The sequence below is a fragment of the Peptoniphilus mikwangii genome (assembly GCF_000468535.1).
GTDB lineage: Bacteria > Bacillota > Clostridia > Tissierellales > Peptoniphilaceae > Anaerosphaera > Anaerosphaera mikwangii.
Genome location: NZ_AUQY01000003.1, coordinates 1 through 54,985, shown reverse-complemented (window position 1 = coordinate 54,985; position 54,985 = coordinate 1). Strand labels below are relative to the sequence as shown.

The window sequence follows — 54,985 nt, the reverse complement described above, 5'->3', positions numbered from 1 at the left end:
CTCAGTTGGATAGAGCAACGGACTTCTAATCCGTGTGCCGGGGGTTCGAATCCTCCTAGGTGCACCATTAGAATTTAATATAAATATTTTTCATGCACCTATAGCTCAGTTGGATAGAGCAACGGACTTCTAATCCGTGTGCCGGGGGTTCGAATCCTCCTAGGTGCACCAAATTTTGGGGTGTAGCCAAGTCGGTAAGGCACCAGACTTTGACTCTGGCATTTCGTAGGTTCGAGTCCTGCCACCCCAGCCATCAAAAATATGACCCATTAGCTCAGTCGGCAGAGCACTTGACTTTTAATCAAGGTGTCGCGCGTTCGAATCGCGCATGGGTCACCATTTGTTGGAGAGGTATCGAAGTGGTCATAACGAGGCGGTCTTGAAAACCGTTTGGGTTCACGCCCACGTGGGTTCGAATCCCACCCTCTCCGCCAATTTAATTAAACCTATATACGAAAGTTTATAGGTTTTTTTTGTTTGTTTTTTTATTGATATTTAAAGAGGTTTTAAAATTTGTATATTAGTTATATAATAAATAATGGGTAATAATTATAAATATAGTAATTGATTGAAATATATGGAGGAAATATGACTATTCAAAAATATAACGTAAATAATAATTCTAAAGTGTCTAAAATTATAGGTGTTGTTAGCGGTAAAGGAGGAGTAGGTAAAAGTTTTGTATGTGCAAATTTGGCTACTGAATTAAGTCGTAGAGGATATAAAGTTGGAATTCTTGATGCAGATATAACTGGTCCTTCAGTTCCCAAAGCTTTTGGAATTAGTGAGAAAGTCACATCTGACGGAGAAAATATAAATCCTGCTATAACTGATGGAAATATTAAAATCATGAGTGTTAATTTAATATTAAATAATCCAGGACAACCTGTACTTTGGAGAGCGCCTATAGTTGGAAGTGCTATTGCTCAATTTTTTGAAAATGTGAATTGGGGAGAATTGGACTATTTATTTGTAGATATGCCTCCGGGAACAGGAGATGTCGCTCTTACTGTTTTTCAATCTCTTCCGTTGGATGGAGTTGTTATTGTAACTTCTCCTCAAGATTTAGTTACTATGATTGTTGAAAAAGCTGTAAATATGGCGAGGATGATGAATATAAGAATATTAGGACTTGTAGAGAATATGAGTTATTTTAAATGTCCGCATTGTGATGAAGTAACCTACATTTATGGGGAAAGTAAAGTTAAGCAGGAAGCTCAAAAGTTTGGTATAGAAGCTATAGCGACACTTCCAATTAATAAAGATTTTGCTTCATTGGTAGATGAAGGAAAGGCGGAGTTAATTAATGTCGATGAGTTAAAAAGTTTTGTAGATACACTTGAGGAGAAATAGTTATGGTGTATGATTTAATAATTGTAGGTGGAGGACCGGCAGGTCTTTCGGCTGCGGTTTATGCAGGAAGATCTATTTTAAATACTCTTATTATTGAAAAAAAATTTTTTGGTGGAAGACTTAAGGATACTGCGGAAATAGTAAATTATCCTTCTGTTATAAGTAGTTCCGGAATTGCTCTCGTAGAGGATTTTAGAAAACATGCATCAAGTTATACTACTAATAATTTTATCTATGGAACAGTTGTAGAGATATGTAAAGATGAGCATGAAGATGTCTTTGAGGTTAAAACTCTCAGAAAGGGAACATTCAAGGCAAAGTCTGTAATATTGGCACTTGGGACTGAGTCGCGCGTTCTTGGAATAGAAGGAGAAGAAAGATTTCAAGGTCAGGGAGTAAGTTATTGTGCTACTTGTGATGCGAATTTTTTTTCAGGAAAAGATGTTCATATTTTAGGCTCAGGTGATGTTGCACTTGAAGAGGCTGATTATATATCCAAGTTTGCAAATCATGTGACTGTCATTGTATTACATGATGATGGAATAGTTGACGGTAATGAAACTCAAAAGAGAATTGTATTTGATAATCCTAAAATTAGTTTTATGTGGAATAGTTCTTTAGACAAAATAATTGGAGAAGATTGTGTAAATCAAATTGTTGTAAAAAATTTAAAAACCGGAGAGAAAAAAACAGTTTTAAGTGATGGAGTTTTTCTATTTGTGGGATTGAAGCCACAAACAGATATTGTGAATGGATTATGTAAAATGAATTCAGACGGGTTTATTATAGTAGATGAAAAGAAAGAAACTTCAGTTTCAGGACTTTTTGCTGCCGGAGATTGCACACATACGTATTTAAGACAAGTTGTCTCTGCTGTTTCTGATGGAGCTGTTGCAGCGGTAGCTGCGGAGAGATATATCAGAAGAAAGGAGAAAATATGAGTTATCCTACAGGTACAGTAATATATTTAAAAGATAAATGTTATAGTGGATATAATATAGTTTCTACGATAAAAAGTGGAGTTCTCATATTTGACATGAATGGTAATGAAATTCGTAGATATAAGATGAATGCAATGCCGGCTAAATTATTTAAGGGCGGTAACGTGATGGGAACTTCAAAATTCAGAAGTAGTGACTATTCGTTGCAAGATGGAGTTTCATTAATTGAAATAGATTATGATGGAAATAAAAAGTGGAGTTATGAAAATTTCAGATTTATAGAAGATGGAAATCCTATGTGGGCAGCAAGAGCCCATGGAGATTATCAAAGAGAGGGAAATCCTGTTGGATATTTTGTTCCTAATATGGAAGCAAAATCTAATGGAGGAAATACTATTATTCTTGGTCATGATACTATAGTAAGTCCTGCAATATCTGATAAAAAAATACTTGATGAAGTAATCTATGAAGTTGATTATGAGGGAAATGTAATTTGGAAATTTTCTTTTTCGGAGAATTTTGAGAGTTTTGGATTTTCGGAACAAGAAAAAAATGTGATTTATAGAAATCCGAATATGAAAAATATTTCGGATGGTATAGGTGATTATCTTCATATATCTTCAATATCTGTTTTAGGGCCAAACAAATGGTATGATCAAGGAGATATAAGGTTTTGTCCTGAAAATATAATTTTTTGTTCGAGGCAAGGTAATTTTATAGGCATAATTGATAAAAAAACTAAAAAGGTATATTGGAAGATAGGACCCAATGTAAATGATGAAATATTTAGAGGGCTTGGGGGAATAATAGCACCGACGCATATACAATTAATTCCAAAAGGATTGCCCGGAGAGGGTAATATTTTGCTTTTTGAAAGTGGAGGAACATCAGGATATGGATATCCGAATTTAATAAGTTCTACGGGTCTTAAAAACGCTATAAGAGATTATTCCAGGGTGATAGAGTTTAATCCTATAACGTGGAATATTGAATGGGAATTAAACCCTGCAAAACTCGGTTTTTCTAATGCAATAAATGGATATAAATTTTATTCACCATATGGTTCGTCAGTTCAAAGACTTCCAAACGGGAATACACTTGTAACCTTGGGAACAAGCGGTACGATGCTTGAGATAACTGAAGAAGGAGAAATAGTTTGGAAATGGATATGTCCATATGCATCAAATATAAATGCTTATGCATTTACCAATTTTATATACCATGGATATAGATATCCCTATGACTATCTTCCGGAAGAAAATCCTGTTGAAATTGAGATGAAACCTGTAAATAAATCAACATTCAGGCTTGAAGGAGCAGGAGAATTTAACAAAGCAAAGGTAATAGAAGTTGAAGGAGCGGAAATTTCAAATGATATAGATCTAATTACTATGGCAATGGAAAATGATGAAGAAATTGCATATCAGAAGAAAATAATATCTATGGAAAATTCTAACATAAAGAGTATAAACTCCAAGAATTTTGATCGCAGACTTGAAGAAAAAGAAAATGCAATAGTAATTTTTGGGGCAGTCAGATGTATTCATTGTAAAGCTCTTAGAGAAATAATTTCAGAACTTATAGAATCGGAATTTAAAAACATTAATTGCTATTACTTAGATATTGATGAAAATAAATCTATGATAAGAAAACATGACATAAAAAGTGTACCGATAACTATGTTCTTTAAAAACTCGCAAGAGGTATATAGATTTATTGGCGAGAGCAGTTATGATGAAATAGCTCAGGCAATAGAAAAGTATTTTAAAATAAAATCAAAAATATAAAAATCTTCTTATTTTAAAGAAGATTTTTTTATTTCCATGTCAAATTATTATATCCATTAAATTTTTTATTGGAATTTATTAAATATCTGTTTTTTACCATTTCAAGCATGGGTCTATCTGAACTATATGAATCTGAAAAAGCACAAGAATTATCGTAATCTATTTCGTAACCAAGATTTGTAAGATGATTATTTATACGTTTAACTTTTTCGGTAAATCTGTTATTTTCACCCTTTAGTAAAAAGTTTTCATCCAATTCAGTTCCGATGATAATATCAAAATTTAGATATTTTTTAAAATATTTAAGATATGTTATCGGCGATGCCGATACCAGCATTGCATAATCTCTATCCAAACTATTAAAATATTTAATACCATCTGTTAGCATATAGTTTGTATATACATATTCAGCGAATTTTTCAAGTTCGGATTCACTAAAGTAATTTAAAACCGAACAAATTTTATTTTTAAAAGTTATTCTGTCTTTAATTATAAGATAACTATTCATAGAACTTATTATATTTTTGTAAAAATATAATTTTGATATTTTGTCTATTTTTACAGCATATTCCCAAAGGATTAATATTGAGTCTTTTCGTGTTAATGTCTTGTCAAAATCAAATAGTAAGATTTGTTTTTTCATATAAGCACCTCAACTTAATTATAACTAAAAAGAATACAAATATAAAGCAAAAGTTGACAAACATATGTTTGTAGTATATTATTTAAGGGGTGATAGTATGAAAAATAGTATTTTACATATTGATATAGATGCATTTTATGCATCTGTTGAAGAACTTGATAATCCTTCATTAGTTGGGAAACCGGTAGTTGTAAGCGGACTTAATGATAAATCGATAGTTACAACTGCAAATTATGAGGCGAGAAAATATAAAATACATTCTGCTATGCCGCTGTTTATGGCAAAAAAATTATGCCCACATTTGATAGTAGCTCCGATGAGAAGGAATAGATATATAGAAAAATCTGATGAAGTATTTAAAATATTTTCAAAATATTCTGATATTATAGAAAAGGTTTCTATAGATGAATGTTATATGGATATTTCAGAAAACAAAAATCAACCTGTCGACATAGTATTTTCAATTAAAAAGAAAGTAAAAAATGAAACAGGACTCACGGTAAGTGTTGGATTATCATATAATAAATTTTTGGCAAAAATGGCATCAGATTGGAATAAACCGGACGGAATGATGATAATTTCAAAAAGTGAAATACCTCAACTGTTGAGCAAAATTGATATAGGAAAAATTCACGGACTTGGAAATAAGTCACAAGAAAAATTGAGAAATTTAGGAATCAACAAAATAGAAGAACTGCTTGAATTAGATAGAGAATTTTTATTTGAGCTATTTGGGAAAATGGGTTATGAGGTATATGATAGAATCAGGGGAATAGATAATAGAGCAGTTACTCCGAATAGAGAGAGGAAAAGTTTAGGGATAGAAAGAACATTTTCAGATACGAATAATGTAAAAGAATTAATTTCTTATTTAGATAGGTATTCATTTGAACTTGCGGAAGATTTAAAAAATAGAAATTTGGGTTTTAAAACGATAACCTTAAAAATAAAGACAGATAACTTTAAAGTTTCGACATATTCAAAGACATACTCAAGAGCAATAAGCGAATATGAGGATATATTTAAAAATGTAAAAGACATTTTTGAGTATAATTATAAAAACCAAAAGCTTAGACTAATAGGTATAAGTGCTTCAAACTTAATAGGACTGGATAAAATACAGCTTAGTTTTATAAAATAAGACCACTTTTAGTGGTCTTGTTTTAATATATTTTATTTTTCTTCAAATTGTAATATTGAATTTACGTTGTAAGGTTTTAATTTTTCGCGACCTTTTAAATCGACAAGTTCAATTAAAAAATCAAGAGCAACAACTTCTCCTCCAAGTTTTTCTATTAAATCAATAACCGCTTTTGAAGTTCCTCCGGTTGCAAGAAGATCATCAACAATAAGAACTCTTTGTCCCTTTTTAATAGCATCTACATGCATTTCAACCTTATTTTCTCCATATTCAAGAGAATATTCCGCAGAGACTTTCTCTGAAGGAAGTTTTCCGGGTTTTCTGACAGGAACAAAACCACAACCGAGAGCATAAGCTACAGGAGAACCTACGATAAAACCTCTTGCTTCAACTCCGACAATAATATCAATATTTTCATTATTATGTAGACTGATTAAATTATCAATAGCTGCTTTAAAAGCATCTCCATCTTGAAGTAAAGTAGTAATATCTCTAAAGATTATTCCGTCAATGGGATAATCATAAATTGCTCTGACCTTATCTGCTAAATACATAAAAAATCCCCCTTTTTTCTATACTATAAGTATATCATAGAAAAAAGGAGGATAAAAGTATAAATTAAGTTCTTATAATAAATTCATTGCCACATTTTTTGCATTTGACTTTAATCTTTCCTTTTTTTCTTGGTACCCTAAGTTCTTGTTTACAAATTGAGCATTTAATATATTTGTGTTTTCTGTCCTTTATAATAAGTGATATTTTTGAAAAAGATTTTCGTATCGGACTTATCAGTTTTAGAAATTTTTGATTTTCTTCATAGCGTGCACTGATATTTTTAGAAAAAGCTCTAAAATACAAAATTGCAATCAGAACAAAGTTAAAGTAATAGATAAAATCTTTAAATCGTGAATTTGTCAATATAGGAGATATTATTATAAATAATAACAGAAATTTTGATAGAGCATCTACACCGTAATATGCTATATATCTTCCTTGTATAAAGTTTTTAAATTTTTCTTTCAAGATAATCACACTCCTCAAAGCATTATAACATTTTTTAATGAAAAATCAAAAAAACTATTGCAAAGATGACAAAAAGTATATATAATAAATTTTGTTGTTAGATGAAAGTTATTAAAAAAGTTCTTGACAAAGTAAAAGGAAACATTTATAATAGTTTTTGTTAATCACTCATGCGGGAATGGCGGAATTGGCAGACGCGCTAGACTTAGGATCTAGTTCCAACGGAGTGGGGGTTCAAGTCCTCTTTCCCGCACCAGTTATCCATGACTTAGAAATAGGTCATGGATTTTTTAATATAACTATATAGGTAAAAAAAGCTAATAATTTTATTATTAGCTTTTTTTGTCGTTAAATCATGATATTTTTATATAGAAAAATTAGAAATAGATGTATTTTTAAAAGTAAAAACTATGTTATAATTTAAAAGATTAACGATATGTTAACGATTGAGATATATAATTAACGTAGTATGATATTAAGGAGTGATTAGTTTGAAAAATTTACAAATTTACAAAAAAAATAATAAAATTGTTTTACTTGACGGAACTGAGGCTGAAATTCTTTTTGATTTAAATAAATATAATGATGTATTAGAAAATGTTTCTAACGATAAATACAAGTTTTTTAGAATTATTCACGAAGAATATAAAATTTCAGATAAAAAAGAAATAGAAAGTAAATTTTTATATCTATTTAATTTTATTTTAGTTAATAATATTTCAAACTATATAATTGATAAATACAATGAAGGAGAAAATTCTGAAATTATATTTGAGGATTCTATAAAGGAAAGTGGAAAGCAAATTATTAAATTGACAGGTAAACTTGATACTGAAGATGTATTGGGTGATATTATAACTTGTCTAATAAATTCAGATGCGTACTTAGATGGTAATTTAAAAATGAATTACGGAAAAATCAATGTTGATACTGATGTTAATACAATTAACAGAGATATAGAATTCTTCTTTTATTATATTGCCAAGGAAAGTTTAGATTTGAGAAATAAATTACTTGAAGATTTAATAGCCTTTAAGTATGTAAAATCAAGCAAAAAAAATGATAAAGATAGATTTATACTTCCTATTTATGTTGATGAAGAAGTGCTAAAGAAAAAGGGTGTCATAAATTATGAAGATTATCTTGTAAATTGGATTTCCCTTGCATACTTACAAATGTTATACAAGATACATGATTATTTTGTAGATTATTACGGATTAAAATTTAATAAAGGTCTTGAAAATGATAGTTTAATGCTTGCTCTTATTGATTTATTGGATGTTGAAATTGAAGATTATCCTAAAGGATTGAATAAGTCAATAGAGGTTGGACGATCTACAAGTGGAAAATGCTACTTTATAGATTCCATAGTTACACCTATGGCACTTTCTCAAGACTTGGCACTTATACTTCAATCAAAAGATGCATTTTCGATAGTTCCAAAAATTTTTAAGAGTAATAGATAGTAGCTAATTAGGAGTGAGGCTATGACTAAGATAAGTTGTAGAATGTTTGGAGTTCCATCTATTCTGGAAGATGGCAAGGATATTTTTATACCTATTGGGAAACTAAGTGGCTTAGTATATTATATTTTGATAAAAAAGATAGTTAGTAGAGATGAAGTTGCTGGATTATTTTGGTCATCATCAAATGATGAAAGATCAAAAGTAAGTCTTAGAAATGCTCTCCATAAGATTAGGAAGTTATTTAAAGAAGAGATAATTTTGTCACCTAACAAGTCAACTCTTATGCTAAACGAAAATATAGAATTTGAGATAGATGTTGAAAAATTCTCCAATAATCCAATTGAAAATTTGGATTTGTATACAGGGGAATTTATGAAGGGTTTTTATATAAAAGATTCTGCAGACTTCGAATATTGGATAATAGAACAGCGAAATTATTATAAAGAACAATTTATATCAAACATCAAGAAAAAAATCAAAGATGATTTTGACACAAAAAATTTTAAAAATTTTGAAAATGAAATTAACAGTCTTTTAGCGGTAGATAATTTTAATGAAACGGCGTATATGTATTTGATGAAATATTATAAACTGAGCGGAAGATATGACAAGATAATTAATGAATATTATAATTTTCAGAAATTAATGGAAGAAGAACTTGGAATTTATCCATCGGATGAAATAGAGACCCTGTATAATGATGCAATAGAAAATGTAAATAAATCAAAAGGTTCTAACTTTAGGGATAAAATTTTAGAATTTTATGACAGAGATTATGAACTCAAAATTATGCAGGAAAATCTTGATAATTTTTATAATGGCAGGGAATATAAGTCAATTTTGATAACCGGAGAATCAGGAATCGGAAAGACGGTCTTGAAGAAAAAACTGCTCAGTAAAAATAAGGGGAGATTTAAGATATTTGAATCTCAATGTCATGTTGTTGAAAAAGATTTTTTATATTCTCCGTGGATGAAAATTATAAGTGCAATAGAAAATGAACTTTCAAAAAATCATTTAAAGAGACCATATATTTGGGATGATGTTTTGAAAAATTTATTTTTTGACGGTAAGAGTGAATATCAACCATTATCCAAGATATTAGAAAATAAGGAAAATTTTAATATAGATTTAATATATAGTTCCATATATAGCGTGCTTGAAATTTTAAATACTGATAAGAAAATATTAATAATTATAGAAGATATTCAATGGGCAGATAATTTGAGTATAAAATTGTTAATTAATTTTATACTTCGCATGAATAAAAATGTTTTGTTCATATTGACAAAATCTGACGAAAGTGACGAAAAAGTAGATAGACTTTTAGCAACGCTTAAAGATATAAATAAGCTATTACTTATAGAATTAAAGAGATTTAACAGAAGAGATGTATCTATAATTGTAAGAAAATCTTTTGAAAATAAAGAAATAAGCGAAGAAGATATTGATGATATTTATGAAAAATCAAAGGGCAATTCCTTTTTTTTAAGGGAATATATAGAACTGTATAAGAAAAATGAAAAAGAAAATTTAATAATCCCAAAAATGCAGAATATTTTACAGGAAAAATTTTCCGGTTTAAATGAAAAGGAAATTAATATATTAGAAATATTGTCTGTATTTTATGGAGATGCAACTATAGATAATTTAATGAAGCTTTTAGATTTAAAGGCATTCGATGTTGTAAAAAGTTTAAATTTTCTTGTAAAAATGAATGTAATAGAAGAGAAAAGGAAAAATAATGAGATAGTGATAGGCTTTGTATATTCGGCATACAAAGAATTTATATATAATGGACTGTCGGATGTGTCGAAGAAGATAATTCACGGGGAGATAGCAAAAATTCTTGAAGAAGAATTATTAAATAACATCGACATAACATTATATATTAAACTTAAACATCACTATTCCAAGGCAAATGAAGACGTAAGGGCATTAAAATATGAAGTGTATATTTTAAATTATTATTTGAATTTCAGCCATGAATTATTTCCGGACTTAGATGATTATGATTTAAGCAAACAAGTAAAACTTTTTGTAAAAAATGATAAGGCGTTAAAGTGGATACATGATGTTGAAAAAGAAATTTTAAGAGTTAAAAATTTAAGAAAAAATAATTTTAATTATGAAGAAATAAGAAAAATAGAACTTTTATTTTTATATTGCAAGGGAAGATATCTAATAAGAGGAGGAAATTACTTTAACGGAATTAAGGTGATGGACAGGGTAATAAAACTTGCAATAGATTTAAAAGATGAAAAAGCGGAGTTGCTCGGATATAAACAAATGGCTATATATGGAATACAGATAAATGATCCGAATGTTATGCTTAAACATATTATTTCAGGCATAAAAGTAGCAAGAAAATTGAAAAATAATTCTGATATGGGAGTTTTATATAGGCTTTATGGAGTTTATTATCTAATGCAGGGCAATTTTAAAAGTGCTGAAAATCTGTTTAATAAATCAATAGAATTATTTTCAAATTCAGGTGGAATTGAAAATAGTAATTCAATAAGTATTGCAGCAGATTATAATTACATAGGAGAAATAAGAAATTCCGAGTGTAATTATGATGAGGCTATGCAATATTTTAAGAAGTCGATTGATTTATGTGAAGATACAGACGCATCTTGCCTTTCAATATTTTATATAAATGCAGGAAAAACTTGTTTTTTAATGAATAACATAGAAGATATGAAAAAATATTTTATGCTGTCTAAACAGATAGTAGATCGATTTGACTCATATTGGAAAAACTCTGTACTGGATGCTTTTTTGGCATTGGTTTTATTTTTAGAATGCGATTATATTTCTTCGATTCAGTATTTAAAAAATGCAGTTGCAGAGGTTAAAACAATAAACAATCCAAGGGATATAGGTATAGTTTATTTTGTTGAGGCTATTATGGCTTTTATAATAAAGAAACAAAATATTTTAGAGCTCAGAGAGATAAAAGAATTTTTATCTGAGACGGCTGATGTTTATTATTACAACGCTATTAAATATTTAGATGCAAACAGAGATAGAGCTGAGATAGAGTATCTTAAGCAAAATATTATATGTTAGAGGGGACGTTTATGAATTGCTATATGCTTGTTGATTTTGGAAGTACCTATACAAAACTAAGTTTAGTAGATATAGATAATGAAAAGTTGATAGCTAAGTCAAGTGCACATACAACTGTAAATACAAATATAAAATTCGGATATGAAAAAGCACTTGAAAAGCTCAAAGAAGAAATTTCGTTTGAAAATATAAAAATTGTAGATATACTTGGATGTTCATCTGCGGCAGGTGGACTTAAAATGATAGCAATAGGTATAACACCTGAGTTTACAGTTGAAGCTGCAAAAAGAGCTGCTACCGGAGCGGGAGCGAGACTGTTAAAAAGTTACAGCTATTTTCTGAAAGAAAAAGATATATTAGAAATAGACAGCTTAAATCCTGATATCATATTGTTGACAGGAGGAGCGGAAGGCGGAAACACAAAGTATATATTATATAATGCAAAGCTTTTAAATAATTTAAAGAGAGAAATACCTATAGTAGTAGCAGGCAACAGTTATGCAAATGAAAATATAAGAGAAATATTTAATGGCGGAAACATTAAATATGAAATAACTGAAAATGTAATGCCGGATGTTAATAGAATTAATGCAGATCCTGTTAGAGAAGTAATAAGAAAAATATTTATGAAACAGATAGTAACTGCAAAGGGAATGGAGGATGTTGAAAAAATTACAAGTGAAATACTAATGCCCACGCCTACAGCAGTTTTAAAAGCAGCAAAATTGTTATCATATGGTACGGAGAAATATGAGGGGATAGGTGATGTAATGGTAGTGGACATTGGAGGAGCTACTACAGATGTTCACACCATATCCGAACCGATAAAAGATAAAAACTTTTTTATAGACGGATTGGAAGAAACGTGTGAAAAGAGAACGGTTGAGGGAGACCTCGGAATGAGGTATTCGGCACTGAGTCTCTATGAAAGTGTAGGAGAAGAAAATTTCTTAAAATATAACTCCAATATAGAAAATATAAGAGAAAAATGTGAATTCAGACACAATAATCCGTCGGTATTATCGGATAAAGAAAGTGAAATAGAATTTGATGAAATAATGGCAAAAAATTGTGTTGAAATTTCAGTAAAAAGACATTCGGGCAAAATCAGAAACTCATATATCGGGGGTAAAAATGTAATAGTCCAGAAGGGAAAAGACTTAAGAGAAATAAAACTTGTAATAGGAACCGGAGGCATATTAATAAACAGTAAAAAATCTGCAGAAATACTAAAACAATGTAAGAATAAGGAAAAAAATTATCTTCTTCCAATTGACCCTAAATTTGCAATAGATAAAAAATATATAATGTCTGCTATGGGAATTTTGAGTATGAGAGATGAAAATCTGGCATATAAAATATTAACGGAAAATATTATAGATATAAACGATTAAAAATACAGGCAATAAGCCTGTATTTTTAAAATATAATAATTATAATAAATAGAAAAAAATATATAAAATATATAAAAAAATGACAAATATAAACGATAAATTAACGCCGAGAAATTATACTTTAATTAGATAATGAAAAATCAAGACAAATTATGACAAATTGATAAGAATTAATTTTTCATTTAAGTAAGTAAAATTAAATTTATATTTTAAGGAGGAGTTAGTAAAATGAATGGTGAATACGGACTATATTATAGGGAAAATCCTGAAATTCTTTATGAAGTAAAGGCACAAGGCGGCGGATTAAAGGATACTGAAACATTGAGATGTAAAGGATGGCGTCAAGAAACAATCCTTAGAATGCTTGAGTTCAATATGGAAAATGCTGAAATTCCTGAACTGCTTGTAATTTATGGTGGAAACGGAAAGTGTGCAAGAAACTGGGAATCATATTGGGCAATAGTTGACTCTTTAAAAAATCTTGAAGATGATGAAACATTAGTAGTTCAATCAGGAATGCCTGTAGCAATCTTTAAGACACATAAAGAAGCACCTGTAGTAGTAATGGCGACAACAAATATAATGAAGGCAACTTGGGAAAGATTCTATGATTTACAAGATAAGAACCTTACAATATTTGCGCAATACACAGCAGCTCCATGGGAATATATAGGAACTCAAGGAGTTATCGAAGGAACATTTGAAACATTATCAGCAATTGCAATGAAAAAATACAATGATGATTTGACAGGAAAGATCTATTTAACTGCAGGAGCAGGCGGAATGGGTGCAAATCAAACATGGGCAATGAAGATGCACGGCGGAGTTTGTATCGTAGTAGATGCAAATGAAAAGATACTTCAAAAGAGAATTGAAAAAGACTATCTTGATATGATAGCAGATTCACTTGAAGAGGCTGTTGAAATAGCAAAAGAACACGCTAAAAACAATGATCCTATATCAGTAGGTATAGTAGGAAATGCAGCAGACGTTTATGAAAAAGTATTGGCAAGTGATTTCAGACCTGACATCTGTTCAGAAATGTGTCCATGCCACGATCCTATTTCTTACATTCCATCAGGATATACACCTGAAGAAGCAGATCAATTGAGAATTGAAAACAGAGAAAAATACTTGGAATTAGCAAGAACAACAATGAAAAGACAATTAGCAGCAATGATTGCTCTAAAGGAAGACGGAGTAGAAGTATTTGAATACGGAACATCCATCAGAAAGGAATGTATGGATGCAGGTTTCCCAAGAGAAGAAGCACTAAAAATCGGCGGATTTGTATATGAATATATCAGACCGCTATTCTGCGAAGGTCGTGGACCGTTCAGATGGACATGTCTATCAAGAGATCCTGAAGACCTTAAAGTATCAGATGATATAGCATTAGAAATTTGCAAGGGTGACAACTTAGTAGAAAGATGGATTAAGCTTGCAAGAAAGAATCTTCCAATTGAAGGTATGCCGGCAAGAGTATGTTATATGGGATTTGGAGAAAGAAAGAGATTCGGATTAGCAATAAATCAAGCAATCAAAGAAGGAAGAATTAAAGGAACAGTAGCATTCTCAAGAGATAATCTTGACTCAGGTTCAATTGTAAATCCTACATTTGAATCAGAAAAAATGCCGGATGGCGGAGATTATATCTCAGACTGGCCATATCTAAATGCACTATTAGATTGTGCAGGAGGATGCGACTTAATAGCTATACAACAAAACTACTCAATGGGTGAAGCAGTACACACAGGAGTAACAATGATAGCCGACGGAACAGAAGAGGCAGACAGAAGATTAGCAGTAACATTGACAACAGACTCAGGAATCGGTGTAGTACGTCACGCACAAGCGGGATATCCGGCAGCTAAAGACGTAGCAAACGGAAAAGGAAAATACACAACAGATTCTATAAAGATTCCTCTATGGTGGCAACCGGCAGACAAAGTTACATTTGGTCCTGAAGGAATGTATAGATAAAATTAAAAAATAAATTTTAATAGGCAGTTAAGTGGTGCAGAATAGTTGCTATTTTGCACCACGTTTAAAATAAGGTTAAATAAATATAATCAAGGAGGGAATTTTATGATACTTTTGAACCCTATAGTAATATCTGTAATAGTACTATCTGCACTATGTTTGTTAAAACTTCCGGTACTTGCAGCGCTTTTAATAGCGGCGATAACAGCAGGTTTGGCTGCCGGCAGCACAATTTCAGAAACTATGACTACATTTGTAGGCGGTATGGGCGGAAATGCAAATACAGCACTTAGTTATGTATTGCTTGGTGCGCTTGCATATACAATAAATAAGACCGGTGCGGCTAATATTTTGGCTAAGAAAATTTCAAGACTGGTAAATGGCAATAAATTTACATTATCTATAATAATAGTTTTAGTTGCAATGGCATCAGGTACAATAGTCCCTGTTCACATAGCATTTATTCCGATTCTTATTCCACCGCTACTAATTTTAATGAACAAAATGAAAATGGACAGAAGAATGTTGGCAATATGTTTTGGATTTGGACTTAAAGCACCTTACATAACTATTCCTATTGCATATGGAGCAATATTCCATGGAATAATTAAGGATTCTGTAAATGCTGCCGGATTGGATGTAAGCTTGGATTTAATTTGGAAGACAAATTGGATGGCGGGCGTTGCAATGCTTGTCGGTTTGATATTAGGATTAATATTTTATTCAAGAAACAGAGAGTATAAGGAATTATCAGTTGTTGTTGAAAATGATGATGAAGAAATAATTATAGAAACTAAACACTGGCTTACACTTGTTGCGGGAATTATTGCACTTGTAATTCAGTTAAAGACAGGTTCTCTTCCTCTTGGAGCTTTGGCAGCGTTAATATTTATGGTTGTTACAAGAGTAGTTAAGTGGCATGAGATTCAGGAAATACTTGACGGCGGTGTTTCACTTATGGGATTTATAGCATTTGTAATGCTTATTGCATCAGGATATGCAACAGTAATAAATTCATCAGGAGCAGTTGAGCAATTGGTTGATGCGGCGTTTAAGTTCTTGGGCGGTTCAAAGATTGCAGGTTCATTTACAATGATTTTACTTGGACTGTTAATAACAATGGGAATAGGGACATCTTTCGGTACAGTTCCTGTTATTGCAGCTATTTATGTACCTCTTGCACAAAAACTCGGTTTTTCACCGGCAGCAACAGTATTTATGATTGCAGTTGCAGCAGCACTTGGAGATGCCGGTTCACCTGCATCTGATACAACACTTGGACCTACAGCAGGACTTAATGCGGACGGACAACATGATCACGTTTGGGATACATGTGTGCCACAATTTTTATGCTATGATATACCGTTAATGATAGTCGGAACAATTTGGCCACTATTCTTATAGTACAGCAAGGAGGAAAATATGAGCTATATTCTGTTAAAAAATTGTAGAGAACTTTTGACCGTAAAGGAAGATGCTAATGATTTAATAGGCTTATTAAATGGAAAGTCATTGCTTATTAAGGATGAAAAAATAGAAAAAATAGGCGATTATGATAAGTTGATATCTTTAGTAAATGGAGCTGAATGTAAAGAGATAGATTGCAGTAATAAGGTTGTTTTACCGGGTTATGTAGATTGTCATACACATCTTATTTTTGGAGAAAGCAGAGTTGATGAGTATGTAGCATCTCTTACAATGGGTCCTGAGGATATAAAAAAGGTAGTACCGCGAACAGGACTTGAGGCATCTATTTATTCTACAAAAAATGCAACGGATGAAGAGCTTGTTAATACTTCTTTGACAAAACTTAACAGAATGCTTAGGCTTGGAACAACTACTGTAGAGATAAAGTCGGGTTATGGTATTGATAAAAAAACTGAGCTTAGGTTATTAAGATTATTAAATAAAGTAAGACAAAATACATCTCAAACAATTTTATCTACCTATCTCGGGGCTCATTATTTTGACCTCGAGATGGGAAAAGATAAGTATATTGATTTTATGATAAAAGAGGTTATGCCTATAATAAAAGAAGAGAATTTGGCAAGTTTTTCTGATGTTTGGTGTGATGACGGATATTACACAGCAGAGGACTCTTATAAAATTTTAAAGGCAGGTCTTGATTTCGGAATGATTCCTACAATGCATACCGAGTGCTATTCTGCAATAGGAGGGGCAAGAGTTGCGGCGCAGCTTAAAGCTGCAAATGTAGGACATTTAAATTATCTTACAAGAGAAGATACTGAATTGCTTAGAGATGCGGGAGTAGTTGGAGTTCTAATTCCGGGAACCGATTTTTCTGTAAAACATAAAAGACCTTTTGATCCAAGACCCATGATAGAAGAAGGGCTTACTATTGCAATAGCAACCAATTTGAATCCGGGCAACTGGATTGAGTCGATGCAACTTTCTATGGCACTTGCTTGCAGAGACCACTGTATGACTGAAAGAGAGGCGATTAGAGCGGCAACTCTCGGAGGAGCAAAGGCTCTTAGAATTGATAATGAAGTAGGTTCACTTGAAGAGGGCAAGTTTGCTGATATTCAAATACTAAATTCAGACAGTTATAAAAATTGTATATATAAATTAGCAGTAAATGAAGTTGAAAGTGTAATAAAGAAAGGCAAGATTGTAATTTAGTTTGACATAATTGAAGTTAGTATGTCTATATTAAATATTTAACATAAGGAGATTTTAATGGATTATAAAGAGATATTTGATTTAATTTTAGACGAAAATGATTTTACAGTTGGAGGAGGTTCATCTTCAGCTATTGCAGGAGCAATGGCGTGTGGACTTATGGGTATGGTTGCAAATTTGTCTAAAGGTAAAGCTTACGGTTATACTGATGAAGAGTATGATGCTATAATAGCCGAGCTTAATGATATGAAGGCAAATTTTTTGCAAAGTGCGGTTGATGATAATAAGGCATATATGTTGATAGTAAATGCTTATAAATTACCTAAGGAAACTGATGAACAAAAAGCTGAAAGAAAAAAAGCAATTCAAAATGCGGGTATCGAGGCTGCAAAGGTTCCTTTACTTAATGCACTTTTGAATAAAAGAGTTAACGAAATAGGAAAAGATTTACTTGAAAAGTCAAATCCTGCTTGCAAGACTGATTTAAAAGCCGGAGTAGATTTATCAAAAGTCGGTCTTGATTCCGGTAAAGCAAATGTTGAAGTAAATCTACCTCTTATAAAGAATGAAGATATAGTTAATGAATTTAAAGAAAAGATGGCACAATTATAGGTGTTAATTATGAAACAAAAAAATCAATTATTAATTTCAGAAGATGAGAAGTATATAGCTAGATGTTCAAGAGCTCCTTATCTTCCGATAGTGGCAAATAGAGCTAAGGGAGTAATAGTTGAAGATTTAGATGGAAATGAATATATTGATATGATTAGCTCGGCCTGTGTTTTAAATACAGGCTACAATCATGAAAATGTATTAGATAAAGTAAGTAAACAGTTAGATAAATTTATTCATTTTTCAAATGATTATTTTTATACGGAGCCTCAAGTTGAATTGGCAAAGAAACTTGTAAAAATAACTCCGGGAAATTTTGAAAAGAAGGTAATTTTTGGTTTTTCGGGTTCTGATTCTATAGATTCCGCTATAAAAGCGACAAGATCTTATACCGGAAGGAGTAAAATAATTTCATTTGTAGGAGCTTATCATGGTTCTACATATGGGGCTATTTCAATAAGTGCAATCGATTTGAATATGAAAAAAAGAATAGGACCGTTATTGCCGGATGTATTCCATTTTTCATATCCTCTGATAACAGAAAAGAAAAATGATGAAACAGAAGACGAGTATTCAGATAGAAAATTTGAAGAATTTAAAAAACCGTTTGACTATTATCTTCCGGTGGAAGAAGTAGCTGCAATATTTATTGAGCCGATAGCGGGAGATTTGGGGTTAATACCTCCTCCAAAGAAGTTTATGAAACTTTTTAGAAAATTTTGTAGTGAAAATGGAATTTTATTGGTAGCAGATGAAATTCAGCAAGGTTTCGGAAGAACCGGAAAGTGGTTCAGCATTGAGCATTTTGATATTGAGGCGGATTTAATTGTAATGGGCAAAGCTATGGCATCGGGTTTTCCGATGAGTGCTGTTGTCGGCAGAAGAGAAATTATAGATTCGATAGCAATGCCGGGTCAGTTATTTACATTACAGGGAAATGCGGTGTGTTCCGGTGCGGCTATTGCAACTATTGAAATAATAGAAAATGAAAAACTTTTAGATAGAGCTGTTAAGCTGGGAGATTATATAAAGGAAAGATTTAAACTGATTTCTAAAAATTCTTCAGTGATAAAAGATGTGAGAGGATTAGGATTAACAATAGGCGTTGAATTGGAAGACAGAAATAAAATAATAAGTTCTTCCGATATAGCAAAAAAAATTTGTTACAGATGCTTTGAAAAAGGTGTTATACTGATTTATATAGGCGGAAATACGTTAAGAGTTCAGCCGCCTCTTGTAATGACGAATGATGAAGCTCTAAGGGCTATGAATATAATTGAGGAAGTTTTTTGTGAATATGAGAATGGAAAGATTTCAGATTCTATTTTAGATAAAATTCAAGGTTGGTAAAGGAGAATAGCAATGGAGAGAGTAATAAAAATTAACGGAAACGATTTAACAATTGAAGATGTAGTTGCAGTTGCAAGATTTGGGGCTAAAGTTGAAATTGATGAGAATCAAAAAGCAGCTATTTTAACATCAAGACAATACGTTGAAGATGCACTTGCAAACGGACAGGCCATTTATGGAATTAATACGGGATTCGGAAAATTTTCTACAGTATCAATTTCAGAAGAACAACTTGATTTACTACAAAAAAATTTAATATATTCTGATGCTTGCGGAGTAGGAGAACCTTTTGATACAGAGGTTGTAAGAGCTATGATGATTCTTAGAGCAAATGCTGTATGTAAAGGATTTTCAGGAGTTCTGATGACAACAATAGAATGTTTGGTAAATATGCTTAATGCAGGAGTTCATCCTATTGTAAGATCTAAAGGTTCAGTAGGTTCATCAGGAGATTTGTGTCCTCTTGCACATATGGTTCTTCCTATGATGGGAGAGGGAGAGGCGGAATATAAGGGAGAGGTTCTTTCAGGTAAAGAAGCTATGCAAAGAGCCGGAGTTGAGACAATAGTTTTAAAAGCAAAAGAGGGACTTGCTCTTATAAATGGTACACAAGCCATGATGGGTAATGCGGTATTGGCTGTTTATGATGCTGAAAAGTTATTAAAACAGGCAGATATTGTAAGCTCTCTTACAGTAGATTCCCTTGAAGGTATTATAGATGCATACGATGAGAGAATTCAAATTATAAGACCTCATCAAGGTCAAATAGATGTTGCGGAAAATATGAGAAGGTTGCTTGAAGACTCAAAGAGAGTTACAAGACAGGGAGAAAAAAGAATGCAGGATGCTTATTCTTTAAGATGTATTCCGCAAGTTCACGGAGCATCAAGACTTGCATTTGAATATGTAAAGAAAACAGTGGAAACAGAAATAAATTCAGTTACAGATAATCCGTTAATTTTCCCGGGAGAAAACGGGGCTTGTATATCAGGAGGAAATTTCCATGGACAACCTATTGCAATTGCAATGGATACACTTGGAATTTTAGCATCTGAAATTGCGAATATTTCAGAAAGAAGAATTGAAAAATTAGTAAACCCTGCACTTTCTCACGGACTACCGGCATTTCTTGTAAAGCATGGCGGAATTAATGACGGATTTATGATTCCTCAATATGTTGCGGCAGCATTAGTATCTGAAAATAAAGTTCTTGCTCATCCTGCATGTGTAGATTCAATTCCTACATCTGCAAATCAAGAGGACCATGTAAGTATGGGTACAATCGGAGCAAGAAAGGCAAGAACAATAATAAATCATGCACAACACGTTATAAGCATTGAACTTTTATGTGGAGCTCAAGCAGCTGATTTTGGTGAAACAAACAGTTTAGGAAAAGGTTCAATTGAGGCATATAAATTATTAAGAGAAAAAGTAGACTTCATGGAAAATGATGTTATTTTCTATCCGGATATGGATAAGGCATTTGAATTGGTAGAGTCAGGAAAATTATTAGATAGAGTGGAACAGGCAGTAGGAAAGCTTAAATAATAAGGGAGATAATAATGAGTAAAGTATTAATGGCTGAAGTAAATATTAGTGAAGGCACAAATTTAGATTTAGTAAATGAGGTTAAAGATGCTTTTTTGTCTGTTGACGGAATAACTGTTGTAGATATAGATTCAAATGAAGATCATAACAGAACTGTATTTACTTATAAGGGAGAACCTGAAGATGTTTTAGAAGCAACAAAAAGACTTGCAGCAAAAGCGGTAGAGCTCATAGATATGACGAAGCACAAAGGGTCACATCCCAGAATGGGTGCGGTAGATGTTGTACCGTTTATTCCTGTTAGAGAAGTTACAACTGATGAGGCTGTTGAAATTTCTAAGAGATTCGGTAAATACTTGGGAGAACTTGGAGTTCCTGTTTATTTCTATGAAGATACTCAAGAACGTGAATATAGAAAAGCTCTTCCTAAAATCAGAAAAGGTCAATATGAAGCTCTTGAAGAAAAAATGAAAGATCCTGAGTGGGAACCTGATGAAGGACCTAAGGAATTTAATCCTAAGTCTGGAGCAACTGTTACAGGAGCAAGATTTCCTCTTGTAGCATTTAACATTAATCTTGATACACATGATATTGAAATAGGTAAAAAAATAGTTAAATCGGTAAGAGCTGCTGCAGGCGGATATACTTTTATAAGAGCAATAGCATTAGAGCTTGAAGAAAGAAAACAAATTCAAGTTTCTATGAATATGATAAATTATGAAAAAACTCCTATACACAGAGTTTTTGAAACTATAAAATCAGAAGCACAACGCTACAATGTAAATGTTGTTGATACTGAACTTGTAGGTCCGGTACCTATATATGCACTAAGAGATGTATTAGATTTCTATTTGAGAATTGCTGACAGCTTCTCTGTAGATCAAATATATTTTTAGTAATATAACTTACCTGTAAAAATATGGAAGGAGAAATTCCTTCCATATTTTTAAAATATAATTAAATTTAGTATTGACAATATTGTTTTGATACCCTATAATGAATAAAGTAATTTAACAAAAAATAACCGACTAATTGGAGAAATACTCAAGAGGCTGAAGAGGCTCCCCTGCTAAGGGAGTAGGGCTCGATAGGGTCGCGAGGGTTCAAATCCCTCTTTCTCCGCCAATGGTGAGGGCCTTTAGCTCAGTCGGTTAGAGCGCCCGGCTCATAACCGGTAGGTCCGGGGTTCGAGTCCCTGAAGGCCCACCATATTTTGCCTGATACTTAGCCTTTGGGCTAAGTATTGATGGCAATATTTTTAAGTTAAGACGAAATAAATTTGTTTAAGAAGAAAACAGTAAAATTAAATATGCCCAGATAGCTCAGTCGGTAGAGCAGAGGACTGAAAATCCTCGTGTCGCTGGTTCGATTCCGGCTCTGGGCACCACAAGGCTACAGATGTCGGTTTGATGTCTGTAGTTTTTTTATGAAACAATACATTTTAAATTATTTTTATAATTTAAAATGTAGGTTGAAAAAGAAGAGTAACTTAGGTACAATGAAAGTGTATGAAGATGTAGTGGATACATAATAATAAGTTAAAGGAGAGATTTTAATGAAAGCATTGATTATTGACTACATGTCGGATATTATTGATGAAGAGTTAGTGAAACTTGGTTTTGAGGTTGATAAGGTTATGCTACCTACTGCTGAAAAGTTAGCAGAGATAATAGCACCCTATGATCTACTTTGTATGAGAGTTGACCCACATATTAGAAAAGAAGTTATAGATGCAGCTACAAATCTAAAAGCTATAATGGTAGGTTCAACAGGAATGAACCATGTTGATGTTGAGTATGCAAAGTCAAAGGGAATAGAAGTTTGCAATTCACCGGGACTAAATGCAAACGCAGTAGCAGAACTTGTAATCGGAAAGATGCTTGAAACTTATAGAAACTCATTCCAAGCAATTGATGAAGTTAAAAATAAGCATATTTGGAATAAATATAGATGGATTGGTAGAGAAGTTAGAAATAAGACTTTAGGTATAATCGGATTTGGAGCAATTGGAAGAAGAGTTGCTGAAATAGCACATGTACTTCATATGGATGTTATTGCATATGATCCTTTTGTTAAACCGGAAAATAATCCGATTGAATATGTAAAAATTATTTCTCTTGATGAAGTAATTGAAAATTCAGACATTATAACATTGCACGTTCCTCTAACTCCTGATACAAAGGATATGTTAAATGCTGCTGCAATGGAAAGAATGAAGGATGGAGCAGTTATTATTAACTGTGCAAGAGGTGGAATTGTAAACGAAGCTGACCTTTACAAATATATTAAGAATGGTAAACTTGGCGGAGCAAACTTAGATACTCTTGCAGATGAACTTGGAACAGGCGGACTTGATTCACAAGATGCTCACATCGAGTCTCCATTATTTGAATTAGATAGAGTTTTTGTAACTCCTCATGTTGGCGGTTCAACAATAGATGCACAAGATGACATCGGAAGAGTTGTAGTTCAAAACGTTAAAAAAGTTTTTAATTTATAATTAAAATTGAAATTAAAATGCACTTATACTTTGATTGTAAGTGCATTTTTTATTTATAAATTTGAAAAATTTTTAAACAAATAGTATAATTTTCACATAAACTATAGTTTAGGGAGATAATAAAATGAAAAAATACATGGTATCGTTAATGTGGTTTTTTGTAGGTATTGTTTTTATTATTGTCGGATATATTCAAAAACAGAGTATTTATTATATATTGGGCATTGTATATATATTTTTCGGAATTAGAACTCTTCGCAGTGTTTTGTAAAGTATTAATTATGAACTTGGAGTTGTTTTTCAACATAAAACTATGACTATAATTATTTTTATATTTTTTGTAAAATCAACTATTATATTTTTTAGTAAAAACATAACAGGCAGTATTTTACTGTAATAAATGAAATGATTTTTTTAGCGGACTAATAATATTTATATAAAATCGATAGATGTAAAAGAATAGATAACATACTATATTTTGGAGGATAATATAGGGATGGATAATTTAAAAATGTATGACGGATTGCAATATTTTTTATTTATAATAATTTTTATTATCGGATTTCTATTTATTGCTGAATTTTTAAGAAAGGCTAAGTATCTAAGATTGTTAAGAGAAAAAGTCTATTATGACTTTGGCAGAAGTCCATCTGATGACAATAGAAATTTAAAAGTTATTTCAAAGCTGTACGAACTTGGCGAAAAGTCTGATTACACTATTGACGATATAACTTTTAATGATTTGAATATGGATAGTGTGTTTAGAAAATTTGATCATACGAAATCTACAATCGGTTCACAATATTTATTTAAGTTTTTGCGAAGTCCGGTGTTCAATAAAGCTCATCACGATAAATTAAAAAGTATTAGAGAGTATTTTATTGAAAATGAAGAACAGGCAAAGGAAATTCAACTTGAATTTGCAAAGGTCGGCAATTTTAAGAGGGATATAATTCAAATTTTTTATGAAGGTATAGATTATGAAAGATTTGCGGCATACAAGTTGCCAACATATGTACTTTCGTTTTCAGTTCCTTTAATTTTAATCGCAGGATATATAAATAAAGGTTTTGGAATTATAGCAGGAACTTGTCTGATACTTCTTAATATATATTTTTCAAATAAGATGAAAAAGGCAACTTTAGGTAGGGTTTTAGATTTTATAAATATTTATGATGTTTTATTACTTGCAAAGGATATTGAAAATATAAATTGCGATGTTATTTCCGAAGAATTGGATAGAATTAGAGAAATAAATGTCACTCTTAAAAGTATAAGAAAAAAAGTCGGCAGTGCAAGAATTGCTTCAAATTCACAGGATACAGATTTGTTAAAGAATCTAATAGATGTTTTAATAATGTATAATGCGAGAAATTTCTTTAAAACAGCAGATGCAATAAATTTAAACAGAGATATTCTAATTGAATTGTATGAGCTGCTTGGGAAAATTGAGGTATATATTGCAATGACATCTCTATATTTGGCGATAGATGCAAAAGATGTGGAATATGTAGATGAAGATTTTTGTCTTAGTGCTAAAAATTTAAGACATCCTCTTTTAAATCGAGAAACTCAGGTTCCATCAAATTTTAATTTTGATTATGAGAATGTTTTAATTACAGGTTCAAATGCATCGGGCAAGTCAACTTTTTTAAGAAGTATTTCAATTTCAAATATAATGGCTATGACTTTAGGGTTTGTAATGGCTGATGAGTATAGAACATCTATGTTTTATTTGCAAAGTGCGATAGATATAAGAGATTCTATTGAAGAGTCGATGAGTTATTTTCTTGCAGAAACTCTTGCAATAAAGAGAATGATAGATGAAAGTAAAGTTAAAAAATTAGTTGTACTTGATGAAATATTTAAGGGGACTAATACGGTAGACAGAATATCTGCGGCATATAATACATTAAAATATCTTGCGAACGACAGAAAGATTATAGCGGCTACTCATGATATTGAACTTACAAACTTATTAAAAGATACATTTAAAAATTATCATTTTGAGGAAGAAATTAAAGATGATGATATATTATTTGATTACATTATAAGAAAGGGGCCTGCAATAAGCAGAAATGCTATTGAGATTTTAAGGGTTAAGGGCTATCCTGATGAGATTGTAAATAATGCAAGAAAAATGGCAGAGGAGCTTTTTGAAGAAAAATTATGAAGATTTATTTTACAAGACATGGACAAACTTATTGGAATAGAGAAAATAGAATACAGGGACATTTAGATTCACCCTTAACCGAGGATGGAATAAAAATGGCATATTCATTAAAAGAACAATCAAAAGATGTGAAATTTGATCATATATATTCTTCGGATTTAGGGAGAGCATATGAAACTGCAAAAATAATTGCGGGAGAAAGAGATATAATTCAAACAAAGCTGCTTAGAGAAATAAATGTGGGAAGTTGGAGCGGTGAACTCTTTGAAGATATAAAATTTAAGGATAAGGAATTATATGAAAAATATTTTAATGAACCGCAGAATTATTATAGAGCTGACGGAGAAAGTATACATGACTTGAATGACAGAATTCAAAAATTTTTTAAGAGTTATGTTTATGAAAGTAATGATGAAAATATACTTATAGTAAGTCATGGAATAACTATAATTTCAATTTTAAATTTAATAGAAGGGGTTGGAGTAGATAAATTTTGGACTAACAGAGTAAGGAGAAATGCAAAATTTAATATTGCCAGCTATGAAAACGGAGAATTCAAAATGTTAGTTAAAGCACCTAAAAATGAAATTATGACCATTTAATTAAGAATTACTATTATTTAATTAGACATTTCTTTGATATTTTTAATAAAAAATACACATTTCTTTAATTAAATTTGCACAAAACTTGTTTAATATAGACAATGTAATTTATTGATGTTCTCTTCTTCAATAAATTAATTCCTCTTGTTAATTATATTTATATGAAAAGTCCTCTTACATAAGAGGGCTTTTTGTGTTGTAATTTTATTTGAAATAATTTTAAAAATAGTATCATAAATATTATTATAAGAAATAGTTTATAGTAGTGAGATTATAATCTTACTATTTTTATAAAAAATTCACTATATTGGTTTAAATGGGTTTACAATTGTTCTAATTTGTGTTAAACTTTAAAAAATTATTAAAAATAATATTAGAATTGAGGGGATTGCATTATGAAAGATAAGAAAAACTTCTCTTCCCAATGGGGTTTTATACTTGCATGTGTGGGAAGTGCCGTAGGTATGGCAAATGTTTGGGGATTTCCATTTAGAATAGGTTCTCTTGGAGGAAGTGCATTTCTAATAGCATATTTAATTTTTGTTGCGATATTCAGTTATGTTGGTCTTAGTGCGGAATATGCAATAGGCAGACATACCGGAACTGGAACTTTAGGTTCTTATGAATATGTATTTAAAAGCAGGGGACACAAAAAACTCGGTAAAATTGTAGGATGGATACCTCTTATAGGTTCTTTTTGTATAGCGGTAGGATATTCTGTAATAGTTGCATATGTTTTAAAAGCTTTATTTCAATCTGTTACCGGAAGTATTATGTTGGTAGATACAAAGGCATGGTTTGAGTCATTTGCACTGACCAAGTATTCAGTAATCCCGTATCATTTAGTTATTGTATTTGGAGTTATAATAACACTTGTAGTAGGTACAAAGGGAATTGAAAAGACAAATAAAATAATGATGCCGTTATTTTTTATATTGTTCTGTATCTTAGCAGTCAGAGTTTTATTTTTAAAAGATTCTTTTGAAGGGTATAGCTTTATGTTCAGACCGGAGTGGAAAGATTTGACAAATCCAAAGGTTTGGATATTTGCAATGGGGCAAGCTTTCTTTTCACTATCAGTTACAGGAAGCGGAATGATTGTATACGGAGCATATTTGCCAAAAGAAAGTGATATAGTAAAAAGTTCGGTAAATACTGCATTTTTTGATACAATAGCAGCTATTGTTGCATCTCTTGTAATAATTCCGGCATGTTTCTCTTACGGAGTAGATGTTTCATCAGGACCGGGACTGCTTTTTGTAACACTTCCTGCAATACTTCAAGACATTCCGTTTGGAAGAGTATTTGCAATAGTTTTGTTTTTAGCGGTTGTATTTGGAGGAATTACTTCATTACAAAATATGTTTGAAGTTGTAATTGAGTCAATTATGTATAAATTCCCAAATTTTAAAAGAAGAAATATCTTGGCGGTACTTGCAATATCATTATTTGCTATAAGTGTAAATATGGAAGCAATATTTATTTGGGGACCGTGGATGGATTTCGTATCTATTTATATAATACCGATTGGAGCATTACTTGGAGCACTAACTTGGTTCTGGATACTTGATCCGAAAGAATTATTATCTGAAATTAATGTCGGAAGTAGTAAAAAATATTCTTCTTCATGGCATTTTATCGGAAAATATATTTATGTACCGCTTGCGGCAATATTGTGTTTTATTGCAGTTGTAAAAGGCATTTCATTTTAATATGGAAACAATTTAAATTTTGAACTTAAAAATTAAAAGAAATATTATATTGTGATTTAAGAAACAGTAAGTCAAATTGATATGATACTCCATAAGTAGACAAGATAAATAACCAAAACTACTTATGGAGTTTTTTATTGTTCAAAATGAAAATATAGGGAAAAGATTTCAAACAAAGATTAATTTATTAAGTATTTAATATATTATCAATAATTGTAATAAATAAGTAAGGACGCTTCTATAGCGTCCTTGTTAATTTCTTATTTTATGTCTTGACATTTAGGGCATATACCTTTTAATTCTATGCTATGACCTGTAACCTTATAACCTGTAGTACTTGATACTTCTTTTTCAAACGGTTCCATTGGACATTCTGAAATAGGTTCTATTTCACCGCATTTTGTACAAACTATGTAATGTTTATGAGAATGAGTGTGCATTTCATAATAGCATATACCGTTTTGTTGTAAAGTTTTTCTTAAGATACCCAAATCTGCAAGCTGATTAAGTATTCTATATACTGTTGCAATACTTCTACAACTTGAATGTGGTATTTTTGAGTAGACTTCATCAGCAGAAATTGCATTATTACATTTACTTAATAACTTTAGGATTTCAACTCTACCCTTAGTAATCTTTAAGTTATGTTTCTTCAACAATTTTTCCATAAAAACACCTCTTTTGACTATTATACGATAGAAATATGAAAATATAAATAATAATTAACTTATTAAAAAATACTCTTTACAATAATTTAAATAAAAGGTAGAATTATAAAAGCAAACAATTTAAGAATGATTATTATTTATATTAAGGAGGAAGAAAGATGAATAGAAAATTAAAATTGTTTTCAATAATTATAGTGCTTATTGTATTTACTGTCGGATGTGGCAATGTTGGAGATAAAAATAATAAGACTGATGAAGAAACTGAAGGTAAATTAAAGGTATATGCTTCTATATACCCTATGTATGATTTTGCAGATAAGATTGGTGGAGATAAGATAGATTTAAATCTTGTAATACCTAACGGACAAGAACCTCATGATTGGGAGCCTAGTCAAGATGATATAAAGAAACTTGAAAATGCGGATGTTTTCATTTATAATGGAGCTGGACTTGAGTCATGGACAGATGATGTGTTATCTTCTGTTAATAACAAGGACTTAGCTGTTGTTGAGGCAAGTGATAGAATAGAGTTAATTGAAGGGCAACATCATCATCATGAAGAACATGAAGAAGTAGAAGAGCATAATCATCATCATGAAGAACATGAAGAAGCAAAAGAGCATAACCATCACCATGAAGAAGAACATGAACACGGACTTGATCCACATGTTTGGATTTCTCCTAAAAATGCAATAATTGAACTTGAAAATATAGCAAAAGCATTTTCTGAGAAGGATCCTGGAAATGCACAATACTATAATGCAAATCTTGAAAAATATAAGGCTGAATTTGAACAATTAGATAAGCTTTATGCAGAAGAACTTGCAAAAGTTCCAAATAGGACTATTGTAGTTTCTCATGAAGCTTATGGATATTTATGTCATGAGTATGGTCTTGAGCAAGTTGGTATTGAAGGAGTTAATGCCGAGTCTGAACCTGATGCAAAAACTATGGCGCAAATTATTGAGTTTGTGAGAGAAAAGGGAATAAATACGATTTTTACGGAAGAATTAATTGAGCCTAAGGTTGCTGATACCATTGCTGCTGAAACAGGCGCAAAGACAGTGGTCTTAAGTCCGTTAGAAGCTCTTTCTGAAGAAGAAATTGAAGCAAAAGCGGATTATGTTTCAATAATGAAGTCTAATTTAGAAAAGTTAGTTGAGGCTTTAAAATAGTGAATGATGTAATTCTTAATGTATCTAATTTGAGTTTTGGATATAACAGAGAAAAAATTTTTAATAATGTGAATTTTGAAGTCGACAAGGGTGATTTTGTTGCTCTTGTCGGGCCAAATGGAGCCGGAAAATCCACTTTGATTAAACTTATTTTAGGACAGCTAAGTCCAAATGATGGTAGAGTGGATTTATTTTTAAATGAAAAATTGGGATATAGAGATGTTGGATATGTTCCGCAACTTGGAATTGGTTCGAGTTATACTTTTCCAATTACTGTTGGCGAACTCGTTTCATTATCATTGCATGATGAAACAAGAGGATTTAAAGTCTTTAAGTGTAATTATAAGGATAAAGTTCTTGATGCATTGTTGCAAGTTGGAATGGAAGATGAAATAAACTCACTTTATTATCAGCTTTCCGGCGGACAAAGACAACGCGTCTTAATTGCAAAAGCACTTGTTTCAAATCCAAGTTTTTTGATTTTGGATGAACCTACTAATGGGATAGATTTTGAAACAAGACAGAAATTATTTAGTCTATTGCATCATTTAAATGTGGCTCACGGAATAACAATACTTATGATTACTCATGAATTATCGGATATTGAAAATTATATAAGTAAATTATATAAGCTTTTTGACGGTAGAATTGAGAGGTGCAAATAATGGAGATTTTCAGATATTCATACATGATTAAAGCCATGCTTGTAGGATTTGTACTTTCGATAATAATACCATTTATGGGAATCGTAATAGTGAATAAAAAAATATCTGTAATCGGAGATGCATTATCTCATGTTTCTCTGGCAGGTGTTATGATTGGTCTTATAAGTGGAATCACACCAACTTTAGGTGCAGTAGTAACATGTATTTTTGCAGGACTTATGCTTGAATATATAAGAAAAAAATTTCCGAGTTATCAAGAAATTTCAACAGCAATTATTATGTCGACAGGAATTGGACTTGCATCAATTCTTTCAGGTTTTGTTAAGAAAGCTGCAAATTTTGAGTCCTTTTTATTTGGTAGCATAATTGCCATATCTCCTGTTGAATTTTATCTTATAATAATTATCTCAATAGTTGTATTTTTTACATTTTTATATTTATATAGAGATCTTATGCACATATCGTTTGATGAAACCAGCGCAAGACTTTCAGGAATAGATGTGGATAGAGTTAATACTATATTTATGATATTAATTGCAATTACAATTTCTGTTGCCGCCAAGACGGTAGGTATACTTATAATTTCATCTCTAATGGTTGTACCGGTAGCATGTGCTATGAAATTTGAGGTTGGATATTTTAAAACTATAATAATTTCGTCATTATTTGGAGTTCTATTTACAATGTCAGGGCTTGTAATATCCTTTTATTTAGGATTAAAACCGGGAGGTACCATAGTTTTAATTGGAGTAATTACACTTCTTGTTATTTTGGCATTTAGCGGCAGAATAAGTAAAAAAAGATGAAAAAGTTTATAATATGTTGTAAAATGAAGTATATATTCTATACTTCATTTTTTTTGGAGGAAAATATGAAAAAAACTAATGCAGTGAGAATTTTGGATAGCAATAAAGTTGAATATGACATAGTTGAATATTCTATTGATGGAGGAATTTCGGGGGTAGAGGTTGCAAGTTCACTTGGAGAGCCTGTTGAATGTGTATATAAAACATTGGTAACAGTTTCTAAAAATGAACATTATGTATTTGTAATACCTGTTGCATGTGAACTTGATTTAAAAAAGGCTGCATGCATAAGCGGAGAAAAGAAAATAGAAATGCTACATAGTAGAGATTTGTTAAAGACTACAGGATATATACATGGCGGTTGTTCTCCCATCGGTATGAAGAAGCAGTTTAAAACTTACCTAGATATAACTGCTGAGGATAGAGAATATATCTATGTAAGCGGAGGTAAGATAGGTATGCAAGTGAAGTTAAAACCGGCTGATTTAATGAAGCTTATAGATGCAAAATTTGAAGATTTAACAAAGGAAGATGAAAATGTATAAAGAAAGAATGAATGCTTGGCTAAATAGTCAAGTGATAAGTGAAGAATCAAAAGAAGAGATAAGAAGTATTAAAGATGAAACAGAACTTGAAGATAGATTTTATCAAGATCTTGAATTTGGGACAGCAGGTCTTAGAGGTATTGTAGGGGCAGGAACTAACAGAATGAATGAGTATGTTATAGCAAGAGCATCTCAAGGGCTTGCAAATACAATTAAAAATCACGGTGAAGAAGCGGTTAAGAGAGGAATTGTAATAGCTCATGATGTCAGATTTATGTCGGAGGAATTTACAGAAATAGCTGCAAGAGTATTTGCAGCTAATGGAATAAAGACATATTTATTTGACGATATAAGACCTACACCAATGCTGTCTTATGCCGTAAGATATTTAAAGACGGTTTCAGGTATTGTAGTAACCGCAAGTCATAATCCGAAACAATATAACGGATATAAAGTTTATTGGAAAGAAGGCTCACAAATATTAGATGATATAGCAAATGAAATATTATCTGAAATAAAAAATCTTGACTTTGAAGATGTAATTACAATGGACTATGATGAAGCAATTGAAAAAGGATTAATTGAAATATTAGATCATACTATAGATCAAAGCTATTATAAAGATACACTTGCAAAGGGAATTAATGATGATTTAGATAAGGACATATGTGTAGTATATACTCCATTAAATGGAACGGGAAATAAACCTGTAAGACATATATTGAGAGAAAGAGGATTTACAAATATAAATGTGGTACCGGAACAAGAAAATCCCGATCCTACATTTGCAACAGTAGGATATCCTAATCCGGAAGATATTAAAGCATTTAAATATTCGGTTGAACTTGCAAAAAAAATAAATGCAGATCTTATTGTAGCAACAGATCCGGACTGTGACAGAGTTGCAATTATGGGAAAACAAAAAGACGGAGAATATTATGCATTCAACGGAAATCAAACGGGAGCATTATTATTGTATTATATACTTAATTCACTAAATCAAAGGAATTTAATTTCTAAAAATGGTGCAATAGTAAAATCTATAGTTACGGGAGATTTAGGAAAGACGATAGCGGAAAGTTTGTCCGTCAAATGCTATGAAACATTGACAGGTTTTAAAAATATCTGTTCACTTCCAAATAAGTGGGATATATCAAAAGAATCTGAATTTATATTCGGATATGAAGAGAGTATAGGATATGTATTCGGAAATCATGTAAGAGATAAAGATGGAGTAATATCATCTATGATGATAGTTGAAATGGCATCCTATTATAAAAAAATGGGTAAAAACCTTGTAGATGTATTATACGAAATATATGAGAAATATGGATATTTTAAAGAACATTTAATGAGTATTGTACTTGACGGAATGGAAGGAAAAGAGAGAATTTTAAGGATGATGAAATTCTTTAGAGAAAGCGGTTTTAAAGAGTTTGCAGGACTGAAGGTAAAAGAAGAAATAGATTATAAGAATGGATATAAGGATGTGGGAAAATCCAATGTTCTTATATATCACCTTGAAGATGGTTCATGGTTTGCGGTAAGACCGTCAGGTACAGAGCCTAAGATAAAATTATATATATATGCAAAAGATGTTGCAGAAGATGTTGCAGAAAATAAAGTAGGAGAAATTAAGGAAGATGTTTTAAGTAAATTATACAGTGTAAAATAGGAGGGAGCTATGATAGTTTTTTGCGACTTTAATCCTAAATTGACAAGAAGCTACAAGGTTGTCGACTTTGTAAAAAATTCTGAAAATGTGTATAGTGAAAGCAGAACTTATGCAAGCGGATATGGAATTGATATGCTTACATTTCTTATGCAGCTTGGAGATAGACCGAGATTAATTACTTTTTTAGGCGGACAAAATGGAGTTTTAATTAGAGAAAACCTTGATGCTGTTAAGGCTGACTATGATTTCATAAAAATCAAAGATGAAAGTTCAGAGGAAATTTTAATTAAGAGCAGAAGCTTGAAGACAATAGTTCGTAGTAAATTACCGAGAATCACAACAGAAGATGAAGAGAATTTATATACTATGTTTGCTCGTGAGATATCTTTTGAAAAATTTGTGTGTATACCGCAAAATGACAGTTTCATAAGAGATGAATTATATGAAAGCTTGATAAAATTATGTTATAAAGAGGGAATTAAAGTTGCAGTAGTTGTTACTGAACTTGAAAATTTAAAAAATTCTAAACCATATATGATGATAGTTGACAAGGAACAGCTTGAATATTATACAAATCTTAAAATAAAAACTCAGACGGAAGTTGTAAGTGCAGCCGGTGTAATTTTAGATAGCGGTACGGGAATAATTATAGTAAATTCTGAAAAAGGATGTGTAATAGTAACTAAGAATAAAAGTTATGGTGTGAATTTTGAAGAGTTAAAATATTCCGTTTCAAGAATTAATAAAAATTTAATGCTTGCAGCAATAGCATTTGGTATTGAAAGAGAATATGATTTTGAAACTACAATAAAACTTGGAATTGCATCTTCAATAATTGAAAATTTTATAAAGTTCAGAATGATTACAATGGCAGATATCAAAAAGATTATGGCGGAAATTGAGCTTAAGGAGATAATATGAAAAATTTTAGTTTAGATAGAGAAAAAACATTATTCTTATTTGTAGATATACAAGATAAGTTACTTGCAGCAATTGATAACAGAGAAGAAGTACTTAAAAATTCAAAAATTTTAGCTCAAATGGTAAGTATCATGAATATCAACAGTATGATAACTGTTCAATATCCTAAGGGACTTGGATATACAAATAACAGTATAAAAGAATTTTTAAAAGATACTGAGGAAATAGAAAAGAAATCATTCAGTTGCATGTTAAATGATGAATTTAAAAAGAAAATTTCTGATTCAGGAAAAAGTCAAGTGGTGTTGTGTGGAATCGAGGCTCATATTTGTGTACTTTTAACTGCGAGAGATTTAATAAAAGCGGGATATGAAGTTTTTATTGCAAGTGATGCGATAGGCTCAAGAAGTAAATTTAATTATAAAAATGCAATGAGTCAACTTAAAGAAATGGGTTGTGTACTTTCTAATGTTGAGTCGATTATGTTTGATTTAAATTCGGTTGCAGGAACAGAAGAATTTAAATCAGTTCAAAAATTAATACTTTAATTAAATGCTATAAATTGATATAATAATAAAGATTACACTTAATATTTTAAATGTAATCTTTTATTATTTATAAAATTTGATTGAGGGCGGTGATATTTTGGATAATAAATACAGCAGAGATAAATTCAATACAGGATGGGGTTTTATATTAGCTTGTATAGGTTCGGCGGTTGGAATGGGAAATATTTGGATGTTTCCGATAAGAGTTCATAAATTCGGAGGGGCTGCGTTTCTAATTCCGTATTTACTTTTTGTATTATTGATAGGAAGAATAGGAATAATAGAAGAAATGTCCCTTGGAAGAGCGTTCAAGTCAGGACCGCTTGGAGCTTTTAATGCAGCTACAAAGACAAGAGGAAGTTCCGTTGGAAAATATATAGGTATTATTCCCGTAATAGGTTCTTTTGGAATAGCCGTCGGGTATAGTGTTGTAGTAGCATGGATAATTAGATTTGTATTGGGAGCTTTTACAGGTTCAATGTTAAATTCTGCTAATAGCGGAGAATATTTCGGAGCTATAGCAGGTCTCTTCGGGTCTATTATTTGGCACTTAATAGCAATTATAATATGTTTTATAATAATGGTATTTGGAATATCTAACGGAATAGAAAAAGTAAATAAAATTATGATGCCGGCATTCTTTGTGCTTTTTGTCGTACTTGCAATAAAAATTGCAACGGTTGAGGGAGCGGCGGATGGTTATAATTATTTATTAACTCCGGATTGGTCTAAACTTGCAAATTCACAAACTTGGATTTATGCACTTGGACAATCTTTTTTCTCGCTTTCTCTTGCGGGGAGTGGAACTGTAGTATATGGTTCATATTTAAACGATAATGAGAATGCACCGCGTTCTGCAAAATTTACTGCAATCTTTGATACAGCTGCCGCTATTCTTGCAGCAATGGTAATAACTCCTGCTATATACGCTTATAAGATAGAAACATCAGGCGGACCGCCATTGATGTTCATAACAATGCCTGAGATTTTTAAAAATATGTATGGCGGAAGAATATTTTCAATAATATTTTTTGTAGCAGTATTGTTTGCGGGAATAACATCACTTATAAATTTATATGAAACACCGGTTGAAATGATAGAGCAAAAATTTAAACTTTCAAGAGCGACATCAGTGGGTATAGTTTTATCCATCGGATTTATAGTCGGAATATTTATAGAAAATGGGAACACACTTGGAATGTGGATGGATGCAGTCAGCATTTATATAATTCCGTTTGGTGCGCTTCTTTCGGCAATAATGTTTTCTTGGATATGCAGTAAAGAGTTTGTGCTTAAAGAAGTATCAAAAGGTTGTTTAAATCCGGTGCGGGAAGGATATTATTACATGTTAAAATATTTGTACTGCGGAGTTACACTTGCAGTATATTTAATAGGATTATTTAAAGGAAGTATAGGATAGTTATGAGATTAATCTCATAACTTTACTTTTTGTTAAGTAAATATTAGAATAAATTAGAGGTGATTTATTTGATAAATATTGTAGGACTTGGGGCAACGGATAAATATGGATTAACTCTTGAAGCTGTCGAAGCTGTAAAAAATGGAAATAAAAATTTTATAAGAACCGTTTTTCATGAAGCTGTAAAATATTTTGAAGATGAAAAAATAGAGTTTACATCTTTTGATTATTTATATGAGGAGAAAAACAGCTTTGAAGAAGTATATACTGAGATAGTAGAGGTTCTTTTAAATGAGGCAAAAGATAAAGATATAAATTACTTTGTTCCCGGGAATCCGCTTATTGCAGAAAGTACAGTTGTAAAGCTTATGGAAAAAACACAGGACTATAATATAATTATGGGTATGAGTTTTATAGAACCTGTTTTAAGAGCGGTAAAAAGAGATCCGTCAAAGGGACTTTTATTAATAGATGGCGATGATTTTAATCCGCTTGATATAGATGTCAAGTGTGATGTAATAATAACTCAGGTTTATAACAATAGAATAGCAGTTGATTTGAAACTTGCATTATCTGAAATATATGGAGATGAATATAAAATTTATTTAATTACAGATGCAGGTTTAAGAGATGAATATGTATGTTATGTTCCAATTTATGAATTAGATAGAATAGAAAATATAAATCACCAAAGTGCAATATATATTCCAAAGTGTAATGATATAAAAAATTTTAGAGATATAATTTTAAAAGCTGATGAAAATATAGCTGATTTTAAGAATAAAGAAGATATAGAAGTAGATGTAGACAGGTTAATTACTGATGCTATTGATGTTATAAACAGATGTATAATTTTAAACGATGAAGGATTATACTATTTTTATGAAATTTTAGAACAATTAGACAAAAAATTGACTAAAAATAGGGAATTTCTAAAAAATAGTGTGGAAAAAACAAATAACATAGGGTATAATGACAATAGTCTAAGGTACAACAATAGGGCATTTGTTAATAGCTTGAAAAATTTTTCAGGCAGTTCAATCAATAGAGCAGCATCTGTAATAGATAGTGTAGTATCTATTGGATTTGTTTGGGATGATGTCAATGGAGTCTTAGAGAAAGTCGCTGAGGAGCTAAATGAATTAAAATTAGCTTTAAATAGTAAAAACTCAAGAGAAATATCTGAAGAAGTAGGAGATTTAATATTTACTTCTGTAAACTTATGTAGGTTTTTAAAAGAAGACCCTTCACAGGTTTTAGACTCTACAACAAATAAGTTTATTGAGAGATTTTCTGTAATGAGTAAGCTGGCCTCAGAGCATAATATGGATTTAAAGGCCTTAAAATTAAATGAACTTGAAGATCTGTATAACGAGGCCAAAGAAATTCTGAAAACAAAGAATAACTTATTATAAGGAGGATTTTTAAATGAACAAATCAGAATTAGTTGCAAGTATTGCACAAAAAAGTAATTTAACTAAGAAAGACGCTGAAATGGCTCTTAATGGATTTTTAGCAACAGTTGAAGAAGCATTAGCAGGTGGAGAAAAGGTTCAACTTGTTGGATTCGGAACTTTCGAAGTTAGAGAAAGAAAAGCTAGAGAAGGAAGAAACCCAAGAGATCCTAAGGAAATCATTAAGATTCCTGCATCAAAAGCTCCTGTATTCAGAGCAGGAAAAGCTCTTAAGGAAGTAGTTAATAAATAATGTATTAGAGGAGCGAAGCTCCTCTTTTTAATTTTGGTGGTAATATGAGAGTAGATAAATATTTAAAAGTTTCAAGAATTATAATAAGGAGAACTATTGCAAAGGAAGCTTGTGAAGGTGGACGAGTTTTGATAAATGATAAGGTTGCAAAGCCGAGTGATGAAGTTAAAGAAGGAGATATTTTAAAGGTGTCATTTGGGAATAAACCTTTTAAGGCAAAAATAATTGATGTTAGGGAAACAGTTGCAAAAAAAGATGCTTCATCTTTATATGAAATAATAGAGTAATTATTCAAGATTATACTTGAAAAATCAAGTGTTAAATGCAATAATTAAGATGGAGGTTGTTATAATGAAACAGAAAAAATTTTTCCCTATATTATGTGCAATTATAATTTTAAGTTCTGTTATATATGGAGCTTTTGTTGTTAGTAATTCTGCATCAGAAAAACACAATAAGATGGCAGAAATTTTAAGCAATGATAAAGAAATAGAACAATTAAAAAAAGATATTGAAAATCTTAAGGCAGAAATAGGAAATTCTGATTCGACTGAATTTATAGAAAAAGTTGCAAGGGAAGATCTTGGAATGGTAAAGCCGAGAGAGATAATCTATATTGATAAGGAAAAAGTTTCTAAGAATGATAACAATCTTTTAGAATCAAATTAACGGGAGGAAGTATTTTTTTATGGCATTAGCTGTAGGACAAATAGTTGATGGCGTTGTATCCGGCGTTTTGAAATTTGGAGCATTTATTAATTTACCTGAGGATAACAGTGGACTTGTACATATATCAGAAATTTCTGATTCTTATGTTGAAAATGTGAGTGACTTTTTAAAAAAGGGACAAAAGGTAAAAGTAAAGGTTTTATCTCTTGATGATAGGGGAAAAATAGCTTTATCCATAAAGCAAGCTCAAGTTAAGAGTTCTAAACCTGCAGAGCTTGATTTTTCAAGACGTGATGAAAATTTGTCTTTTGAAGACAAGCTTTCAAAATTTTTGAAGGATTCCAATGAAAAATTTGAACAAGTAAGGTCAAGAGAGAATTATAAAATGGCCGGTCAAAGATCCAGAAATAAATCAAATTAAGTTTAAATATGGTCATCTAAGATGACCTTTATTTTTTAGTAATATTATGAATAAAAAATTTTTAGAAAACATAAAAAAATTTAATATGTTATGTAAAAATGAACATATAATAGTTGCTGTTTCCGGAGGAGCAGATTCTATGTTTCTGCTAAGTAATTTAGTAGAATTAAAAACTGAACTCGGGTTAAAAATAACGGTAGCTCATATAAATCACGGAGTTAGAAGAACATCATTACGAGATGAAAATTTTGTAATAGATAAGTCCGAAAAATTTGGTGTTGATGTAAAAATAAGAAGAGTTGATATGGAAGCCTATGCAAAAGAACAAGGGCTTACAGATGAAGAGGCAGGAAGAGTTTTAAGATACAAATTTTTTCGGGAATTATCAAAAGGAAAAGACAAAATTTTTTTGGCACATAATGCTAATGATCAGGCTGAAACCGTACTTCAGAGAATTATAAGAGGAACGGGAATAGATGGACTTTCTGCTATGGACTACGTGTCTTGTGATTTATATAGGCCTATGTTAAACATTAAAAGAGATGAAATAATAGACTATATAAATAAAAATAATATAGAGTATGTTGATGATGAAACTAATTTTATGGATATATATGGAAGAAATAAAATAAGATTAAATGTAATTCCATATATAGAAGAAAATTTCAATGAAAATTTTGTAAATTCGCTTATTCGACTGTCTGAAATATCTTCTGAAAATTTTAAGTTTATAAAAAGACAAGTTGATGATTATATAAGTTACAATTATTATGATAGTTCATTAAATATATCCGATTTAGTAAATAAAGATAAATATTTTATAAGTGAAGTTTTGAGGGGATTTTTAAAGATTGAACTTGGTACAATTGAAGGAATATCAAGTGTAAATATTAATGATATAATTGAAATGCTATTAAGTAAAGATTCGTCGTCAGTAACTTTAACTAAGGGTAAAGAAATCGAATTGTCATATAATAAAATTTATTTAAAAAGAGAACATTCTTTACAAAATGAAGAATTTATTCCGTTGAAAGAGGGTATAAATGAAACTGTATTCGGTAAAATCAGGTTGGTATATAATGGAGTGTATACCAACAGTAAGAATTTGGTTTCAATAGATGCCGATAAGCTCAATGGAACATTAAATATAAGAAGTAGAAGGAATGGGGACAGATTCATTCCGCTTGGTATGACTAATTATAAAAAGCTTAAAGATTTTTTTATTGATGAGAAAATAGAGAGGCGAAAGCGGGACATAATTCCGTTGGTCTGTGATGATAATGAAATAGTATGGGTTGTTCCATATAGATTAAGTGGGAAATATTCAGTTAATAAGGATACAAAGAATATCGTGAATATAATTTTGGAGGAAAAAAATGACAGATATTAAAGAAATTCTATTTTCAGAAGAAGAAATAAGAAAAAAGTGTATAGAGCTTGGAAAGAAAATAAGCTCAGACTATGACGGAGAAATTGTAGTAGTTGGGATTTTAAAAGGAGCGGTTCCTTTTATGGCAGAGCTTATAAAGAGAATAGAAAATCCTGTTGTAATGGATTTTATGGATGTTTCAAGTTATGCCGGGAGTACCACATCCGGAGAAGTTAGAATTTTAAAAGATTTGGAATTTAGAATCGAAGGAAGAGATGTTCTGATTGTAGAAGATATAATTGATACAGGACTTACACTTTCATATCTAATTGAAATTTTGAAGAAAAGAGGAGCCAAGTCTATTGAAATATGTGCTTTTTTAACTAAGACTGCAAGAAGAAGAAAGAATGTCGATGTTAAATATGTAGGATATGAAGTAGAAGACTATTTCGTTGTAGGATATGGAATGGATTATAATGAAAAATATAGAAATTTACCATATATAGGAATATTGGACGAATCAGTATACAAATAAAAAATATAGAAAATTTTATTTATGCTATAATCTCATTTTGAGGAGTGATATTTTGAATAAAAGAGTAAGTGGTGTAACACTATATATTGCACTAATATTTTTAATTTTAATCGGATTTAAATTATTTAATCCTCCGGTTGAAACTATACCTGAAACAAGTGTTACAGAATTTGTAAGAGAATTAGAAAAGGAAAATGTAAAAAGCATAGATTTTGAATCGGGCCGTGTAACATATATAACAAAAGATGCAAAGTCATATGTTACTATACTTCCTGATGAAGCAAGATTATCAATATTTGATAATTACGTAAGTAAGCAAATGGAAGATGGTAAAATTGAAGTAAAGGGAATACCTATGAAAACAACCCCTATTTACATTCAATATATTCCGGAAATACTTACAGTAGTTGTAATTATAGGAGTATGGTATTTTATAATTCAACAATCACAAGGAGGAGGAAAAGCAACCAGTTTCGGAAAAAGTAAAGCAAGAGTTATAAAACAGGATGATAAAAATCTTGTTACATTTAATGATGTTGCAGGACTTATGGAAGAAAAGGAAGAGCTTGAAGAAATAGTTGACTTTTTAAAAAATCCTAAGAAATTTGTAAATATGGGAGCACGAATTCCAAAAGGAGTTTTAATGGTAGGACCTCCCGGAACAGGAAAAACTTATCTATCAAGAGCAGTAGCGGGAGAAGCTAAAGTTCCGTTTTTTATAATGAGTGGATCCGACTTTGTAGAAATGTTTGTAGGTGTAGGTGCAAGTAGAGTAAGAGATTTATTTGAAAATGCTAAGAAAAATGCACCATGTATAATTTTTATAGATGAAATTGATGCGGTTGGCAGAAGACGTGGAGCGGGACTTGGAGGAGGACATGATGAAAGGGAGCAAACTTTAAATCAGCTTCTTGTAGAGATGGACGGGTTCGGCTCAAATGAGGGTGTAATAGTAATGGCAGCTACAAACAGAGCAGATATACTTGACCCTGCATTGCTAAGACCGGGAAGATTCGACAGAACAGTTTATGTTGGAAGACCCGATGTAAGAGGAAGAGAAGAAATATTAAAAGTTCACTCTAAAAATAAAAAAATTGCAGAAGATGTTGATTTTAAAGTTGTAGCAAAGAGAACTCCGGGTTTTACTCCTGCAGATCTTGAAAATCTTATGAATGAGGCGGCTCTTCTTGCTGCAAGAAGGAATGAAGAAAAAATTCATATGGAAGATGTTGAAGAAGCTTCTATAAAAGTTCAGGCAGGACCGGCTAAAAAATCAAAGGTAGTTACAGAAAAAGAGAGAAAGCTTACAGCGGTGCATGAGGCAGGACACGCAGTTGTATCAAAGTCACTTCCAAATTCAGATGCTGTTCATATGATTACAATAATTCCAAGAGGAATGGCAGGAGGATTTACATCATATATTCCGGAAGATGATATTTCATTTATGACAAAGGGGCAAATGGAAACGGATCTTATTTCACTTCTCGGAGGACGAGTTGCAGAATTGCTTGTATTAGAAGATATTTCTACAGGAGCACAAAATGATATTGAAAGAGCGACTGCAATTGCAAGAGCAATGGTAACTGAATATGGAATGAGTGAAAAACTTGGGACAATAAATTATGGTTCTGAAGGAAATGAAGTCTTTATCGGAAGAGATATTGGAAAGAGTAAAAATTATTCAGAAAAAACTGCTGCAGAAATTGACGAGGAAGTTTCAAGACTTATAAATACAGCTTACGAAAAAGCAAAACAAATTTTATCAGACAATATGGATAAACTTATAAGAGTTTCCGATGCGTTGCTTGAAAAGGAAACAATAGATAGAGCTGAATTCGAAAGATTATATGATGGAATAGAAGAACTGAAGACAGAAAATACTCAAGAGAATAAAGAAACATCAGAAGAAACAGATACAATTTAAAACGGTACTGAAAATACACTTTGATTTAAAATATTAGAGTGTATTTTTATTTTACAAATGTTGACATGACCCTAAGGGACAGCTGTATTCTAATAGAGAGGTGATACTATGAAAATACAAGAAGTAAAAAATATGACAGGACTTACCAGAAAGGCAATAGAATATTACATTGAAAAAAACTTGTTGGAAGTTAAGTTGGATGAAAATGGTTATAGAAATTATTCATACGAAAATATAAAATTGTTGAATAAAATAAAAATACTCAGGAAGTTTAATTTATCAATATCACAGATAAAAGAAGTTTTAGAAAATCCTAAAAAATTCGAAATGATCTCAAATAATCATTTGAGAAATATGGAGCGGAATCAAAGAAGAATGGAATTATTTAAAAAATATTTAGAAAAAAATGATGATGCTAAAATTTTACAGGCATTGGAACAAATAGAAAACGAAAAAATGCTTGAAGAAAAGTTTTTGGAGGCGTTTCCCGGAGTATATGGACAACTTATTTTTATGTCATATTTACCGTTTTTAAAAATTAATATAGAGAGTGAAGAACAACAACAAATATATAACGAACTTATTGATGTGGTGGATGAACTTCCTAAATTTGAACTGCCGAAAGAATTGGAGGAAGAATTTGAAAATGAGTTTTCCGATTATGAATTGTTTCAAAAGATAAATGAATCAAAAATTGCTGCAGTCTCAAATTTTGATAGATATCTAAATGAAAATAAAGATATCATAAGTGAATATATAAAATTTAAGAATACTGATGAATATAAAGATATTTCAAGTGTAAAAATAGGAAATTTATTAAAAGAGTACATGAAAAACTGTAACTATTATGAAAAAGTTATACCATTGATGAGGAAACTATCACCTGATTATAATTTATACTATGAGAATTTGGAAAAGGCTAATAAAAAATTTTTAGAAAAATATCCTTACTGTGAATTTGAACGTTAATTAAAAATATAGATAAAAAGTTAGTTTTTATTACTAACTTTTTTTATTAAAAAAAATTAACCTAAAATTAGAAAAAACTTAACATTATATCATTTAAATTTCGCATAAATAATATATTATTAAACAATACTTGAAAGTAGACTTGCATATATAATTTTTATGTGATATCATAATAAATTTTACTTTTAAAATTCTTTTTGGTATACTATTATTGGGCGTATATCAGGAGGGATAGTATGTTTGATATAGGCGATAAGGTTGTTTATCCAATGCATGGAGCCGGTGTTATTGTAGCTATTGAGGATCGTGAAATTTTGGGAGAAATCAGAAAATATTACATACTCAAAATGCCTATAAATGATATGAAGGTAATGGTTCCTGTAGAAAATGCAGATGAAGTTGGAGTTAGAGAAATTTTAGACGAAGATAAAATGAATTTGGTACTTGAAGTTTTATCGTGTAATGAAATTACAAATATGCCCAAAAATTGGAACAGAAGATATAGATTCAATATGGATAGAATAAAATCCGGAAATATTGAAGAAATAGCTAAAGTTGTAAGATGTTTAGAAAGATTGGACTCAAAGAAAAGCCTTTCTACCGGAGAGCGAAAGATGCTTAACGGTGCAAAGCAAATAATAGTATCTGAAATGGTCTTAGTCTACAATAAAAGTGTTGAAGAAATCACTGAACTTGTTGATAAGAAGGTTTTGGATAATTAAGGGAGTGATTAGTATTAGCAATAACAAAAACATAGTAAATAAATTTTTTAAATTTTTGTTTACTATTATAGGAGCAGGTCTTGGAATAGTAATTGTAGCATTTATAAAAAACTTTGATTTTATGTATGGATTAGATAGCAAAATAACTTTAGCAATATCTATTCTAATAATTTTATTATTCGCACTTATATTTTTTATTTTTTCTCCAAAGGCCTTGAAATTAATTGAATCTTTACTTGATAAATGGGAGGATGAGCTTAAAGACAGATCTTTTTCTGAAATAGCAGTAGGGTCTGTTGGACTTATTATTGGACTTGTAATAGCTTTTTTGTTAAGCCAACCCGTATATAAGATTCCGGTTCCATATGTCGGATTTGCAATATCTATAATTTTATATGGTATGGTTGGATATTTAGGAGTTAAGATAGCTCTTAGAAATAGAAAAGATGTTGCATTAAAGGTAAAAGAAATAGCAGGTTCTGTGAAGGCTCCTTCAAAAGAAAAGGTGAAGGCTCAAAAATTTAAAGGTGTACCTAAAATATTAGACACGAGTGTAATAATTGACGGTAGAGTAAAGGATATTTGTAAGTCCGGATTTTTAGAAGGACCGTTAGTAGTGCCGGTATTTGTGTTAGAGGAGTTACAGCACATTGCTGATTCATCTGATGGATTAAAGAGAAATAGAGGAAGAAGAGGTCTTGACATAATAAAAGATATGCAAGATGATGATGCCTTGGAGATTATAATATTTCAAGGTAAATACGATGATATAAAAGAAGTAGATTCTAAACTTTTACAACTTACAAAAGATTTGAATGGGAAAATAGTTACAAACGATTATAACTTAAATAAAGTTGCGGCGGTTCAAGATATATCGGTTTTAAATATAAATGAACTTGCAAATTCTGTAAAACCCGTTTACCTTCCGGGAGAAGAAATGCAAATACAAATAGTAAAACTCGGTAAAGAACACGGTCAAGGTTTAGGATATCTTGACGATGGAACTATGATAGTTGTTGAAGCTGGTAAACCATATCTCGGTGAAACAATAGACGTTGTAGTTACAAGCGTGTTACAAACATCTGCAGGAAAGATGATTTTTGCAAAGCCTTGCTGAAAATTAAGCAAAAAGGAGAGATGATATGGAACAAAATATATATATTGACAAGGAGCGCTTAAATGAAGCGAAAGCCTTAGTGGAAAGTCTTGGTGAATCTCTTTGACCTCTCAGAAATGAGAAATAAGGTTAAAGAATTGAATGACAAGCAAATGGACGTCGGCTTTTGGGATAATGCGGAAAATGCGCAAAAGGTAATAAGAGAACAAAATCACTATCAATCTAAAATTGATAAATATGATAAACTTATAAAGAGCATAAATGAAGCTGAAGATTTAATAGATTTGATGGAAATTGAAGATGATTATTCATTTTATGGAGACTTAAAGCTTGATTTAGAAAATATAGAAAAACTTTCTAATGATTTTAAACTTGAAACGCTTTTAAATGGGGAATATGACTCAAATAATTGTATTATTTCAATTCATGCGGGAGCAGGCGGAACGGAAGCTCAAGACTGGGCGAGTATGTTAAACAGAATGTATGTAAGATATGCTGAAAAAAGAGGATTTAGAGTTGAGACTTTAGATATGTTAAAGGAAGAAGAAGCGGGAATTAAATCAGTTACACTTTTAATTACCGGAGATAATGCCTATGGATACTTAAAAGGTGAAAAAGGAGTCCATAGATTGGTAAGAATTTCTCCTTTTGATGCAAATAAGAGAAGACATACATCATTTGCATCACTTGATGTATATCCACAGCTTGATGATGATAATGAAGTTGAGATTAAAGCTGAAGATTTAAAAATAGACACATACAGATCTTCAGGAGCCGGAGGACAACACGTAAATACAACAGATTCGGCAGTAAGAATAACACATATTCCTACAGGTATAGTAGTGCAGTGTCAAAATGAGAGATCTCAAATTCAAAATAGAGATAAGGCTATGAATATGTTAAAAGCAAAGCTTATAGCTTTAGCAGAAGAAGAAAAAAAAGAAAAGATAGAAGATTTACAAGGTAACTACTCACAAATTGCGTGGGGCTCACAAATTCGTTCATATGTATTTCAACCATATACATTAGTAAAAGATCATAGAACAAATACGGAAATAGGCGATGTAAATAAAGTTATGGATGGATACCTGGATGAATTTATAAACAGTTATTTGCAATTAAATGCTTCAAAATAAGAAAACACTCTCTCGTAAAACGGGAGAGTATTTTTTATATGTGATAAAATTTAATTTTACATATAATTATAGTTATATAAGTATACTTTAATATTAAAAATAGTATATTGACTATAAGTGGCTATATTAGTAAATAGAGGAGTTTTTATTCAAAATTAAAGCTCTTTTTTCTTTGAATTTCAATTTACATTGTAATACAATTAAATCAAGATTATTTTAAGGAGCGATTATTATGGAAAATGTATATGAAGTTGCATTAAAAAAACATGAAGAATGGAAGGGAAAGATAGATACAAATATTAGATGTGAAGTTAGAGATGCAGAAGATTTATCTCTTGCATATACTCCCGGAGTTGCAGAGCCATGCAGAAAAATACATGAAGATGTAGAAAATGCTTACAAATATACTTGGAAAGGTAATATTGTTGCTGTTGTATCTGACGGTACTGCCGTACTTGGTCTTGGAGATATAGGACCTGAAGCGGCACTTCCTGTTATGGAAGGAAAGAGTGTGTTATTTAAAAAATTTGGAGGAGTAAATGCAGTACCAATTGTTTTAAATACGAAAGATCCTAAAGAGATTATTTCCACTGTAAAAGCTATTGCTCCGACATTTGGAGGAATTAATCTTGAAGATATTTCCGCACCGAGATGTGTTGAAATTGAAAGAACTCTTATTAAGGAACTTGATATTCCTGTATTCCACGATGATCAGCATGGTACAGCTATAGTTGTAACAGCAGGTCTTATAAATGCATTTAAGCTTTTAAATAAGGACCCTAAGGATAGTGTTGCTGTTGTAAGCGGAGCAGGCGCTGCAGGTTCTTCAATTATTAGAATGATGAAAAGTTTGGGAGTTGGAAATATATACGCTTTTGATTCAAAGGGTATTCTTTCAAGAAAAAATTTTGAAAAATACAATTTTGTCAAGAAAGAAATTCTTGAAATAACAAATAATGACGATGAAGATTTGACTATTGCAGAAGCTATGGCTAAATCCGATATATTTATCGGAGTGTCAACTGCAGGAGTTATTAATGCAGATATGGTAAAATCTATGAAGAAAGACTCTATTGTACTTGCAATGGCAAATCCGGAACCTGAAATAAATTATTATGTTGCTAAAGAAGCAGGAGCAAGAATTGTGGGAACAGGAAGATCAGATTTTCCAAATCAAATAAACAATGTACTTGCATTTCCAGGATTATTTAAAGGGGCATTGTCAGTAAGAGCTTCTAAAATTACTGAAGAAATGAAAATGGCAGCCGCTGTGGGTATAGCATCAATGGTTTCTGATAAAGAATTGTCTGAAGAACATATAATTCCTTCAATATTTGAAGAAGGAGTTTCGGATGCTGTTGCTGAAGCAGTGTCTAAATGTGCAATAGAGCAAGGACTTACAAAATAAATATAATTAAAACAATCCTCGTAGTTTTTTACGGGGATTGTTTTAATTTATTGCTATGGCAATTTACTATGAGTGTAGGGTATAATCATAGTATAAGAACTTTATGGAGGAGAGTATGAAATATTTAGTTTGTATTAAACAAGTTCCTAAAATCAATAAGGTTAGCATAGACCCCATTACTAAAAATTTAATTAGAGATGGAATTAAGACTATAATTAATCCTGCAGATGTAAACGCACTGACTTTAGCATTAAAATTAAAAAGTCAAACAGGGGGAAGTATTGCAGTGCTTACTATGGGACCGCCACAGGCTATAGATTCTGTTAAAGAATGTATTGCTATGGGAGCTGATGAAGGGTACATTTTAAGCGGACGTGAGTTTTCAGGTGCAGATACTTTAGCTACATCTTATTCTCTTTATAAGGCAATAGAATATATAGGAAATTTTGATGTAGTATTGACAGGAGATAGAACTTTAGACGGAGATACTGCGCAGGTTGGTTCTGAGATTGCAGAATTTTTAAATTTTAATCAAGCTACCTTTATCAAGGATGCAAATTTTAAGGATGGATATTTTCAAGTTGTAAGAAAACTTTCCGATAAACTTGAAAAACAAAATTTAAGAGGTAAAGTACTATTTACTGTTATCAAGGATGCCAATGAGCCTGTAAATATCCGCAAAAAAGACATGGAAATGGTAGATGAATCTAAAATAAAGATTATAGGTTCAAAAGATATAGGTGCGGATTTAGAAAAAATCGGAACTAAAGGTTCGCCGACAATGGTATTAGAAACATTTTCTCCAAAAGAACACGAAAAGGGATTTTTTCTTGAAGGAACAAATGAAAAAATGGTAGATAAGTTGATTGAAATTTTAAAAAATGAAGGATTCGCAGGGTAGGTGCTTGTATGAAATATGAAAATATACTAATTGTGATTGAGGCTGAAGATAAAAAACTTTCAAAACTTTCAATTGAAATGCTTTCAAAGGGAAGAAACCTTGCGGATGAACTTGATCAAAAGCTTTTTGCGTTAATAATTGGAAATAAAAACGAAAATATTTTGAATGATACAATTATGTATGGAGCCGACAAGGTCATAAATGTAGATAATAAATTTCTTAAAAACTATACTACAATGGCATATACAAAAGTTTTAAATAACATAATAGATGAATTCAATCCTCTTATAATTTTAATTCCTGCAACTGAAAACGGAAAAGACCTTTCCGGCAGAATTTGTGCAAGGAGAAATATAGGACTTGTTGCAGATTGTGTAGATATAGTACTGACAGATAAAAAAGATAACTTTAAGTGCATAAGACCGACTTTTGACGGAAGTCTTTTATCAGATATAAGAATTTCAAGTTATCCTAAAATTGTAACTGTCAGTGAATCTAATTTTAAAGCATCAAGGAAAGACATAAACAGACAGGGTGAAATAGTAAATTTTGATAGTGAAATAACAGAAAGTGATATTTTAACAGAGATAGTTGGAGTTATTAGAACCAATAAAAAAGTATCTATTGAAGATGCAAATATTATAGTTGCAGGAGGTCTTGGACTTGAGCAGCCTAAGAATTGGCATCTTGTAAGAGAGCTTGCTGATGTACTTGGTGGAGCGGTGAGCGGAAGTAAGCCTATATCAGATCAGTTGTGGATACCTGCTGATGCCTTTGTCGGAGTAACAGGTTTAAAAGTTAAACCGAAATTGTATATTGCAATAGGAATTTCCGGGTCTGTTCAGCATCTTCAAGGGATGAGAGAATCAGGTATCATAGTTGCAATAAATAAGGATCCGGATGCACCGATATTTAAAGTGGCACATTATGGAATAGTCGGAGATTTATTTGAAGTTGTTCCTATGCTTATTGAAAAGCTTAAAGAGTTAAAAATTAATGGATAGTTATCACAGAATAAATTACTATAATTTATTAATAATTTTAATACAATAGTTCAGTTAATGCTAAATTTATGATAGAATATATAATGTAATTTATTAATATGAAAATGTGAAAAGGGAGGATATTTTATGAAAGTATTATTTCATGTAGTTGAATTGGATAAGTGGGAAGCAACTTTGTCTAATGCAAGAGATATATTGCAGAATGATGATGATGCCGTTATTGAAGTTATTGTAATGAGTAAGGCGGCAAGCTTATTTGGTGGCTATTCAGGATATAATTTTGAAGGTTTGTTCGGAAATCCGAGAATTAGGTTTACTATTGGAGAAACTGCTCTTCAAGAAAATAATCTTGACAAAAATATGCTTCCAAATGGTATTTTTATAGAAAAATCTGCGATAACAAAAATGGCAAGACTTCAAAATGAAGGATATGCCTATATAAGACTATAATTATTATGGGCAATATTACGTTGTTGATTTATCAGCATGGTTAATATTGCCCAATGGTGTTATTAAAATTAATTAAAAGGGAAGAGGAATTATGAAAGCAGTAATTACATTCATAGGAAACGATAAGATGGGAATAGTTTACAAGGCTACTGAGCTTGTGGTTAAATATCATTTAAATATAGTTGATATAAATCAAACTATAATGGATGAATATTTTACAATGCTTATGATTGTAGATATTTCTGAAAAAAATGTCAGCTTTGATGAAATAGTCGATGGATTTACAAATCTTGGAAAAGAGTTGGGAATGTATATAAAAGTACAGCACGAAGACATTTTCAAATCAATGCACCAACTGTGAGGTAAAAAATGGACAATAGAAAGATACTTGAAACAATTAGAATGTTGGAACAAGAGAATTTAGACATTAGAACAGTTACAATGGGAATATCTCTTTTAGATTGTATTGATTCAAATGCTGAAAATGCAAATAGAAAGATATATGATAAAATGATGAGATGTAGTGAAAAATTAGTAGATACTACATCTGAAGTTTCAAAACTATATGGAATACCGATTATAAATAATCGTATTTCAGTAACACCTATATCATTAATAGCAGGTGCAACTGATTTGAAGAACTATGTATCTTTTGCAAAAACTCTTGATAAGGTTGCAAAAAATGTTGGCGTAGATTTTGTCGGAGGATTTTCTGCGCTTGTGCATAAGGGCTTTAATAAAGGTGATAGAATTTTAATAAATTCAATAGCAGATGCTCTTTCGCAAACAGATTTTGTATGTTCAAGTGTAAATGTGGGTTCTACAAAAGCCGGAATAAATATGGATGCGGTTAAAATAATGGGGGATGTAGTTTTAGATCTTTCATATAAGACAAGGGAAAATGATTCAATTGGATGTGCTAAACTTGTAGTTTTTGCAAATGCGGTTGAGGATAATCCGTTTATGGCGGGAGCTTTTCATGGAGTCGGAGAGTCCGATACTATAATAAATGTCGGAGTATCAGGTCCAGGAGTCGTTAAATGTGCTCTTGAAAAGGTAAGAGGAGAATCATTTGATGTAGTTGCTGAAACAATTAAGAAGACAGCTTTTAAGATTACCAGAATGGGTGAATTGGTTGGTCATGAAGTATCCAAGAGATTGAATACAGGTTTCGGTATTATAGATTTATCTCTTGCACCCACTCCTGCAGTTGGGGATAGTGTTGCCAGAATAATTGAAGAAATAGGAGTGGGAAAAGTTGGAGGACATGGAACAACCGCCGCTCTTGCAATGTTAAATGATGCAGTTAAAAAAGGAGGAATTATGGCAAGTTCACATGTTGGGGGACTGTCAGGAGCTTTTATACCTGTATCGGAAGATGAAGGAATGATAGCAGCTGCAAATACAGGTACAATAACATTTGACAAACTTGAAGCTATGACTTCAGTGTGTTCTGTCGGATTAGATATGATAGCAATACCCGGAGATACTCCTGCTTCTACAATATCTGCAATAATAGCCGACGAGGCTGCAATAGGAGTTATAAATAATAAGACAACAGCTATAAGGGTGATACCTGTATATGGGAAAAGTGTTGGAGAAGAGGCAAAGTTTGGAGGTCTTTTGGGATATGCTCCTATTATGGATATAGGAAGTACAACTTCTGAAGTTTTTTCAAATAGAGGGGGAACAATACCTGCTCCTATTCACAGCTTTAAAAATTAAGGAGATATAATGGGATTTTTGTCACTGATACAGGAAATGTCAAAGAGTACAAGTGCAATAATTTTAATACTTCTATTGATTGGTATAGTAGTTATAAGCGGATGGACTGATGCTCCAAATGCAATAGCCACATGTGTATCTACAAGAGTAATCTATATTAACTATGCAATTTGTATGTCAGTAGTATTTAATTTTATTGGAATATTATTGTACGAAAAATTTGGCGGAAAAATTGTGCTTACGGTTTATGAAATGTTTGATTTTTCCAGTTCAAAATTTTCAGCAGGTGCGCTGATTGCAGCTTTTGTAACCATAATAATATGGGGACTTGTAGCTTATATTAAAGATATACCTACAAGCTCAACTTATGCATTAATCGGAGCATTGACCGGTTCATCACTTGCGATTCACGCAGGTGTCGGCGGGATTAACATATACAGCTTTATTAAGGTTATCGCAGGTATTGTCTTATCTACTACTATGCCTGTTATCTTTGGATATATAATTGTAACTTTAATAAAGAAAATTTGTAGAAATAAAGATAGAAATAAAGTAAAAAAAATGTTTGATAGAGGACAGATTTTAAGCGGAGCGTTAAATGCACTTATGCATGGAGCGCAGGATGGGCAAAAGTTTATAGCATTGTTTTTACTTGTAATATATTTATTTAAAATAAGTCCGACCATTAATAGCGGGCTTGTAGGTATAGCATTGTTAATAGCCATATTGGTTGGTTTAGGAACAAGTCTTGGAGGAGTAAGGGCAATACGAAATACCGGAGTAAACGTAGTAAATCTTGAAAGTTATGAGGGAATATCATCGGATTTTGCATCTTCTTTAACATTATTTATATTAACTGTAATGGGAATACCTGTAAGTACAAATTATGCTTTTTCATCAGCATTAGTTGGAGTCGGAGTTTCAAAGAGAGTTAGTAATGTGAATTGGTCTTATGCTAAGTATATATTTTTAATAAGACTTTTAGCTTTTCCTCTTTGTATTTTATGCGCATATATTTTTACAAAAATTATTATGATAATAGGAGGATAATATGAATATAGAAAGCTTTGATTACTTTAGAATATTTACTGAAATGGTAGAAGGGTCAATGGCGGCGGCAAGATTATTAGATGAAATAATAAAAGAGTATGATCCTCTTACACTTGAAGTTAGAATAAAGCAAATGCATGATATAGAACATTCAAATGATTTGATAGTACATGAGGCTATTACTCATCTTATAAGGGATTTTTTACCGCCTCTTGAACGTGATGATATATCGTCTCTTTTAGAAGAACTTGATAATCCGACAGATTCAATAGAAGATGTTTTGTTTAGTTTGTATATGTACAATGTAAAAGAGATTAGAGCTGAGGCACTTGAGTTTTCATCTCTTATAATTGAGGCCACAGATGCATTATATGACGCTTTTATAGAATTTAAAAAATTCAGAGGAGAAAATTCTACAAAGGAAAAGATAATAATAGTAAATGATATTGAATCCAATGGAGATAAACTTTATATTAAAACAATGAGAAATTTGTACACTAATTGTAATAATGATAAAGAAATAATAATTTGGACTAAAATATTTGATAAACTTGAAAGATGCCTTGATGATTTAGAAAGAGTTGCAAATTCGGTTGAATCAATAATGATAAGTAGTAAATAGAAAATAAAGATAGGTTTGAACCTATCTTTTTAATTGTTTGCATAAATATGCTAACTTGCATTTTAACTTTAAAGTTTTGATTATTTATTTTATGGGTATATCAATTGACAATGATTTTATATTATATATGAGTTGCAATCAGCAGTATATTTAAAAAAATTTTTAAAAAATTTTAATAGTTTAACTCGTGAAAATATTAAAGAATTATTACAATTATGAAAAAAAGTATACGAATATAGAATTTTTTAATCTTTTTGGGTATAATATCATAGTGTAGATTTTGTAAAATAAAAAAGGAGAGATAGTAATGAAAAGTAACAAAAAATTAGGTACAATTTTATTAGCAGGCGCTATGGTTTTGAGCGCAGTACCGACAGTGACATTTGCTACTGAATCTAATGCAGCATTATATACATCTTCATATGGCTGGCCATATAATAATCATACTGTAAAATATTATCTTAATGGATATGAATGTAATGATTCAGATGTAACAGTTAGAGATTCAGCAGGAAATTATGTTTATAATATTCATAATCTTAAAAATGGAGAGTATACTGCAACTTTAAGAAGAAACGGATATTCAGATGTAACATACAGATTTACTTTAACAAATAGCGACAGCAATGTTAATATTGAATTTGGTAGAGGTAATTCTTATAATTCTTATGGAATTGCAATTAGAAATGTTTCAACATCAGTTAGAAATAGAATAACAGGTTATACTGAGTCTTATGCATCAGTAGCATTGTATGACGGATATTCAAAATTAAAAGAAGTAACTGCTGATGGAAATGGATATTTTACAATGGATTATAATTTAGATAGTTATGGAAATGGATATAATAACGGATACAATAACGGATATTACAATGGATATAGAAGATTAA

51 protein-coding genes and 8 tRNA genes are annotated in these 54,985 nt (G+C 31.1%); 55 read left to right on the top strand and 4 right to left on the bottom strand.

All coding sequences use genetic code 11. From position 1 onward, the window contains the following. Positions 1-94 precede the first annotated feature (94 nt). The 7 genes from M915_RS04665 to M915_RS04635 all read left to right on the top strand — a co-directional run bounded on the left by M915_RS04665 (position 95) and on the right by M915_RS04635 (position 4,081). Positions 95-171 (top strand) — tRNA-Arg (locus tag M915_RS04665). Positions 172-176: 5 nt separating this feature from the next. Further along, positions 177-253 (top strand) — tRNA-Gln (locus tag M915_RS04660). Between the two features lie 10 nt (positions 254-263). After that, positions 264-339 (top strand) — tRNA-Lys (locus tag M915_RS04655). 6 nt (positions 340-345) lie between these two features. Beyond that, positions 346-434: transfer RNA gene (locus M915_RS04650), tRNA-Ser, on the top strand. Between the two features lie 154 nt (positions 435-588). Continuing rightward, a complete protein-coding gene (locus M915_RS04645) occupies positions 589-1,353 on the top strand; it encodes an Mrp/NBP35 family ATP-binding protein (RefSeq protein ID WP_036730034.1) in 765 nt (254 codons plus the stop codon). 2 nt (positions 1,354-1,355) lie between these two features. Further along, positions 1,356-2,294 carry an NAD(P)/FAD-dependent oxidoreductase gene (locus M915_RS04640; protein WP_036730031.1) on the top strand — a complete coding sequence of 313 codons (939 nt, stop codon included), beginning with the start codon at positions 1,356-1,358 and terminating at the stop codon, positions 2,292-2,294. Next, positions 2,291-4,081, top strand: a complete 1,791-nt coding sequence (locus tag M915_RS04635; protein ID WP_036730028.1) for a thioredoxin domain-containing protein — start codon at positions 2,291-2,293, stop codon at positions 4,079-4,081. Before M915_RS04640 ends, M915_RS04635 begins: the two co-directional genes overlap by 4 nt. A gap of 28 nt (positions 4,082-4,109) precedes the next feature. Here M915_RS04635 and M915_RS04630 read toward each other — a convergent pair whose 3' ends face one another. Further along, a complete protein-coding gene (locus tag M915_RS04630) occupies positions 4,110-4,724 on the bottom strand; it encodes an HAD family hydrolase (RefSeq protein WP_036730024.1) in 615 nt (204 codons plus the stop codon). A gap of 97 nt (positions 4,725-4,821) precedes the next feature. Here M915_RS04630 and M915_RS04625 point away from each other — a divergent pair, with 97 nt between their 5' ends. Continuing rightward, positions 4,822-5,865, top strand: a complete 1,044-nt coding sequence (locus tag M915_RS04625) for a DNA polymerase IV (protein WP_036730021.1) — start codon at positions 4,822-4,824, stop codon at positions 5,863-5,865. A gap of 32 nt (positions 5,866-5,897) precedes the next feature. Here M915_RS04625 and M915_RS04620 read toward each other — a convergent pair whose 3' ends face one another. After that, the gene (locus tag M915_RS04620; RefSeq protein ID WP_036730018.1) at positions 5,898-6,419 is read right to left on the bottom strand and encodes an adenine phosphoribosyltransferase; all 522 of its coding nucleotides are present in this window, start codon (positions 6,417-6,419) and stop codon (positions 5,898-5,900) included. 64 nt (positions 6,420-6,483) lie between these two features. Beyond that, entirely contained in the window at positions 6,484-6,888 is a 405-nt protein-coding gene (locus tag M915_RS04615) for a hypothetical protein (RefSeq protein ID WP_036730015.1), read from the bottom strand. Between the two features lie 172 nt (positions 6,889-7,060). On the opposite strand from M915_RS04615, the gene M915_RS04610 reads away from it, so the two are divergent. The 18 genes from M915_RS04610 (at position 7,061) to M915_RS04525 (ending at position 27,943) form a co-directional block, all read left to right on the top strand. Next, a tRNA-Leu gene (locus M915_RS04610) sits at positions 7,061-7,144 on the top strand. Between the two features lie 235 nt (positions 7,145-7,379). Next, positions 7,380-8,354, top strand: coding sequence for a hypothetical protein (locus M915_RS04605; protein WP_036730012.1), 975 nt, complete (start codon positions 7,380-7,382; stop codon positions 8,352-8,354). Positions 8,355-8,375: 21 nt separating this feature from the next. Then, positions 8,376-11,426 (top strand): AAA family ATPase, encoded by a 3,051-nt coding sequence (locus M915_RS04600; protein WP_036730009.1) that lies wholly within the window; start codon positions 8,376-8,378, stop codon positions 11,424-11,426. 11 nt (positions 11,427-11,437) lie between these two features. Further along, positions 11,438-12,820 (top strand): methylaspartate mutase accessory protein GlmL, encoded by a 1,383-nt coding sequence (glmL, locus tag M915_RS04595; protein ID WP_036730007.1) that lies wholly within the window; start codon positions 11,438-11,440, stop codon positions 12,818-12,820. A 228-nt stretch (positions 12,821-13,048) separates the two neighbouring features. Continuing rightward, complete coding sequence (locus M915_RS04590) at positions 13,049-14,803, top strand: urocanate hydratase (RefSeq protein ID WP_009222621.1); 1,755 nt, start codon at positions 13,049-13,051, stop codon at positions 14,801-14,803. Between the two features lie 105 nt (positions 14,804-14,908). Continuing rightward, positions 14,909-16,207 (top strand): Na+/H+ antiporter family protein, encoded by a 1,299-nt coding sequence (locus tag M915_RS04585; protein WP_009222620.1) that lies wholly within the window; start codon positions 14,909-14,911, stop codon positions 16,205-16,207. A gap of 18 nt (positions 16,208-16,225) precedes the next feature. Next, complete coding sequence (gene hutI / locus M915_RS04580; protein WP_036730004.1) at positions 16,226-17,446, top strand: imidazolonepropionase; 1,221 nt, start codon at positions 16,226-16,228, stop codon at positions 17,444-17,446. 57 nt (positions 17,447-17,503) lie between these two features. Continuing rightward, entirely contained in the window at positions 17,504-18,058 is a 555-nt protein-coding gene (locus tag M915_RS04575; RefSeq protein ID WP_036730001.1) for a cyclodeaminase/cyclohydrolase family protein, read from the top strand. Between the two features lie 9 nt (positions 18,059-18,067). Continuing rightward, entirely contained in the window at positions 18,068-19,408 is a 1,341-nt protein-coding gene (locus M915_RS04570; protein ID WP_036729998.1) for an aminotransferase class III-fold pyridoxal phosphate-dependent enzyme, read from the top strand. Positions 19,409-19,420: 12 nt separating this feature from the next. Continuing rightward, positions 19,421-20,956, top strand: a complete 1,536-nt coding sequence (hutH, locus tag M915_RS04565; RefSeq protein WP_036729995.1) for a histidine ammonia-lyase — start codon at positions 19,421-19,423, stop codon at positions 20,954-20,956. Between the two features lie 14 nt (positions 20,957-20,970). After that, positions 20,971-21,852 (top strand): glutamate formimidoyltransferase, encoded by an 882-nt coding sequence (gene ftcD / locus M915_RS04560; RefSeq protein WP_036729992.1) that lies wholly within the window; start codon positions 20,971-20,973, stop codon positions 21,850-21,852. Positions 21,853-21,990: 138 nt separating this feature from the next. Beyond that, a tRNA-Ser gene (locus M915_RS04555) sits at positions 21,991-22,081 on the top strand. A gap of 7 nt (positions 22,082-22,088) precedes the next feature. Continuing rightward, a tRNA-Ile gene (locus M915_RS04550) sits at positions 22,089-22,165 on the top strand. Positions 22,166-22,267: 102 nt separating this feature from the next. Further along, positions 22,268-22,343, top strand: a tRNA-Phe gene (locus M915_RS04545). Positions 22,344-22,511: 168 nt separating this feature from the next. Then, entirely contained in the window at positions 22,512-23,456 is a 945-nt protein-coding gene (locus M915_RS04540) for a D-2-hydroxyacid dehydrogenase (protein WP_009222614.1), read from the top strand. A gap of 496 nt (positions 23,457-23,952) precedes the next feature. After that, a complete protein-coding gene (locus M915_RS04535; RefSeq protein ID WP_036729989.1) occupies positions 23,953-25,629 on the top strand; it encodes a MutS-related protein in 1,677 nt (558 codons plus the stop codon). Next, positions 25,626-26,231 (top strand): histidine phosphatase family protein, encoded by a 606-nt coding sequence (locus tag M915_RS04530; RefSeq protein WP_036729985.1) that lies wholly within the window; start codon positions 25,626-25,628, stop codon positions 26,229-26,231. The genes M915_RS04535 and M915_RS04530 overlap by 4 nt, the downstream gene beginning before the upstream one ends. Before the next feature lie 395 nt (positions 26,232-26,626). After that, positions 26,627-27,943, top strand: coding sequence for a sodium-dependent transporter (locus tag M915_RS04525; RefSeq protein WP_036729982.1), 1,317 nt, complete (start codon positions 26,627-26,629; stop codon positions 27,941-27,943). A gap of 260 nt (positions 27,944-28,203) precedes the next feature. Here the strand turns inward: M915_RS04525 and M915_RS04520 are convergent, their stop codons facing one another. After that, on the bottom strand, positions 28,204-28,611 hold the full coding sequence (locus M915_RS04520) for a Fur family transcriptional regulator (RefSeq protein WP_036729979.1): 408 nt from the start codon (positions 28,609-28,611) through the stop codon (positions 28,204-28,206). A 158-nt stretch (positions 28,612-28,769) separates the two neighbouring features. On the opposite strand from M915_RS04520, the gene M915_RS04515 reads away from it, so the two are divergent. The 29 genes from M915_RS04515 to M915_RS04375 form a co-directional block, all read left to right on the top strand. Further along, positions 28,770-29,786, top strand: coding sequence for a metal ABC transporter substrate-binding protein (locus M915_RS04515; RefSeq protein ID WP_036729976.1), 1,017 nt, complete (start codon positions 28,770-28,772; stop codon positions 29,784-29,786). Beyond that, a complete protein-coding gene (locus tag M915_RS04510) occupies positions 29,786-30,451 on the top strand; it encodes a metal ABC transporter ATP-binding protein (RefSeq protein ID WP_036729973.1) in 666 nt (221 codons plus the stop codon). The genes M915_RS04515 and M915_RS04510 overlap by 1 nt, the downstream gene beginning before the upstream one ends. Further along, positions 30,451-31,257: a metal ABC transporter permease gene (locus tag M915_RS04505; RefSeq protein ID WP_036729970.1), complete on the top strand. Its 807-nt coding sequence runs from the start codon at positions 30,451-30,453 to the stop codon at positions 31,255-31,257. Before M915_RS04510 ends, M915_RS04505 begins: the two co-directional genes overlap by 1 nt. A gap of 65 nt (positions 31,258-31,322) precedes the next feature. Next, positions 31,323-31,802 (top strand): Cys-tRNA(Pro) deacylase, encoded by a 480-nt coding sequence (gene ybaK, locus M915_RS04500; protein WP_036729967.1) that lies wholly within the window; start codon positions 31,323-31,325, stop codon positions 31,800-31,802. Next, positions 31,789-33,477 carry a phospho-sugar mutase gene (locus tag M915_RS04495; protein WP_036729964.1) on the top strand — a complete coding sequence of 563 codons (1,689 nt, stop codon included), beginning with the start codon at positions 31,789-31,791 and terminating at the stop codon, positions 33,475-33,477. Before ybaK ends, M915_RS04495 begins: the two co-directional genes overlap by 14 nt. 9 nt (positions 33,478-33,486) lie before the next feature. Continuing rightward, entirely contained in the window at positions 33,487-34,398 is a 912-nt protein-coding gene (locus M915_RS04490; RefSeq protein WP_009222604.1) for a PfkB family carbohydrate kinase, read from the top strand. Continuing rightward, positions 34,395-34,946, top strand: coding sequence for an isochorismatase family protein (locus tag M915_RS04485; RefSeq protein ID WP_009222603.1), 552 nt, complete (start codon positions 34,395-34,397; stop codon positions 34,944-34,946). Before M915_RS04490 ends, M915_RS04485 begins: the two co-directional genes overlap by 4 nt. Before the next feature lie 97 nt (positions 34,947-35,043). Continuing rightward, entirely contained in the window at positions 35,044-36,366 is a 1,323-nt protein-coding gene (locus M915_RS04480; RefSeq protein WP_235043764.1) for a sodium-dependent transporter, read from the top strand. A 68-nt stretch (positions 36,367-36,434) separates the two neighbouring features. Beyond that, entirely contained in the window at positions 36,435-37,781 is a 1,347-nt protein-coding gene (locus M915_RS07305; protein WP_051259797.1) for an SAM-dependent methyltransferase, read from the top strand. 13 nt (positions 37,782-37,794) lie between these two features. Continuing rightward, a complete protein-coding gene (locus M915_RS04470; RefSeq protein ID WP_009222600.1) occupies positions 37,795-38,073 on the top strand; it encodes an HU family DNA-binding protein in 279 nt (92 codons plus the stop codon). Positions 38,074-38,117: 44 nt separating this feature from the next. Continuing rightward, entirely contained in the window at positions 38,118-38,360 is a 243-nt protein-coding gene (locus M915_RS04465) for an RNA-binding S4 domain-containing protein (protein ID WP_009222599.1), read from the top strand. Between the two features lie 64 nt (positions 38,361-38,424). Beyond that, positions 38,425-38,742 carry an FtsB family cell division protein gene (locus M915_RS04460; RefSeq protein ID WP_036729961.1) on the top strand — a complete coding sequence of 106 codons (318 nt, stop codon included), beginning with the start codon at positions 38,425-38,427 and terminating at the stop codon, positions 38,740-38,742. Positions 38,743-38,761: 19 nt separating this feature from the next. Then, positions 38,762-39,163, top strand: coding sequence for a S1 RNA-binding domain-containing protein (locus tag M915_RS04455; protein WP_009222597.1), 402 nt, complete (start codon positions 38,762-38,764; stop codon positions 39,161-39,163). A gap of 46 nt (positions 39,164-39,209) precedes the next feature. Further along, positions 39,210-40,553: a tRNA lysidine(34) synthetase TilS gene (tilS, locus tag M915_RS04450; RefSeq protein WP_036729958.1), complete on the top strand. Its 1,344-nt coding sequence runs from the start codon at positions 39,210-39,212 to the stop codon at positions 40,551-40,553. Further along, positions 40,540-41,067 (top strand): hypoxanthine phosphoribosyltransferase, encoded by a 528-nt coding sequence (hpt, locus tag M915_RS04445; RefSeq protein WP_036729955.1) that lies wholly within the window; start codon positions 40,540-40,542, stop codon positions 41,065-41,067. The genes tilS and hpt overlap by 14 nt, the downstream gene beginning before the upstream one ends. 52 nt (positions 41,068-41,119) lie before the next feature. Further along, positions 41,120-42,991 carry an ATP-dependent zinc metalloprotease FtsH gene (ftsH, locus tag M915_RS04440; protein WP_036729952.1) on the top strand — a complete coding sequence of 624 codons (1,872 nt, stop codon included), beginning with the start codon at positions 41,120-41,122 and terminating at the stop codon, positions 42,989-42,991. Between the two features lie 108 nt (positions 42,992-43,099). Beyond that, the gene (locus M915_RS04435; protein WP_036729949.1) at positions 43,100-43,960 is read left to right on the top strand and encodes a MerR family transcriptional regulator; all 861 of its coding nucleotides are present in this window, start codon (positions 43,100-43,102) and stop codon (positions 43,958-43,960) included. A gap of 236 nt (positions 43,961-44,196) precedes the next feature. Continuing rightward, positions 44,197-44,682 (top strand): CarD family transcriptional regulator, encoded by a 486-nt coding sequence (locus M915_RS04430; RefSeq protein ID WP_009222594.1) that lies wholly within the window; start codon positions 44,197-44,199, stop codon positions 44,680-44,682. A 4-nt stretch (positions 44,683-44,686) separates the two neighbouring features. Then, on the top strand, positions 44,687-45,799 hold the full coding sequence (locus M915_RS04425) for a PIN/TRAM domain-containing protein (RefSeq protein WP_235043763.1): 1,113 nt from the start codon (positions 44,687-44,689) through the stop codon (positions 45,797-45,799). Positions 45,800-45,824: 25 nt separating this feature from the next. After that, a protein-coding gene (prfB, locus tag M915_RS04420) for a peptide chain release factor 2 (RefSeq protein ID WP_200860587.1) occupies positions 45,825-46,935 on the top strand; the annotation gives its coding sequence in 2 pieces (ribosomal slippage) (positions 45,825-45,902 and positions 45,904-46,935; 1,110 coding nt in all). Positions 46,936-47,167: 232 nt separating this feature from the next. Further along, positions 47,168-48,343, top strand: a complete 1,176-nt coding sequence (locus M915_RS04415; RefSeq protein ID WP_036729946.1) for an NAD(P)-dependent malic enzyme — start codon at positions 47,168-47,170, stop codon at positions 48,341-48,343. Positions 48,344-48,458: 115 nt separating this feature from the next. Beyond that, entirely contained in the window at positions 48,459-49,244 is a 786-nt protein-coding gene (locus M915_RS04410; RefSeq protein ID WP_036729943.1) for an electron transfer flavoprotein subunit beta/FixA family protein, read from the top strand. Between the two features lie 8 nt (positions 49,245-49,252). After that, positions 49,253-50,248 carry an electron transfer flavoprotein subunit alpha/FixB family protein gene (locus M915_RS04405; RefSeq protein WP_036729940.1) on the top strand — a complete coding sequence of 332 codons (996 nt, stop codon included), beginning with the start codon at positions 49,253-49,255 and terminating at the stop codon, positions 50,246-50,248. A gap of 126 nt (positions 50,249-50,374) precedes the next feature. Beyond that, positions 50,375-50,698, top strand: coding sequence for a DsrE family protein (locus M915_RS04400; protein ID WP_009222590.1), 324 nt, complete (start codon positions 50,375-50,377; stop codon positions 50,696-50,698). A 91-nt stretch (positions 50,699-50,789) separates the two neighbouring features. After that, positions 50,790-51,059, top strand: coding sequence for an ACT domain-containing protein (locus tag M915_RS04395; protein ID WP_009222589.1), 270 nt, complete (start codon positions 50,790-50,792; stop codon positions 51,057-51,059). Between the two features lie 8 nt (positions 51,060-51,067). Continuing rightward, on the top strand, positions 51,068-52,423 hold the full coding sequence (locus M915_RS04390; RefSeq protein ID WP_036729937.1) for a PFL family protein: 1,356 nt from the start codon (positions 51,068-51,070) through the stop codon (positions 52,421-52,423). Positions 52,424-52,432: 9 nt separating this feature from the next. Next, entirely contained in the window at positions 52,433-53,473 is a 1,041-nt protein-coding gene (locus M915_RS04385; RefSeq protein ID WP_036729934.1) for an inorganic phosphate transporter, read from the top strand. Between the two features lies 1 nt (position 53,474). Next, the gene (locus tag M915_RS04380) at positions 53,475-54,095 is read left to right on the top strand and encodes a DUF47 domain-containing protein (protein WP_036729931.1); all 621 of its coding nucleotides are present in this window, start codon (positions 53,475-53,477) and stop codon (positions 54,093-54,095) included. A gap of 307 nt (positions 54,096-54,402) precedes the next feature. Next, a partial coding sequence (locus tag M915_RS04375) for a hypothetical protein (protein WP_036729928.1) occupies positions 54,403-54,985 on the top strand: 583 nt, incomplete at its 3' end.

What these genes read in the sequence shown, in the direction of transcription:
- M915_RS04645 (WP_036730034.1), top strand. Translation starts at nt 589, where the DNA reads ATGACTATTCAAAAATATAACGTAAATAATAATTCTAAAGTGTCTAAA.
- M915_RS04640 (WP_036730031.1), top strand. Translation starts at nt 1,356, where the DNA reads ATGGTGTATGATTTAATAATTGTAGGTGGAGGACCGGCAGGTCTTTCG.
- M915_RS04635 (WP_036730028.1), top strand. Translation starts at nt 2,291, where the DNA reads ATGAGTTATCCTACAGGTACAGTAATATATTTAAAAGATAAATGTTAT.
- M915_RS04630 (WP_036730024.1), bottom strand. Translation starts at nt 4,724, where the DNA reads ATGAAAAAACAAATCTTACTATTTGATTTTGACAAGACATTAACACGA.
- M915_RS04625 (WP_036730021.1), top strand. Translation starts at nt 4,822, where the DNA reads ATGAAAAATAGTATTTTACATATTGATATAGATGCATTTTATGCATCT.
- M915_RS04620 (WP_036730018.1), bottom strand. Translation starts at nt 6,419, where the DNA reads ATGTATTTAGCAGATAAGGTCAGAGCAATTTATGATTATCCCATTGAC.
- M915_RS04600 (WP_036730009.1), top strand. Translation starts at nt 8,376, where the DNA reads ATGACTAAGATAAGTTGTAGAATGTTTGGAGTTCCATCTATTCTGGAA.
- glmL (WP_036730007.1), top strand. Translation starts at nt 11,438, where the DNA reads ATGAATTGCTATATGCTTGTTGATTTTGGAAGTACCTATACAAAACTA.
- M915_RS04590 (WP_009222621.1), top strand. Translation starts at nt 13,049, where the DNA reads ATGAATGGTGAATACGGACTATATTATAGGGAAAATCCTGAAATTCTT.
- M915_RS04585 (WP_009222620.1), top strand. Translation starts at nt 14,909, where the DNA reads ATGATACTTTTGAACCCTATAGTAATATCTGTAATAGTACTATCTGCA.
- hutI (WP_036730004.1), top strand. Translation starts at nt 16,226, where the DNA reads ATGAGCTATATTCTGTTAAAAAATTGTAGAGAACTTTTGACCGTAAAG.
- M915_RS04575 (WP_036730001.1), top strand. Translation starts at nt 17,504, where the DNA reads ATGGATTATAAAGAGATATTTGATTTAATTTTAGACGAAAATGATTTT.
- M915_RS04570 (WP_036729998.1), top strand. Translation starts at nt 18,068, where the DNA reads ATGAAACAAAAAAATCAATTATTAATTTCAGAAGATGAGAAGTATATA.
- hutH (WP_036729995.1), top strand. Translation starts at nt 19,421, where the DNA reads ATGGAGAGAGTAATAAAAATTAACGGAAACGATTTAACAATTGAAGAT.
- ftcD (WP_036729992.1), top strand. Translation starts at nt 20,971, where the DNA reads ATGAGTAAAGTATTAATGGCTGAAGTAAATATTAGTGAAGGCACAAAT.
- M915_RS04540 (WP_009222614.1), top strand. Translation starts at nt 22,512, where the DNA reads ATGAAAGCATTGATTATTGACTACATGTCGGATATTATTGATGAAGAG.
- M915_RS04535 (WP_036729989.1), top strand. Translation starts at nt 23,953, where the DNA reads ATGGATAATTTAAAAATGTATGACGGATTGCAATATTTTTTATTTATA.
- M915_RS04530 (WP_036729985.1), top strand. Translation starts at nt 25,626, where the DNA reads ATGAAGATTTATTTTACAAGACATGGACAAACTTATTGGAATAGAGAA.
- M915_RS04525 (WP_036729982.1), top strand. Translation starts at nt 26,627, where the DNA reads ATGAAAGATAAGAAAAACTTCTCTTCCCAATGGGGTTTTATACTTGCA.
- M915_RS04520 (WP_036729979.1), bottom strand. Translation starts at nt 28,611, where the DNA reads ATGGAAAAATTGTTGAAGAAACATAACTTAAAGATTACTAAGGGTAGA.
- M915_RS04515 (WP_036729976.1), top strand. Translation starts at nt 28,770, where the DNA reads ATGAATAGAAAATTAAAATTGTTTTCAATAATTATAGTGCTTATTGTA.
- M915_RS04505 (WP_036729970.1), top strand. Translation starts at nt 30,451, where the DNA reads ATGGAGATTTTCAGATATTCATACATGATTAAAGCCATGCTTGTAGGA.
- ybaK (WP_036729967.1), top strand. Translation starts at nt 31,323, where the DNA reads ATGAAAAAAACTAATGCAGTGAGAATTTTGGATAGCAATAAAGTTGAA.
- M915_RS04495 (WP_036729964.1), top strand. Translation starts at nt 31,789, where the DNA reads ATGAAAATGTATAAAGAAAGAATGAATGCTTGGCTAAATAGTCAAGTG.
- M915_RS04490 (WP_009222604.1), top strand. Translation starts at nt 33,487, where the DNA reads ATGATAGTTTTTTGCGACTTTAATCCTAAATTGACAAGAAGCTACAAG.
- M915_RS04485 (WP_009222603.1), top strand. Translation starts at nt 34,395, where the DNA reads ATGAAAAATTTTAGTTTAGATAGAGAAAAAACATTATTCTTATTTGTA.
- M915_RS04470 (WP_009222600.1), top strand. Translation starts at nt 37,795, where the DNA reads ATGAACAAATCAGAATTAGTTGCAAGTATTGCACAAAAAAGTAATTTA.
- M915_RS04465 (WP_009222599.1), top strand. Translation starts at nt 38,118, where the DNA reads ATGAGAGTAGATAAATATTTAAAAGTTTCAAGAATTATAATAAGGAGA.
- M915_RS04460 (WP_036729961.1), top strand. Translation starts at nt 38,425, where the DNA reads ATGAAACAGAAAAAATTTTTCCCTATATTATGTGCAATTATAATTTTA.
- M915_RS04455 (WP_009222597.1), top strand. Translation starts at nt 38,762, where the DNA reads ATGGCATTAGCTGTAGGACAAATAGTTGATGGCGTTGTATCCGGCGTT.
- tilS (WP_036729958.1), top strand. Translation starts at nt 39,210, where the DNA reads ATGAATAAAAAATTTTTAGAAAACATAAAAAAATTTAATATGTTATGT.
- hpt (WP_036729955.1), top strand. Translation starts at nt 40,540, where the DNA reads ATGACAGATATTAAAGAAATTCTATTTTCAGAAGAAGAAATAAGAAAA.
- M915_RS04435 (WP_036729949.1), top strand. Translation starts at nt 43,100, where the DNA reads ATGAAAATACAAGAAGTAAAAAATATGACAGGACTTACCAGAAAGGCA.
- M915_RS04430 (WP_009222594.1), top strand. Translation starts at nt 44,197, where the DNA reads ATGTTTGATATAGGCGATAAGGTTGTTTATCCAATGCATGGAGCCGGT.
- M915_RS04415 (WP_036729946.1), top strand. Translation starts at nt 47,168, where the DNA reads ATGGAAAATGTATATGAAGTTGCATTAAAAAAACATGAAGAATGGAAG.
- M915_RS04410 (WP_036729943.1), top strand. Translation starts at nt 48,459, where the DNA reads ATGAAATATTTAGTTTGTATTAAACAAGTTCCTAAAATCAATAAGGTT.
- M915_RS04405 (WP_036729940.1), top strand. Translation starts at nt 49,253, where the DNA reads ATGAAATATGAAAATATACTAATTGTGATTGAGGCTGAAGATAAAAAA.
- M915_RS04400 (WP_009222590.1), top strand. Translation starts at nt 50,375, where the DNA reads ATGAAAGTATTATTTCATGTAGTTGAATTGGATAAGTGGGAAGCAACT.
- M915_RS04395 (WP_009222589.1), top strand. Translation starts at nt 50,790, where the DNA reads ATGAAAGCAGTAATTACATTCATAGGAAACGATAAGATGGGAATAGTT.
- M915_RS04390 (WP_036729937.1), top strand. Translation starts at nt 51,068, where the DNA reads ATGGACAATAGAAAGATACTTGAAACAATTAGAATGTTGGAACAAGAG.
- M915_RS04385 (WP_036729934.1), top strand. Translation starts at nt 52,433, where the DNA reads ATGGGATTTTTGTCACTGATACAGGAAATGTCAAAGAGTACAAGTGCA.
- M915_RS04380 (WP_036729931.1), top strand. Translation starts at nt 53,475, where the DNA reads ATGAATATAGAAAGCTTTGATTACTTTAGAATATTTACTGAAATGGTA.